43 protein-coding genes (1 of these 43 running past the window's edge) are annotated in these 57,671 nt (G+C 57.4%); 26 read left to right on the top strand and 17 right to left on the bottom strand.

The window, feature by feature from the left end:
• Positions 1–157: 157 nt before the first annotated feature.
• From IEV82_RS19680 to IEV82_RS19700, 5 genes are all read right to left on the bottom strand, one after another.
• On the bottom strand, positions 158–1,465 hold the full coding sequence (locus tag IEV82_RS19680; protein WP_188483792.1) for a glycosyltransferase family protein: 1,308 nt from the start codon (positions 1,463–1,465) through the stop codon (positions 158–160).
• Positions 1,462–3,903 (bottom strand): glycosyltransferase, encoded by a 2,442-nt coding sequence (locus IEV82_RS19685; RefSeq protein WP_188483793.1) that lies wholly within the window; start codon positions 3,901–3,903, stop codon positions 1,462–1,464. Before IEV82_RS19685 ends, IEV82_RS19680 begins: the two co-directional genes overlap by 4 nt.
• Before the next feature lie 4 nt (positions 3,904–3,907).
• Entirely contained in the window at positions 3,908–5,326 is a 1,419-nt protein-coding gene (locus tag IEV82_RS19690; RefSeq protein ID WP_229747930.1) for a class I SAM-dependent methyltransferase, read from the bottom strand.
• A gap of 160 nt (positions 5,327–5,486) precedes the next feature.
• Positions 5,487–5,789 carry a chromosome partitioning protein ParB gene (locus IEV82_RS19695; protein WP_188483794.1) on the bottom strand — a complete coding sequence of 101 codons (303 nt, stop codon included), beginning with the start codon at positions 5,787–5,789 and terminating at the stop codon, positions 5,487–5,489.
• 3 nt (positions 5,790–5,792) lie between these two features.
• On the bottom strand, positions 5,793–6,452 hold the full coding sequence (locus tag IEV82_RS19700) for a ParA family protein (RefSeq protein ID WP_188483795.1): 660 nt from the start codon (positions 6,450–6,452) through the stop codon (positions 5,793–5,795).
• Between the two features lie 665 nt (positions 6,453–7,117).
• Between IEV82_RS19700 and IEV82_RS19705 the strand changes: the two genes are divergently transcribed.
• The 4 genes from IEV82_RS19705 (at position 7,118) to IEV82_RS19720 (ending at position 14,978) form a co-directional block, all read left to right on the top strand.
• Positions 7,118–11,338, top strand: coding sequence for a DUF4214 domain-containing protein (locus IEV82_RS19705; protein WP_188483796.1), 4,221 nt, complete (start codon positions 7,118–7,120; stop codon positions 11,336–11,338).
• A 156-nt stretch (positions 11,339–11,494) separates the two neighbouring features.
• Positions 11,495–11,686 (top strand): DUF6447 family protein, encoded by a 192-nt coding sequence (locus IEV82_RS19710; protein WP_188483797.1) that lies wholly within the window; start codon positions 11,495–11,497, stop codon positions 11,684–11,686.
• A gap of 186 nt (positions 11,687–11,872) precedes the next feature.
• Positions 11,873–13,639: a type I secretion system permease/ATPase gene (locus IEV82_RS19715; protein WP_188483798.1), complete on the top strand. Its 1,767-nt coding sequence runs from the start codon at positions 11,873–11,875 to the stop codon at positions 13,637–13,639.
• Between the two features lie 46 nt (positions 13,640–13,685).
• Entirely contained in the window at positions 13,686–14,978 is a 1,293-nt protein-coding gene (locus tag IEV82_RS19720) for an HlyD family type I secretion periplasmic adaptor subunit (RefSeq protein ID WP_188483799.1), read from the top strand.
• A 96-nt stretch (positions 14,979–15,074) separates the two neighbouring features.
• Here IEV82_RS19720 and IEV82_RS19725 read toward each other — a convergent pair whose 3' ends face one another.
• Both IEV82_RS19725 and IEV82_RS19730 read right to left on the bottom strand, forming a co-directional pair.
• A complete protein-coding gene (locus IEV82_RS19725) occupies positions 15,075–16,742 on the bottom strand; it encodes a hypothetical protein (protein ID WP_188483800.1) in 1,668 nt (555 codons plus the stop codon).
• Between the two features lie 121 nt (positions 16,743–16,863).
• The gene (locus IEV82_RS19730) at positions 16,864–17,166 is read right to left on the bottom strand and encodes a helix-turn-helix domain-containing protein (protein WP_188483801.1); all 303 of its coding nucleotides are present in this window, start codon (positions 17,164–17,166) and stop codon (positions 16,864–16,866) included.
• Between the two features lie 1,324 nt (positions 17,167–18,490).
• Here IEV82_RS19730 and IEV82_RS19735 point away from each other — a divergent pair.
• Positions 18,491–23,287 (top strand): beta strand repeat-containing protein, encoded by a 4,797-nt coding sequence (locus tag IEV82_RS19735; RefSeq protein WP_188483802.1) that lies wholly within the window; start codon positions 18,491–18,493, stop codon positions 23,285–23,287.
• A gap of 142 nt (positions 23,288–23,429) precedes the next feature.
• Here IEV82_RS19735 and IEV82_RS19740 read toward each other — a convergent pair whose 3' ends face one another.
• Positions 23,430–23,636 carry a hypothetical protein gene (locus IEV82_RS19740; protein ID WP_188483803.1) on the bottom strand — a complete coding sequence of 69 codons (207 nt, stop codon included), beginning with the start codon at positions 23,634–23,636 and terminating at the stop codon, positions 23,430–23,432.
• A 26-nt stretch (positions 23,637–23,662) separates the two neighbouring features.
• On the opposite strand from IEV82_RS19740, the gene IEV82_RS19745 reads away from it, so the two are divergent.
• Together IEV82_RS19745 and IEV82_RS19750 are read left to right on the top strand one after the other, a co-directional pair.
• Complete coding sequence (locus IEV82_RS19745) at positions 23,663–23,854, top strand: DUF6447 family protein (protein ID WP_188483804.1); 192 nt, start codon at positions 23,663–23,665, stop codon at positions 23,852–23,854.
• Between the two features lie 109 nt (positions 23,855–23,963).
• The gene (locus IEV82_RS19750) at positions 23,964–24,134 is read left to right on the top strand and encodes a hypothetical protein (RefSeq protein WP_188483805.1); all 171 of its coding nucleotides are present in this window, start codon (positions 23,964–23,966) and stop codon (positions 24,132–24,134) included.
• Positions 24,135–24,569: 435 nt separating this feature from the next.
• Here the strand turns inward: IEV82_RS19750 and IEV82_RS19755 are convergent, their stop codons facing one another.
• Positions 24,570–28,346 (bottom strand): beta strand repeat-containing protein, encoded by a 3,777-nt coding sequence (locus IEV82_RS19755; protein ID WP_188483806.1) that lies wholly within the window; start codon positions 28,344–28,346, stop codon positions 24,570–24,572.
• Between the two features lie 1,416 nt (positions 28,347–29,762).
• Between IEV82_RS19755 and IEV82_RS19760 the strand changes: the two genes are divergently transcribed.
• A complete protein-coding gene (locus tag IEV82_RS19760) occupies positions 29,763–30,383 on the top strand; it encodes a response regulator transcription factor (protein WP_188483807.1) in 621 nt (206 codons plus the stop codon).
• A 105-nt stretch (positions 30,384–30,488) separates the two neighbouring features.
• Here IEV82_RS19760 and IEV82_RS19765 read toward each other — a convergent pair whose 3' ends face one another.
• Both IEV82_RS19765 and IEV82_RS19770 read right to left on the bottom strand, forming a co-directional pair.
• A complete protein-coding gene (locus IEV82_RS19765; protein WP_188483808.1) occupies positions 30,489–30,881 on the bottom strand; it encodes a hypothetical protein in 393 nt (130 codons plus the stop codon).
• Positions 30,882–31,061: 180 nt separating this feature from the next.
• The gene (locus IEV82_RS19770) at positions 31,062–32,807 is read right to left on the bottom strand and encodes an ABC transporter ATP-binding protein (protein WP_188483809.1); all 1,746 of its coding nucleotides are present in this window, start codon (positions 32,805–32,807) and stop codon (positions 31,062–31,064) included.
• A 487-nt stretch (positions 32,808–33,294) separates the two neighbouring features.
• Between IEV82_RS19770 and IEV82_RS19775 the strand changes: the two genes are divergently transcribed.
• The 5 genes from IEV82_RS19775 to IEV82_RS19795 all read left to right on the top strand — a co-directional run bounded on the left by IEV82_RS19775 (position 33,295) and on the right by IEV82_RS19795 (position 35,825).
• Entirely contained in the window at positions 33,295–33,588 is a 294-nt protein-coding gene (locus IEV82_RS19775) for a hypothetical protein (protein ID WP_188483810.1), read from the top strand.
• Entirely contained in the window at positions 33,576–34,007 is a 432-nt protein-coding gene (locus tag IEV82_RS19780; RefSeq protein WP_188483811.1) for a hypothetical protein, read from the top strand. The genes IEV82_RS19775 and IEV82_RS19780 overlap by 13 nt, the downstream gene beginning before the upstream one ends.
• Before the next feature lie 369 nt (positions 34,008–34,376).
• On the top strand, positions 34,377–34,634 hold the full coding sequence (locus IEV82_RS19785; protein WP_229747931.1) for a hypothetical protein: 258 nt from the start codon (positions 34,377–34,379) through the stop codon (positions 34,632–34,634).
• A gap of 57 nt (positions 34,635–34,691) precedes the next feature.
• Positions 34,692–35,180: a hypothetical protein gene (locus tag IEV82_RS19790; protein WP_188483813.1), complete on the top strand. Its 489-nt coding sequence runs from the start codon at positions 34,692–34,694 to the stop codon at positions 35,178–35,180.
• A gap of 30 nt (positions 35,181–35,210) precedes the next feature.
• Positions 35,211–35,825 carry a UPF0149 family protein gene (locus IEV82_RS19795; RefSeq protein ID WP_188483814.1) on the top strand — a complete coding sequence of 205 codons (615 nt, stop codon included), beginning with the start codon at positions 35,211–35,213 and terminating at the stop codon, positions 35,823–35,825.
• Positions 35,826–36,113: 288 nt separating this feature from the next.
• Here IEV82_RS19795 and IEV82_RS19800 read toward each other — a convergent pair whose 3' ends face one another.
• Positions 36,114–37,052: a C40 family peptidase gene (locus IEV82_RS19800; protein WP_188483815.1), complete on the bottom strand. Its 939-nt coding sequence runs from the start codon at positions 37,050–37,052 to the stop codon at positions 36,114–36,116.
• A 312-nt stretch (positions 37,053–37,364) separates the two neighbouring features.
• On the opposite strand from IEV82_RS19800, the gene IEV82_RS19805 reads away from it, so the two are divergent.
• Positions 37,365–38,531 (top strand): peptidoglycan glycosyltransferase FtsW, encoded by a 1,167-nt coding sequence (locus tag IEV82_RS19805; RefSeq protein ID WP_188483816.1) that lies wholly within the window; start codon positions 37,365–37,367, stop codon positions 38,529–38,531.
• A gap of 114 nt (positions 38,532–38,645) precedes the next feature.
• Here the strand turns inward: IEV82_RS19805 and IEV82_RS19810 are convergent, their stop codons facing one another.
• A complete protein-coding gene (locus IEV82_RS19810) occupies positions 38,646–40,436 on the bottom strand; it encodes an acetate--CoA ligase family protein (RefSeq protein WP_188483817.1) in 1,791 nt (596 codons plus the stop codon).
• Positions 40,437–40,666: 230 nt separating this feature from the next.
• Here IEV82_RS19810 and IEV82_RS19815 point away from each other — a divergent pair, with 230 nt between their 5' ends.
• The 3 genes from IEV82_RS19815 to IEV82_RS19825 all read left to right on the top strand — a co-directional run bounded on the left by IEV82_RS19815 (position 40,667) and on the right by IEV82_RS19825 (position 42,892).
• Entirely contained in the window at positions 40,667–41,698 is a 1,032-nt protein-coding gene (locus IEV82_RS19815) for an AI-2E family transporter (RefSeq protein ID WP_188483818.1), read from the top strand.
• Positions 41,699–42,404: 706 nt separating this feature from the next.
• Positions 42,405–42,659 carry a type II toxin-antitoxin system CcdA family antitoxin gene (locus IEV82_RS19820; RefSeq protein ID WP_188483819.1) on the top strand — a complete coding sequence of 85 codons (255 nt, stop codon included), beginning with the start codon at positions 42,405–42,407 and terminating at the stop codon, positions 42,657–42,659.
• A complete protein-coding gene (locus IEV82_RS19825; protein ID WP_188483820.1) occupies positions 42,647–42,892 on the top strand; it encodes a putative type II toxin-antitoxin system PemK/MazF family toxin in 246 nt (81 codons plus the stop codon). The genes IEV82_RS19820 and IEV82_RS19825 overlap by 13 nt, the downstream gene beginning before the upstream one ends.
• Positions 42,893–42,936: 44 nt before the next feature.
• On the opposite strand, the gene IEV82_RS19830 is transcribed toward IEV82_RS19825, so the two are convergent.
• From IEV82_RS19830 to ispD, 4 genes are all read right to left on the bottom strand, one after another.
• Positions 42,937–43,944, bottom strand: coding sequence for a class I SAM-dependent methyltransferase (locus IEV82_RS19830; RefSeq protein ID WP_188483821.1), 1,008 nt, complete (start codon positions 43,942–43,944; stop codon positions 42,937–42,939).
• Between the two features lie 170 nt (positions 43,945–44,114).
• Entirely contained in the window at positions 44,115–45,695 is a 1,581-nt protein-coding gene (locus tag IEV82_RS19835; protein ID WP_188483822.1) for a zinc ribbon domain-containing protein, read from the bottom strand.
• A gap of 38 nt (positions 45,696–45,733) precedes the next feature.
• The gene (locus IEV82_RS19840) at positions 45,734–46,714 is read right to left on the bottom strand and encodes an IS1595 family transposase (RefSeq protein WP_188483823.1); all 981 of its coding nucleotides are present in this window, start codon (positions 46,712–46,714) and stop codon (positions 45,734–45,736) included.
• A 90-nt stretch (positions 46,715–46,804) separates the two neighbouring features.
• Positions 46,805–47,497: a 2-C-methyl-D-erythritol 4-phosphate cytidylyltransferase gene (gene ispD, locus IEV82_RS19845; RefSeq protein ID WP_188483824.1), complete on the bottom strand. Its 693-nt coding sequence runs from the start codon at positions 47,495–47,497 to the stop codon at positions 46,805–46,807.
• Between the two features lie 899 nt (positions 47,498–48,396).
• Here ispD and IEV82_RS19850 point away from each other — a divergent pair.
• The 9 genes from IEV82_RS19850 to tssB form a co-directional block, all read left to right on the top strand.
• Positions 48,397–50,352 (top strand): type VI secretion system Vgr family protein, encoded by a 1,956-nt coding sequence (locus tag IEV82_RS19850; RefSeq protein ID WP_188483825.1) that lies wholly within the window; start codon positions 48,397–48,399, stop codon positions 50,350–50,352.
• Between the two features lie 10 nt (positions 50,353–50,362).
• Positions 50,363–50,932: a DUF6931 family protein gene (locus tag IEV82_RS19855; protein WP_188483826.1), complete on the top strand. Its 570-nt coding sequence runs from the start codon at positions 50,363–50,365 to the stop codon at positions 50,930–50,932.
• Between the two features lie 14 nt (positions 50,933–50,946).
• Positions 50,947–51,240 carry a PAAR domain-containing protein gene (locus IEV82_RS19860; protein ID WP_188483827.1) on the top strand — a complete coding sequence of 98 codons (294 nt, stop codon included), beginning with the start codon at positions 50,947–50,949 and terminating at the stop codon, positions 51,238–51,240.
• 145 nt (positions 51,241–51,385) lie between these two features.
• On the top strand, positions 51,386–52,237 hold the full coding sequence (locus tag IEV82_RS19865) for a hypothetical protein (RefSeq protein ID WP_188483828.1): 852 nt from the start codon (positions 51,386–51,388) through the stop codon (positions 52,235–52,237).
• Positions 52,234–54,306, top strand: a complete 2,073-nt coding sequence (locus IEV82_RS19870) for an MFS transporter (protein WP_229747932.1) — start codon at positions 52,234–52,236, stop codon at positions 54,304–54,306. Before IEV82_RS19865 ends, IEV82_RS19870 begins: the two co-directional genes overlap by 4 nt.
• Positions 54,299–55,324: an ABC transporter substrate-binding protein gene (locus IEV82_RS19875; protein ID WP_188483829.1), complete on the top strand. Its 1,026-nt coding sequence runs from the start codon at positions 54,299–54,301 to the stop codon at positions 55,322–55,324. The genes IEV82_RS19870 and IEV82_RS19875 overlap by 8 nt, the downstream gene beginning before the upstream one ends.
• A gap of 46 nt (positions 55,325–55,370) precedes the next feature.
• On the top strand, positions 55,371–56,768 hold the full coding sequence (locus tag IEV82_RS19880) for a type VI secretion system protein TssA (protein ID WP_188483830.1): 1,398 nt from the start codon (positions 55,371–55,373) through the stop codon (positions 56,766–56,768).
• Between the two features lie 49 nt (positions 56,769–56,817).
• The gene (locus IEV82_RS19885; RefSeq protein ID WP_188483831.1) at positions 56,818–57,339 is read left to right on the top strand and encodes a type VI secretion system tube protein Hcp; all 522 of its coding nucleotides are present in this window, start codon (positions 56,818–56,820) and stop codon (positions 57,337–57,339) included.
• Positions 57,340–57,357: 18 nt separating this feature from the next.
• A protein-coding gene (gene tssB, locus IEV82_RS19890) for a type VI secretion system contractile sheath small subunit (protein WP_188483832.1) crosses the window boundary here: on the top strand, positions 57,358–57,671 show its 5' portion. 193 nt of this gene lie beyond the right edge of the window; the window shows 314 of its 507 coding nt (coding positions 1–314); the start codon lies at positions 57,358–57,360; the stop codon falls past the right edge of the window.

The raw sequence follows: 57,671 nt of genomic DNA on the forward strand, positions 1-57,671 counted from the left end.
CGTGGCGTCATAGAAAGCCACAATCAGAGGCCTGACACACGTCCGATCGAAGGCCCCGCCGAAAATCGAAGATAATGCTTGCCAAACAGGGGGCATCCACACACGCCCCGGGTTTACTGGAGAGTTTCAGGTTCAATAGGGAGAGTCGCTGTGCCGTCTAGCGCAACAGCCTCTTCTTGAGCGCGGTCTCGTAGAGCGGCGTCTTTTGGGGCGCCTTGGCGAGGGTTTCGCGGATCCGCCGGGCATGGAGCGATTGTGCTGCGTCCTCGGGAAAGAGCTCTGCGATTTCCGCGATGCCTTGCGCATAGAGCGCAGGCGTGTGGCGGGCCTCGAGCCGGGCACGGCCGGTCTGGCCGAGGGTGGCCCCGAGGGAGCGGTCGGCGTTCACGCGACGGACCAGATCCTGAAGCGCCGAGGTCTCGCCCTCGAGGGGGATCTTGAACACGGTGTCGTCGGGCAAGGAGCCGTACCAGCCCAGATCGGTGACCACGGCTGCGGCAGAGGCGTTCCAGATGCGCAGCTGGCTGCCCGAGGCCTCGCCCATGGTGGGATAGCGCAGGTTGAAGACGAGATGTGCCTCGGCAAGTGCCGCATCAAGCTCGGGTTCGGGCACGAAACCATGCACGGTGACACGGGATTCCAGCCCGAAACGTTCGAGTTTCTCGCTCAGCAGGGCGCGGTCCCAGACATTGCCCATGATGTCGAGGCGGAAGTCGATCTCGCCCCTGAGCGGCCCCAGCGCCTCCAGCACCTCCCAGAGGCGGCGGTTGGGGCCGATATGGCCGAACTGCACCAGCCTGAGTGGGCCATCCTGCGCGCGCCTGGCCGACGGCGCTCTGGTCGAGGGGCGGAAGGGCAGGTCGAGCTGGTAGGAGGGCACGATGCCCGTCGTCTTGACTGCCTCAAAAGCGGCCGGTGTGTGCGACAGCACCGCGACGGCCCGGTCGAGGGCGAGGTGAAAGCCGGGATAGGTTTCCGACAGCACATTGGCCCCCAAGCGGTGGTTCAGCATATCCTGTGCGGCAGCCAGCCCCGCCTCACCATGCCAGCGCAGCATTTCGGCCTCGTAGGTGTCGCGCGGGAAGCCCGCGAAACGCAGGGCGTCGTGCAGCATCTCCTGGATGGCCAGATCATGCAGCACGATCACCGAGGGCACCCGGCGGGCAAGTTGCAGCAGCCCGGAATGGAAGACCCAGGAATTGCCGATATGGATGAAGATCGCATCCGGCCCGTCGCCATGGCCGGAGCGCGCGAAATCGCGCGGCAGGGTGCGGTGTGGGTCGAGCTTGCGCACCGGGCAGATCGCGTCCACCGCCCGGTCCCAATGGCGGGCATCGGTCCAGACGGTCAGATCGGTGGCAGCGGCCAGTTCCGGCAGGATGCGGTAGGTGTAATGGGCGATGTCGGTATTGGCCTCGGGGATGGGCGAGACCCAGTGAACCTTGGGCTTCCTGCCGGGTTTCATGACGCCTCCCCCGGCAGCGGGGTGGAGCGGGCAACACGCAGGAACGCCTCCTGCGAGCAAGGCAGCGAGAGCGTGGCAGCGCGACCCGAGCCTGTCATGACACCGACCCCCGCCTGGTAGAGATGCAGGCGCAGACGGCCTTGCGCTTCGGTGCCTTGCGGGTCGAGCCGCAACGCGATCTCGCCGCTCGTGCCGGGCGCGATGGGGGCGGTGATGGGCTGCATCAGGTGCTGGTGGCGCAGATTGCCGTCCGCGTCGATCCATTCGGCCAGCACGCAGGTGGCCTGATCGCCGGACACGGCCCACCATTGCGGAGAGCGGTTGTGAACAGCGATGCGGGTGAGGCCGGTGCTGTCTTCGACGGAAGCGACGGACAGCGCGCCTGCCATGCGGGTCGGGTCGCCATGGTAGAACCGCTTGGGCAGGCCGGTGGCGCGGCCCGCCTTCTGCGCGAGGTAGAAAATGGTTTCTCCCCGTAAGGAAAGATCGTCCCCGCGGTCCACCAGAAGCTCGGCCGTGCGTGGATCGACCTTGCGGTCATAGACGTCGATCGTGCGCAGCGACACGGTCTGGAACCCCGCCGCCTGCCCCAGTTCGGGCAACTCTTGGGGCGCGTATTCGCGGTTGTGACGCCCGTAGACGCCACCCGAGGGCACGAAGATGCCGAAGGAATAGGGGGCTGTGCCGTTCAGCATCTTGTTCACGCCGCGATGGCTGACGACGTTCGGTGTGGTGAGCAGGATGTGCCCACCGGGTTTGAGCACCCGTGCAGCCTCGGAAAAGAAGAAATACGGATCAAGCGCCAGGTGTTCGAGGATCTCCATCCCCGTGACCAGATCGAAGCTGTTATCCGGGTAGGGCCAGGCATCACGTTCGGAATTGGCGGCCTCGAGCCGGATGTCGAACCCGGGCAGGTCGCTGTTCCCGACGGTTCGGACGCTCTGAACGTACGGATCGGGGCCTTCCCAGAGGCCCGCCATCTGTACGCCCGGAAAACGGTTTGCCAGCAGCGCCTGAAAGACCAGCGGCGGGAAGACACCCACATCAAGGGCGGAGGTGACCGGAATGCCGTCCAGCGCCCGCAGCGTGGTCATGTAGCGCGTCCAGTGCGTGCCGAGATAGCTGGCCAGCCCGGTGTCGATCGGGGGGGCATCGTCGCCCAGCAGAGCGGGCAGTTCGTCGAAGGCGTAGGCCGAGAGCACGTCTTCGATGCTGGCAAAAGGCAGGCCCTCTGGCGGCTCCGGGGGCGCGATGGCCGCTTTGAGTGTCTGGACCGCCTGATCCTGCGGCGACAGCTCTGGGGGGGCCTCTGTGGCGCTCTCCGGGGCCACTGTGTCCCCCTGCCCCGCGCTGTCCGTCACCGGGATCGGATGTACGGCCTGATCAGAGCGCCCGGCCAGGGTCTCAACCACGTGCTCCCAGGTGATCTGCATGTCCGTGTAGCGTGCCAGACCCGCCTGCCCCATGCGTTCGGCCAGCGCGGCATCGGACATGAGTTCCTCGAAGGCCTGGCCGAGATCGGCGGGCTTGGGCGCGGAGATGCGGCCCTCGGCGCGATCGGTGATGAATTCCAGCGGACCACCGGCGTCCGAAACGGTGATCACCGGGCGCGCGGCCAGCATCGCCTCGAGGGTGATGTAGCCGTAATCCTCGTCCTGCGGCACGAAGACCACCGCGCGGGCCTCGGCGTAATGGCGCAACAGGGTGGCGTCATCGACCCGGCCCAGCCATGTCACCCGGTTGGCCACGCCAAGATCCAGCGCGAGCGCGTGCAGGTCCTGCTGATAGCCGGGGTTTTCCGCGACACCCGCGATCACCAGCTTGATCTTCGAGCGGGTGGCAGCCAGCCCGCGCAGGATCAGCTCCAGCCGTTTGGAAGGGTTGATGCGGCCGGGTGCAAACAGGTAGTCGCCATACTCGCCCTGCCAGAGCGCCTCGGCATTGGGCGGCGGGTGGTAGAGCGGTGTCGCGTCGAGATCGAGATACTGGCTCAGGCGCCCCGCCACGTTGCCGGAATTGGCATAGAGCGGATGCGGGCTGGCGGTAAAGGCGGCGCGGTCCTCGGCATGGATGAGCTGGCGCAGCGCATCGCCATCGGGGTCGTGCATCAGATCGGCATCACCCGCAGCCCAGAGGTCATAGGCCGCGCGATGCTGATGGATGATCCAGAAGAGCTTGTTGGGATGGTTGGCGAGCCAGGCCGGGAACTTGAGCCCGATGGCCAGATCCACCGGCACACCTTCGAATTCCGAGATGTCGTGCATGCGCGCGGCGAGGATGTGATCGGCCAGCACCTCGCCGGGATACCATTTGAAGGGCAGCGTGATCTCGGTCGCCTCGTGACCGTAAGCGTTGAGGGCCGAGACGAGATTGGCGGCGTGGCGTTCTGCCCCGCCCTGCACGAAGGGAACCTGCGTGCGAAGGACACCGATGCGCATGGGCTTACTCCTCGTCCTTAGGTGCAGGCTTGGTGCCCAGCACGGCGAGGTCCTGCGGACCAAAGAGCAGGAAGGCCAGTTCGTCGTTGAAATCGGGCGTGTCGAGGAATTCCTTGAACCGCGTATGGGGGTTGAGGGCGCGCACTTCGACGGGGTCGAAGCCTGCGGTGTCGTAGAGCACCGTCAGCACCTGTTCGGGCATCGGTTTGAGGTGCGTAGGATCGGTGTGAAAGGTCGTCGCCCCCACCAGCACGTTGCGGGTGTGCGGGGTCTCGAAGAGCAATATCCCACCCGGTGCCAGCACGCGCAGCGCCTCGCGGGCGATCCAGGCCACGGCGTCAAAGGGCAGGTGTTCGACCAGGTGATGCGCGGAGATCATCGCAAGGCTATTGTCTTCCATCTCGGCCAGCGCCTTGAGCGCATCGCCCAGACGCACGTCGAGCCCCTGCTCTTTCGCCGCCTCGATCTGCACCGCGTTGGTGTCGACGCCAAAGCCCTCGATCCCGGCGCGCTTGAGAAGTCCCAGCCATTCGCCGCGCCCGCAGCCGATATCCATGACAGGCTTGCCGCCGCTGCGCATCACCGCCGCTTCGACATCGGGCAGGTAGATCCGCAGCCGGTCCGCGATCTCTTCGACCGAGCCGCGATAGCGGTTTTCCAGCCGGTGGTAGAAGCTGTCCTTGAAGGCCTCAAAACCCTCCGAGGCGGGCAGGTCGATCTGTGCGCCGGGTGTGGAAAGATCCTCTGATGCGATACCGGTCCGTTGCCCGATCATATCGACCCGGCGTGAGAGATCCGCAAAGACCCGCGCCATCAGCGATGTTTCGGCTCTGAGTGTCTCCTGCAAAAGCGCGCGTTTGTTGCGGAATTCGTGCACAAGACTGTCGGTCAGTACATGATGCTGATCGAGCCGTTGCTGCAGAAGGGCAATGTCGTCGAGCAGTTTCGAACCCATTGCACCCGTGTCTTGGAGCATGTTTCGGAGTTCGGAAATTCTGCGCTCGCTCTCTCCTGAACTGTGCCAAATCTCGCGTATGTCGTCGCCGAAGCGCCCGAGCTCGCTTTCGATATCGTCCATGCGCAGCTCGGCACGGGCGATGCGTTTCCGTCCATCCTTGGCCATGTGTTCGGTGCGCCCAAGCTTGAAGATGGCCGAGACATAGCGCTCAATGCGTTTGATCGGGGTGAGTTTGCGGCGGCTGGTCATGGTCCTGGATCCTGCTGGTGCGGCGGCTGCGGCGGGTTGTTCGGGTTTGCTTTTGCTGGTCAGGAGGGCAGTGACGCTGGCCAGCTTGCTGGTCCTGGTGGGGTCGGGCGCGGTGGCAGGGGCCGCCAGCTTGGGGGGTGCAGCAAGACGGTCTTCCGCCGAGGGCCTGTGCCGGGTCAGCCCGCTTGCGGATCCGGTTGGATGATCCTGTGTCATGAACGGTGCCCTGCCCTCTGCCTTTGCCTCAACAAGTCTTGCTCATCCTGCCGCATGATCCTCGGCGCGCATGACGGTTGTGCCATCGCGCATCCCGCGGAGCCTTTCAAGCCGATCTTGACCACGAACGGCCTGGGTTGCGAGGCAGTTCGCCGCGACATCACTGGTCGTTTTGCGCTTTGTAGAAGGCCCATGCCTCTTCGATGATCACACCCTGCTGCACGCCGCGAAAGCGTGCCTCTGCTGCGATTTCCCTTGCGACATCCGGCATCACCTTTGCGTGGACCTGTCCGGTGCGGGGACTGGGTTTGCGACCTCTTCGCTTTTGTGGGCTGCGATCGACGAAGCCGTGTTTCTCGGCGGCGTCGTCAGTTCGGGCGACGGTTTCGGCACTTGTGTCTTTTGGTTTTGAACGCAGCTTTCCGGGGTTGAGAGAGATCCCGAACGGGTTCTTGTCGGACATGGATTAGCCCTCCTCTGCGAGACGTTTGTAGACCTGCATGGCGAAGGCACGGGCATTGTCGCGGGCGCCCTGCATGTTGCCTTGTGCGGGCATCGAGTAGAGATCCCCTCCAAAGGCGAAGAGTCCGGAAAAGGCGGCACGCTCCATCAGCGGTGGGTCGATCACGTCAACGCCCTGCTCGCGCAGCGATGCCTCGATGCCCTTGTGCTGCTTTGAGACGATGGCCTTGGTCATGGTGAAGACCACGGCATGGGGGATTGTCCTGTCGAGTGCTTCTTCTTCCTCCGCGATGAGCTGCAGTGCGCGGGCACCGATGGTGGCATCGAGCGTGGTGGCGCGCATTGGGGTCAGGACAAGATCGGCCTGGCTTATGGCGCGGCTCACGAGCCGCGAGGCCACACCTTCCAGATCGACGACGACGACCTGTCCATCCTGGTCGTTGGATTTGATCGTACGCACGATGTCGGCTTCGGTGATGTTCGATAAAACGGTGATGTTTTGCGGGAGTTCCGACTGCCCAGCCCAGAGGGACAGGGACCTGTTCGGGTCGCAATCGAGCATCGTGACGGGGACGCCCTCATGCGCGAGCTCAGTGGCCAGGAGCACTGCGGTCGTTGATTTTCCTGCGCCTCCCTTGGGAGAGGCCACGACGATGGTTGGCATGGAGGGCTCCTCTTTGGTTATCTGGTATTTTTGTTTGGTTATCTGGTATTTTTGGTTACCGGATTTTTAGGGTTATCCGGTTTTTAGGGAAATTGGGTTTGCTTGTAAATCCGGTAAAGTGGTATATCGGATAAAAATGAATATCCGGTACGGATAAATTAAATAATCGGATAAAATAACTTACCGGATAATAAAAAATATCCGGTATAATTAAAAATCCGGTGTTCGCAAGAACCCGGTAAAAAAACCAACCCGATAATTCAATGAACCGGTTCGATTGTAGCCGTTGCTTTCCGCAGGTTTCGCACCCTGCGTCATGACCTCTGGGGATGCACGTTGCCGCGGTGCCAACCCTCTCCGAAAATCACCAAAGGTATCTAAAGGGTACAAAATTACACCCATTTTGTTGCCGATACGCAACCACGGAACAAAAATTAAAACATTTTTCTCATAATAAACAAACACATAGGCGAAAACCCCCAGGGGGTGTGTAATTTGCTATACATTTTCGCTTGTTGAATGAGAATCTTATTATTACAAGATCACGCAGTTGATCGCCAAATGACAAAAACGAGCTCAAAAGGCCCAATATTTGTCATCCGACAACAAAGATCGTGGATGGGGCCGAATAACTCAGGCACCGAAATTTAAGAGGAAGACAAGCAATGGCTCTCGACCTAAGCACGCTGACGACCGAGCAACAGCTCGCAGCGATTTACATCGGTTACTATGACCGCGCAGCTGATCCGGTGGGTGAAGATTTCTGGGAAGGTGCCGTCGCCAACCCCAATCTGAGCCTCGCGGACATCGCCACGGATTTCGCAACGCAGCCCGAGACTCTGATCGCATATCCCTTTCTGAGCGACCCGACAGCGGAAGAGGCGAATGCCTTCATCACTGAGGTCTATCTGAACCTTTTCAACCGTGCTCCCGACCAGGCTGGTCTCGAGTTCTGGAGCGAAGCACTGCTCGCAGCCATCGATGGCACAGGCACATTGACTGTTGGCGAGATCATTCTCTCCATCATCGAAGGCGCGCAGGACTCCGAAGAAGGCAATGACCGCGCGACGATCCTGAACAAGATCGAAGTTGCGACCACCTGGACCAATGCTGCCGAAGCCGCCGACATCGACTACACCACCGACACAGCCGCTCAGAGCAGCGCGCAGTCGATCATCGAAGGTGTGACGGACGAGCAGGCGACAGTCGCTGCAGCCAAGTCGACCATCGACAACTTCTTCGAGCCGGCACCTGTTCCGGGTGAAGAATACCTGCTGACATCGGCAACCGACGTCATCAACGGCACATCCGATGACGACGAGTTCAATGCCTACATCCAGCAGAACCCGTTTGCAGGTGGCGTTTCCAACTCGCTGGCCTCGGCCGACCGTCTTGACGGTGGCGCAGGCAATGATCGCCTCTATGCTGAAATCACCAACGAATTTGTGGGTGCCAGCAGCGGTGTATTCAATCCTGGCATCGATATTCAGCCTCGCATCAAGAACATCGAAGAACTGGATTTTGAAGCACGTGATTACTCCAGCTCGTTCTTTGGGTTCGGCGAAGTTTTGACTGATGGCGAAGACTTTTCGCGTGAGGAATTTGATGGCCCTGACGTTGTCATTGACGCCAAGAATATCAGTGGCCACAACGAAATCGGCTCTTACTTCTCGGACGGTGATCTGACGATCGAGAACCTGACCACGCTGACAAAGCCGGTCGCAGAGGGTGGTGTTGCCCGCAACACGTCCGACATCACCATCACGATGGATCACACGGACAACTTCAACTCCGATTACGATGCGTCCGACCTCACAGTCCTGTTCGACAACGACTACCTGCTGTCGGGTCAGGAAGCCGAAGGCAAGGTCTTCTACTTCCTGCTGGACGAAGATGCGGAACTCGCGGGCAACCCGAACCGCCTGAACAACATCGACGTTGACGGTATCCGTTTCACCATCACCAACGCGGATGGCACCGAAACCGACGTCACCATCGAATCCTCCGCGGCGAACATCGCTGGCACCCACCAGGGCTTCGTGAACGCGCTGCAGGCACCGCTTCAGGCGCTGATCGCAGACGGCACGCTGCCGGCCGGCACCACGCTTGTTCTGGACCCGACCATCACCGATTTCACCTTCATCGACGACGGTTCGCAATCCGACCCGATCCCGGCGATGGTTCTGACATCCGGTGACGGCTCGCAGGTCACGGCAACCGGCTTCTCGCGGATCGAAGAAGAAATCGGCGAGTACGACGTCTACGGTCGTTTCGAATCCGAATTCGGCATCGAAGACCAGCCGATCTCCATCGACATCGACCTGCACAAGGTTGGCCGTGGTGGCGACGGTGGCGACCTGATCATCGGTGGCAAGGCGCCTTCCGTTCAGGACGGCATTGCTGGCGGTATCGAAGTGTTCAACATCAATGTTCTGGGTGCCGGCAACGAAGACCCGAACGGTGGCATGACCAAGCCGTCCAGCCTGGGAACAATCCAGTCGACACTTGGCGCGCTTGACGTCGTCAATATCGCGACCGATCCGATGTTCGCACAGGGTGAAACCTTTGCAAGCCTCGAAGTGCGTGAAGGCTTCGGCGGCACCTTGAGCCTGATCAACGCGGATGCCTTCCTTGGCGACCTGACCCTGAATGGCGTGGTCAACGCGGACACGATCACGGCGCAGGGCGGTGGTGATGTGACTCTGGGCCTTAACTACAACGGTTCCGAGACCGACACGGCCTATTCCGTGACAACCGGCGGTGGCGAAGACGACATCAACGTCTCCATAGACGGCGACGCGCTTGATTTCGCCAACTCCTCGTTCAGCGTGTCCACCGGCGGTGGCGACGACAGCGTTGTTGTTGACATGGATGTCAACGAGGACGGCGATGACGATGAAGAGCTGAACCAGGCGATCCTGGACAACGTGCTGATCGAAACCGGCGACGGCGACGATTTCGTTGACCTGTACGGCAACGGTGTTGCGAACATCAACACCGGCGCTGGCGACGACAGCATCTTCACCGACGGTAATCCGGGCGAAAGCGGCGTTAAAGCTGTCTGGGCGTTTAACTTCGACGCGGTGCGTGTCGATGACGAAGGCCCCTTGGGCAATTTCGATCCGGACGATCTTCCGGGTGAGCAGACATCGCTGGCCTATCTGGGTGGCGCAACCGTGACCGTGATCCTGTCGGGTGCCGGTGTCGACGGCGACCTGTCCGCAGGTGGCGGTGTCATGACGGCTGACCTCGAGAGCGACGATGCACTCGGTGCCAACCCGTTCCAGGACGGCTACGAAGCGTCGGCCCAGATCAACGATCTGATCAACGGCAACAACTTCTACGGCGACCAGCGGGACGTGAACGCGGCCATCATGGAAGCGATCAACGACGATCCGATCCTCAGCCAGTTGCTGACGGTGTCCATGGGCTCCAACAACACGCTGGTGATCACATCGACCACATCGGGTGATTTCGATGCATCCGATCTGCGGATCGAAATCGAACGTCCGGATCGTGACAGCTGGACCGCGGTTCAGACCGAAGCACGGTCGGTGTTCAGCGACTCGACGATTGATGTGTCGAGCGTTTCGACTGCGGATGCAGCGGCTGGTGTCGATCTGGAAACTTCGGATGGTGCGGATGCATGGTTCGACGGTCTGAGCGCAACTGGCGATGCCGAGAACTCCACAACGGCAACTGTTGGTGAGCTGGAAACCAACCTTCACACCGCTGGCTCGGCGTCGGATGATGAAGTCGATACCGTGATCAACGGTGGTGCGGATGACGATCTGATCGTTCTCAGCACGGATGCGGATGGCGACACTCCGGACAACTTCACCGTCAGCAGCAACAATGCGCTGCTCAACGGTGCGTCGAACGAGACCATCGTCATGACCGGGTCCGATTTCGGTGACGACACGGTGATGAACTTCACCACTGCAGGTGATCCGGTTCCGACAACATTTGAGACAGCGGTGTTCGATATCCGTGACAGTGTCTCTGTTGTGTACCCGGTCACTCCTGGTGGTGTGACAGTCGCTATCATCACTGGCATTGGAGCTGCTTCGCCGTTGGAAATCACGCTTTCGGAAACCACCGTCACATCCGAGATCGCGGATGAAATCGTTGCAGGCATCAATGCAGCGGTGGGTTCGGACTTCACGGCATCTGCCACAGGTGACGTGATCACCCTGACAGGTGATGACCCGTCGGCAAGTGCGGCAGGTGTTGGCTTCTCAGTTCAGGACCGGGATGATACCGGGACTCTGGCTACCTTCTTTGAGGCAGATCTTGGTGCTCGTACAAACGGGACAACCGTTGTCGACATCTTCACCCTCGAATCGGGCACGGACTTCCTGGACTTCTCGGACTACCTGACAAGCCTGGAAAGCCCGTCCGGTTCCTCCGCTTCGGAAACCCTGATCGACGTCACGTTGGATTACGGGATCGATGCGGATGCGGGCACGGCCGCTGCGAACGAGGTCATCGTTGTTCGTTACACCAACGACACAACCGACCCCGACACCTTCGACAGCCTCTCGGCTGCTGACATCGCGGCGCTCTACAACAACACGTCGGATTACGACAATGGTGCCTTTGTGCAGGGCAACTTCTCTGCACCGAACGATGCCGATGTCGTGGACGGTGAGGCAAAGGCCATCCTGATGGTCGAAAATGCCGGCAACCTGGGCGAATACAAAGTGTTCGAACTGTCCTGGAATGCCGCGACCACCTCGCCCACAACCGATGTGTCTGCGGTAGAGCTGGGTAGCCTCGACTTCGGCGACTCGCTGGAAGGACTGGACGAGGTCAACCTCGTTGGTTCGGACGCCTACAACGATCTTCTGGACAACGGCTTCGGCGCTTACGCGGTCGTCGTCTAAGCGATCTTCGCTTCGGGGGGTCCGCTCCCCGACAGAACATCAGGAAAGCCCCCGGTACTCCCGGGGGCTTTCTCTTTGGTGCGGTTTGCATCCTCGGAGCGGTTTGGATAAGCACCGTCCAACGAAAGACATGACATTGCAAAAGGACCCACCCCCATGGCCAAAGTGACCATCGACGGAAAAGAATACGACACCGACGCGCTCTCCGAAGAGGCGCGCAACAACATGCTCAACACCAAGTATTGCGACGACAAGCTGGCCGAGCTGAAGCGCGAGATGGCGATCGTCCAGACGGCGCGCAACGCCTATGCGCAGGCGCTGCAGCGCGCGCTGCCCAAGGACGCCTAAGCGCGTTATGCCTGCGGTCTTCATGCCGCAGGCCCGCATAGGGTTTTTTCATCACTGTCGGCTATGGCAGGGGATGCAGCTCAATTGCATCACCCGCACGTCTGGTGTATGGAATTTGACAATCAGGCGGTTCCCGAGCAGTCAACATCGGAACCGATCAGCTTTAAGCCGAAAGGACGTTCGCGCATGAAAGCCACGTCGCCTCTCAAACAAGCGTATGGACGGTTCAAGGCGATCATCTTCGCCACGGTGATCTTCAGCTTCTTTTCGAACCTCCTGATGTTTGTCGGGCCGCTTTACATGCTGCAGGTCTATGACCGCGTGCTGGCGAGCCGGAACGAATTCACCCTGCTCATGATCACCGGAATCGCCGTGGCCATGCTGGTCACCTACGGCTTTCTGGAATTCATCCGCTCCAAGATGCTGGTGCGGGCGGGGCTGCAGTTCGACGACATGCTGGCCAACCCGGCCTTCAACCGCGTGGTGCGCAAGCAATTGCTGGCACCGAACTCGGGCGCGCATGCCACGTTGCAGGATGTGGACCGGGTCCGCGAATTCCTGACGGGGCAGGGGATCCTGGCGTTTTTCGACGCGCCATGGGTGCCGTTGTTCCTGGCCCTGGTCTTTGCCTTCCATCCATGGCTCGGGCTGGTGGCGACCATCGGTGCGCTGATCATCTTTGCCCTGGCCCTGACCAATGAATTTGCGACCCGCGGCCTCTTGCAGGAAGCGGGCACCGCCAATGCCGGAGCGGCACATTTCGTCAACACAACTGTGCAGAACGCCGAAGTGATCCGCGCGCTTGGCATGGAAAAGCCGCTGACCAATCGCTGGCTCAAGCAGCATGACAGCGTGCTTGACGCGCAAGCAAAGGCATCGGGCAGGGCAGGGGCCATCATGGCCTCGACCAAGTTCGTGCGCATGTCCCTGCAGATCGCCATTCTCGGCATGGGTGCCTATCTGGCGATCCAGCAGCAAATCTCTCCGGGGATCATGATCGCGGCCTCCATCGTCATGGGCCGTGCGCTGGCACCTGTTGAACAGGCCGTCGGTCAATGGAAGCAGTTCGTGGCCGCGCGCCAGTCGCACAAGCGCCTGACCGAGATTTTCGAGACGCTGGGCGACGAAGAACAGCGCATGCAGTTGCCTGCCCCCAAGGGCAACCTGGTGGTGCAGAACCTGATTGCCTCGGCACCCGGTTCCAAGAAACCGATCCTCAAGGGGATCTCGTTCAATGTGGCACAAGGCGAAGTGCTGGCGGTGATCGGCCCAAGCGGGTCCGGCAAGTCGACTCTGGTACGTCACCTTGTTGGTGCGATGCAGCCTCAATCGGGTGCTGTGCGCCTTGAAGGGGTCGAGTTGCACCATTGGGACAGCGACCAGCTGGGCCGCTACATGGGGTACATGCCGCAGGATGTGAAACTGTTCCGGGGCACTGTGTCGGAAAACATCTCGCGCTTTATCGACAATGTCGAGGACAAGGAAATCGTGGCGGCGGCCACCCTGTCGGGCGCGCATGAGATGATCGCCACGCTGAGCGATGGCTATGACACGGATGTGGGTGATGGCGGCAATGGTCTGTCCGGTGGTCAGCGCCAGCGTGTGGGCCTCGCCCGTGCGGTGTTCCGCGAACCCAGCCTGATCGTTCTGGACGAGCCGAACTCGAACCTCGACGCCCATGGCGAACAGGCGCTGGCCAATTGCATCCAGGAGATGAAGAAGCGCGGCAAGACCGTGATCCTGGTGACCCACAAGGCCAACCTGCTGGCGCTGTCGGACAAGGCCCTGATGCTGGTCAATGGCCAGATCGAGAAGTTCGGTCCGACCCGAGAGATCTTTGCGCAGGCTCAGCAGCAGGCTGCGGCCCAGCAAGATCAGCAGAAAAAAGAGGCAGCAGCAGCCGGGGCAGGATCTCCCGCTGTTGTGAGCATGACGGACAAGCCGCGCGCCTGATCCGTCCTTATCTGTAGACGATTGCTCTTGAGGAGCCGATACCACAATGGTCAAGAAACCAAGTCCCAAACCCGTCGCTCTGGCAGGGTATGTCCTGATCTTTCTGACCTTCGGGGTTCTGGGAAGCTGGGCTGCCGTGGCAAAGCTCGACAGTGCCGTCGTGGCACCTGCGACGATCTCTCTCGAGGGGAACCGCCGGGTCGTGCAGCATTTCGAGGGTGGGATCGTCGAGGAGATCCGCGTCGCCGAAGCGGATCGTGTCGATCAGGGTGACGTGTTGCTGCGCCTGAGCGCCATCGAGGCGCGTTCCAACCTTGACGTGCTCTCTACCCGTCTGGACGTGGCCCGCATGATCGAAGCGCGCCTTCTGGCAGAGCGCAAGCTGGAATCGGAAATCGCGTTTCCGGCTGATCTCGTGTCCGGTGAAAACCAGATTGTCGGCGCTGTTCAGGAAGACCAGCTTGATCTTTTCCGCGAGGGCCGGTCGATCCTGAAATCGCAGGAAGACATCCTGCGTGCGCGGATGGGACAGATCGAGGTGCAGATCGAAGGGTTGGAATTGCAGAAATCCGCCTTCCAGCGCCGCATCGACAATTACACCGAAATGCTCGAGCGGATGCGCGACGGCGAAAGCCGGGGTCTGATCCAGGGCAACGTGCTCAGCCAGCGGGAAGACGAGATGATCGAGATCGAGGCCAATCTGGGTCAGGTCATCTCAGATATCGCACAGGCGCGGGCCAGTATCGGTGAGACTGAATTGCAAATTCTTCAGCTGGCACAGGAATACCGCCAGCGCGCCAATACCGAGCTTGAACAGATCCGCGCCGAGATCAGCGAATTGCTGGAGCGCCGCACGGTTGCGGCCGATGTGCTCAACCGCACGGAAATCCGCGCTCCGGGGTCCGGGTCGATCCAGAACCTCAAGGTGCATACGGTCGGGTCGGTTGTGCGCCCCGGCGATATCCTGATGGAACTGGTTCCCGAGGATGAAGAATTGGTCATCAATGCGCGCGTGTCGCCGATCGACAAGGACAACGTGGCGCCGGGCCTTTTGACCGAGGTGCGGTTCACCGCCTTCAAGACCAAGCTGACACCAATCATGCTGGGATCTGTCGAAAGCGTATCCGGCGATGTGATCACGCCAGAAAACCCCAATGATCCGCCCTATTTTCTGGCGCGCGTGACAGTTGACGAGAATGACATCCCGGAAGAGATCCGGGATCGCATCACGGCAGGCATGCCGGCGGATGTGATCATCACGACAGGTGAGCGGACCGTGGCGAATTTCATCGTCTCGCCGCTGATGGATGCTGTGCGCAAGAGCATGATCGAAGAGTGATCGCCGGGGCAGGGGCTTCCTGTCTGTGGCTCAATAAAAAAAGCCGACGCTCTGTGTACAGAGCGTCGGCTTTTTTTATTTGGGTCTGACTGTTGATCAGGCGATCATGTCGAACTGTTCGAAATCCGCGGCCAATCCGATAAAGGAGATGGTGCGCCCGTCAGTGGCTTCCCACTGGATATATTCTGTCTGACCACCTGTGACGGCTGTTCGGTCGATCATGATGACTTCGTTCTCGAGTTCGATGAAGCCGATATCGCCGTCTTTCGCTTCGAGAAACTCGATCAGTCGCAAAGCCAAGGCGTCAAATTCTCTGACACTGGTGGCACGTTCTGTGGCGGTCGTATCAATCAATTCGAAAATGGCAAAACCGTCGAATTCATTGATGTCAAAGCTGGCCTTGATGGTGGTTTGCCCCAGCTTGAACTCTTCCATGAGCGGCTGCGGTGCTTGGGAGTTCCTCGAAAGGAACGCGGGCAGGCTGACCGTCTCGCCTTTCAGTCCATCGCTGTCGGACTCCAATGCGAAAGAGAGCGCAGTGTCGTCCCTGGCGTCGGTTTTAATGATCGGCGCGTCTTTTTCCGAGGCAGCGGTGTTGTCTCGGACGATTGCCGGGGTGGGGGACTTGGCTTTGAAAATCGCAGTTTCATCGATGACATCTGCCGTGAGATGAGCAAGATTCTCTTCCAGCTCCACGGCCTGAGCGTCAGATTGGCTCGCGGCTGTATTTGCCTTGTTCTGAAGATCGTGCATCCCAATGAATTCCGCCAGCATGGTCAACATCGTGCTGTCTGCCGGGTCACCCACCATTTCGCTGTCTGCACTGCCCTGTCCGTCGTCTCCGTACTTGGAAAGGCCAAGCTCTTTGAGGCCTTCAAGGACTTTGCGCTGATTTTCGAGCAACACGGTTTCAGACATGAAGCCCATTGCGATTGCAATGGTGCTGAGGCCAAGGGCAAAGGCATTGTTATGAACAGCCAAACCCTGTTGCTGCGAGCTGTCGCGAAACCCTGAATGACCGGCTGTATCGATGGGGCCAAACACCGTTTCGGAGCTTGCATCCTTGCCAGTGTGATCAAACCCGACCGAGAAGCCGTCAACATCCACATCCGTCAGGAGTGTCTGTGTACCGTCCAGCGACACCAGCCCGTCCAAATCCAGCAGGCTGTCCAGATCAGCTTCCGTCTTTTCGGGTGCGAGAAGGACCAGTTCTTCCGAGGCAAGGAAGAGAGTCCAGATCAGGGCAGCCAGCATGGCCGACGGGTGCAGGCGCACCTTGCCGCCACGCTCAAGCCGGATCACGCGACGTTCCGGGTCGTCTCCGGACGTGCGAGCTGGAAGGGCCTGATTGGTGAAGTCCGCAATCAGCTCGTTGAAATCTGCACCCCGCAAGGGCCGCAGCACATTGGGGCTGTCCAGAACATAGAGCCCATCGATCCGGCAGAGATGGATGAACACTTCGCCGCTCGGCTGACAGAAGACAAACCACGGATCACCTTCGTCGGTGACGCCGCGATCCGTTTCCACGGGGACATTGGCCGCATTGAGCAGTTGGCGAACACGGAAGAGATTGGCGAGTTCCTGATTGCTCCAATCCTTCTTCGGATCGGGGAAGAGACCTGGCAGGGACGTGCGCGCAAGACCACCCAGGCTGACAGCACCATCTTCATTTACGTGAAAGGAGAGCGTCTGGACCTCGTGGTTCAGGAAATGCTGCTCCGAAGGAGTGTTTCCCTTGTGCGTGAATGAGAGAATTTTCGCCATCTGAGGACTGTCCCGATCCATCTAAATCGTACACCTGTATACCTCTGATCGACGCGTCGATCCAGAGAAGATGCTGTCCGTATAAACCGCCAGGATGTGTCCACAGGGCGGCTGACGAAGGTCAGCCAGCGTCTTCGAACAGGATCTGGTAGGTCAGCGGCTCATAATAGCGCAGAAGTTCTCGTACAAAGCTTCTTGGCTCTTGACCCAGCGCTTCGGCCCATTCGCCGTAGCGATGCGACGGGATCTTGCCGCGGCCGTTCTCGAGCTGCGAAATGAACGTGTAGTAATCCAGCGACAGCAGGTCGGCGAGATCGCGCTGCGACAGCCCTTTGGCTTCGCGCAGTGATTTCAGCCAAAGACCCAAAGTCGCTCGCTGTTCTTTTGCCTCTTCCGGCGTCGATTTGTGCAGCTCTGCAAGCATGGTTGTACCCTTAATTGGCAGCTTCGGGTGTAAAGCGCCCGCCCTTTCGAAACGAACACATCCAGTGATTCACTATACAGCAGGATTTTGCCGATGGCAAACATCGTCATGGTTTTGTGAAACAATGTTATCTTCGTGCTCTGATCGTTGGCAATTTCAAGCGGAATCAGACCAGATTTTGATCGGCCCAAGGGCGCAGCACTGGTTTCGCTATTGTGATCCCTTTTGTAGAACCGGAATGCAACTGATTGATTCGCGCCAAAAGCTGCGAGTCAACCCGGGCAATGTCATGACATGTCCCGTGGATTTTGATCCCCGAGCTCGACAGACCTCGGGTGAGGCCTGGTTGTGTCGACGCTGGTCGAGGGGCAGAAAATCCGTAAGCGTTAAGGCTCTCCGTCTTCGATTGGGCACTCGTCAGAAGACCTGCGCGATGTCAGCGCACAATGCTTTATGAGACGCGGCGTATGGAGGGCGCCTTAACGGTGCCGGGCAATCGATGGGCCCCATCTTACCCTTGGGTTGGTGGTGGTAGACAAACGTCCTCCAGCCTCGCTCTGAAAGGTGTTGTGGTCTGGCGTCTTGCCTCGACAGGATCTCAGCGCGGGGGTAACCCGCTTGTGCTGCCGGGTTCTCACAACTTGGAAGGCTTCTGGGGCGCACCCCTGCTCTTTGCCGGTCTTGCTTGGCGCGGCGCGTTGGTGTCGGCTGCTGACGGGCGCCAGCCTCCGAGTGGGGTCGGTGTGCGAAAGCCCCTTGCCATGAGGGTGCATGGAGAAGCGATGCGTCTTGTGTGTACACGACGGTCCAAGTGCTTCGGCCATGATCTGTCGTTGTCTTTCTTCATTCATTCCGAAAGCCCTTTTGTTTGGGCCTTCCGCATGGTGGTATTGCAGCACATGTATATGCCGATGGAATTCAGTTGGTATTTCGTTTTCTTTTGGTAGAATCGCAATGCAAGACACCGGCAAAAGAAAACTTTATATATATTAATTATATTAAGATATTTTTTGATAAATTTATATTTTAATTCAAAAATTAATATCATGAATAATATAAAACGAATGCCGAAATGTTCTGCCCGAAAAGTAATTTTCTGTTTAAAAACAGATATTTACAATTATTTTTGGGAAGGTATATAAAGCACTGTATATTTCTTCTTGTGGCGCTGCTTTTCACCAATTAAACCCACTTACGGAGCTCTGCGGCCGCCGTATTTGAATCGCATCCTGTGGGATTCATCTGGGGGGTCGGTTGTGGAGCGACACGTAATCGTTTTTAGGGCACGCCGCTGCGTCCCTGAACCTAAAAGGAAGCTACACTTATGGCGTTCAATCTAAGCGCATTGACTGCACAACAGCAGGCTGCGGCAATCTATATCGGTTATTATGATCGCGCACCGGATCCGTATGGCATGGACTTTTGGGAGGGCGCAGTCGCAAACCCGGTCGTGCCGCTTGTGGATATCGCAACGTACTTTGCGGCCCAGGAAGAAACATATGCAGTGCACCCGTTCTTTGTTGAGCCGTCGGCTGCTGCTGCAAACGCGTTCATTTCCGAGCTGTATCTGAACCTGTTCAACCGTACGCCCGATGCGGCTGGTCTGAATTTCTGGAGTGAAGTTCTGCAGGGGTCGATCGCCGGTACAAACGCGTTCTCGGTTGGTGAAATCATCCTCGAGATCATCCAGGGTGCCCAGAACACTATCGAAGGTCAGGACATCACGACGCTTCTGAACAAGATCGAAGTTGCAAACGCCTGGACGGCGCAAGCCATCGAAGTTGGCCTGACCGAGCCGAATTCCTATGGCGACAGCGAGATCGCACAGAACAGCGCCAAGTCGATCATCGACAACGTGACTTCCGCATCGTCCACGGTAGATGCCGCTAAGGCAGTGATCGTCACCGCATTTGACGGACTCTTCCCAGGTGTGACTGTCGATCTAACGCCGCAGGCAGATATCGTCGAACTGACACGTGGTAGCGACACCGTGACCGGTGTGGTTCTCGAGCTCAGCATCGGCGACACCATCATTGACCCGTCGACCACCGACGCTGACGTGCTGAATGTCGAACTGATCGAAGACGTTGCTTCCAACGTGACTGTCCAGAACATTGAAACCGTTGTTCTCAACGCACTGTCCGGCGACCGTACAATCGATGTGACCAACTGGGATGGCATCAAGACCTACCAAGTTGTTGGTGAAGGCGACGTTACACTGGTCGACGTTCAGACAACCGGCCCGTCCTACGAGTTTGCTGGAACTGTCGGCACAAACATGACCGTGAGCATCAACGATCTCGCAACCACCGGCCTTGCAGACGAAATCAGCGTCAAGCTGTCCGATGGTGTGGCCGGCGGTGTGTTTACACTGACGCCCGCAACAACCGTTGAAACAGTCCGCATCATCTCGAACGGTACTGCCGAAAACGTGATCACAGATGTGGTTGGCGCAAATATCCGTACACTGATCGTCGAAGGTGATGCAGCGTTCGAAAACGCGAACGCATTTGCAAGCACAATAACGACCGTCGATGCACGTTACGTGTCGACCGCCGACATCCACTCTGTTGGTGCTACGACCATCCTGACCGGTGCGGGCAATGACCTGATCACACTGGAAAACGCACTGACCAACAGCTCTGCTATCAGCATGGGTGCGGGCGCAGACAACTTCTTCATGAAGAACTCCACCGGCGGTGCTCAGGCAGAACTGATTGGTATGGAAGTCATCAGGACGCTCGACGCTGCCGACACGAACATCGACATGGCAAAATCGACCGCCACGCCCGAGTTCAACATCGCAGGCGGCTCGACGAGCATCACGCTGTCGAACCTGATCAACGGCACGTCTGTTCGCACATCCGATCTGTCTACAAGCGGCAACATCTCCATCGGATACCGCAACTCGGTGACCGACGCAGCTGTCGTTGTGGACTTGGAGACCCAGCACGATGCGGCTGATGATGCGATCAGCTTCACAAACGTCTCTGACGTCACGCTGAACGTGCAGAACGGTCTCTATGCCGTTGGCGGTGGCGCTGCCCCGACAGTGACACTGGACGACACGTCGCTTGCGGCTGGCGTTGTGTCCGACGTTGTCACATCGCTGACCGTCAACAACATTGGTGTTGCGACAAACGGTACGGATAACGTTGTCTTGGGTGACATTGCGTCCTCCTCACGTCTGGAAACGCTGAACCTCAACGCAACCGGCGCAGCCGTGACTGTTGGGACTCTTGCCGAAGCAGAAGCGTTCACAAACCTGAACATCGATTCGACAGGTGGTGAAGTCACAATGGGTGCCATCGGTGGTGCTGCTGCATCGACCGGTCTGTCCTCGATCAACGTGACCGCAACCGAGGACGTGTTCCTGGGTGCAGTCGCTGCGAACAACATCGGTGGTGTGAGCAATGTCACGCTGGCCGCTGCAAATGGCGACATCACAGGTCTCGTTCTGACAAACGATGCCGGCAACATCGACACGGTCACACTGTCGGGTGATGGTTCGATTGATGCGACATTCAACACCGTTCTGCTGGGCTCCGGCACTGCAGGTTCCACACGTGCCATCAACTCCACGAACACCGGCTCGGTCAACCTGACCGTCAGCAACGCGGCGGCAAGTGGCGCGGGTACTGTGGTCACACTGGGCGATGGCTCAAATACTGTCACACTGCTCTCGAGCATGAATGACGCTGTAACTGGCGGTGCAGGCAGTGATACTGTCAACCTCGGCGCTGGTGCAAATGGTCGGGTTGGAACCAACAGTGTCGATCTGGGCGATGGTACGGACGTTCTGAACTTTGATATTGCCGGTGCTGCAGAAGCGAACGGTATCATCATCAATATCGGGACAAGCGATGCGTTCCTGAACGGTGCAAGTGGCGCGACCGCAAGCGCAAGCAATCTTGTTGGCGCACTGACAGCCTACGCACGCTCCAACGACACCGGGAACATCGGCTCCGGAATGGTCACGACTTTCTCGGGCGTCGAACGCTTTGTGGGTACCGACCAGGCTGACATCATGATCTCCGGTGCAACCGGTGCAAACATGAACGCTGCAGCTGGTGACGACGAAATCTTGGGCGGCAGCGGTGCTGATACCATCACCGGTGGTGAAGGTCAGGACTCGATCAATGCTGGCGGCGGTGACGATATCATCAACCTGACCAGCCAAGCAGCTGATGGCACCGATGACATCAATGGTGGCTCGGGCGTTGATACAATCGTGATCGGCGGCGGTTCGTCCTTCGTGTTCTCCACGGCAGACAGCAAGCTGCAGAACGTTGAAAACGTCACTCTGGGTTCTGGTTCTTCGGTAACGCTGACCGGCCAGACAGAAGGCTTCAACATCACCGCTGGTGGTGGCGACGAGACCATCATTTCCGGTTCCGGCGATGACGTCATCAATGGTGGCCTTGGAAACGACTTCATCCAAGCAGCAGCGGGTGCCGACGTCATCAACGGTGGCGCAGGTTCCGATACCGTGTCTTATGCGGACATCACAGGTCTGACATCGCATGGCGAGACAGCCATTACTGGTATGGCTGTCAACTTCAGCGGTGAATCGGTTGCAGATGCGGACATCACGACCGTCATGGGTGGTACCGTTGCTACTGGTAACCTTGACCCGAATAATCTTTTGGCATCGGGTACTGTTCAGTATTTGTCTGCCGCAAAAGGTGCGACTGCTGACGATTATTCAGTTGATACAGTGACGTCGATTGAAGGCTTCGTTGGTTCTGCACTGAACGACTACATTGTTCTGGGTGCAGATGCTGTGACTGTGGATGCAGGTGCAGGTGACGACGCTATCTTTAGCGGAACTGCGACTGATAACATCAATGCAGGTTCTGGCGATGACAGAGTCTTCATCAGTTCGTCTTCTGACCATGGCGCAGCCGAAACCATCGAAGGCGGCTCGGGCAACGATGCCATCATTTTCACGTCGGAACTGGGCGAAACCCTTGTTCTGAGTGCAAACGTGACAGGTGTTGAGGTTGTTCAGTTGACAGAAATCGATGGCACCACGGCAACAACGACCAACGAAAACATCGACGCAAGTGCTCTGACCTACGGTCTAACCATTGTGGGTAACGCCGGTACCAACACACTGACTGGTACAGCATTCGTCGATGAATTCTCTGGTGCAGCGAATGGTGACTACACGTTTGTCGTGAGCGATGGTGATACCGTCACTTCTGGTACTGGTACCGCAGACACGATGGTTGTGAACGCTAATGCTACGTTCACAGATGCTCGATTGGCTGCCGTAGAGGAAGCCCTTTTGGCGTCGGGGGTCGAACTGACAGTTGATCTCAACGACACTGGTACTGCTAACGGCGTCTATGCAGTAACTGGCGTAAACGACGGTGCGACCGAGAAACTCATTGTTACGGGTAATGCTCTCGGTGCCACGACCGTTGTCGATTATGCAGTCGGTGCTGCAGACGAATTGGACCTCACGAACGTCGTCCTTGACTACCGTGGAGGCGCAGGCGTTGACGATGTGGTCGGTACAGCGGCTGCAGACATCATCAGTGGTGGCTTTGGTGATGACTTCATCAACGGTGGAGGCGGTTCTGACTCTTTGACAGGTGGCGATGGAGCCGATACCTTCACGGTTGAAGGTAATGACTCAGAAACAGACATCGTTGTCATCACGGACTACGAACTATCGTTGTTAGCGGCTCAAGTTGACGAGTTGGACGTAATCGGTGATGCGAACATTGCTGATGCGATTGTTGAAGTAACCGCACGTCAAGATATTGGTGGTGGACCTATCACTCGTTCTGATGGTTTGACGATCGAGTCTTTTGAGGTCAGTGCAACTGGTGTGATTACGCTCTACGATAGTAATACAGCACTTGGCACAACAACTGAGGTGTTTGCCCAGACGTCCGCTGATATCATTGCGCTGACGGAAGCATTGCACCTTAATATCGGTGTTGCAAACTTGATTACCTTTGGTCTCGATGCTGATGGTGATGGAGCAGCCGAAAGCACTATTATTGCGGGTACGGACCTTACTGAAACGAACATTGTTCAACTTGTTGGTGTTGCGTTTGGTAACGATCTTGTTACGGCCGCAGCTGCTGATGGAATATTCGTTCTGTAAGGCGAGCAAAACCGCCCATTCCACTTGGGTTCGCAGTTAAAAAACAGAAACCCCCGCTCACAAGGCGGGGGTTTTTCTTTGTGGCGATCAAGGGCCTTGTATCAAGAAAAATAGACAGTGAAGTTTAGTTAACCACAGGAACTCATTTGACCACGATCATCGGCGATTGAAGCCACAGACCAGCATCTACAGCATCTACAGCATGTGTCTGCATACTCGGCTTCATGCGGTTTCCAGACTGTTGCAGCTCAAGTAAAATCGCTATAAACATATTCAAAACAATGGCTTGCGCAAATCTGCGCAAAGGAATTTTGGTGACTTCCGACGTTGTTGGACCACCGCTTTCCATCCACAAACCCGAAGAAGGAGATATCCATGCCGATGATCAAGATTGATGGCACTGACTATGATACCGAAACACTTTCCGAAGCAGCGAAAGCGCAGCTGATGAACCTGCAGGTTGTCGATCAGAAGATTGCTGCCACACAGCAGGAACTTGCGATCCAGCAGACTGCCCGGAATGCCTATGCCCAGGCGCTTCAGGCTGAACTGGCCAAACAGAACTGATCAGAACAACCTGATCGAGAGGGTAGGGGCTGGTGCCCCTGCCACGCCAAGTTTCAACATTGATTGATCAACGTTTCGTTGTTGTCAGTCCAAGCCACAGTACATCTCAATGTCCGATACACCCGGCGATCACGGTCTGGCCGATCTCACTGACGTGCCTTACGAGATCAAGAAATGGCTTTTTGAGTATCAGATCATCAGTGGTGACATAGATCGTCTAAATGGTGAACTGGAGCGTATAATTTCAACCCTGAGGGGAAGTCAGATTGGTCAGGAGTAGAGGTCATCAGATCGAGATAGGTGGACGTTGTGCTCGTCCACGGCAAAAAGACTGACTGTTTATCAGAAAGATGCCTTGCGATGCAGCATGGACGTGAGTGCTCCTCTCGCATTTGTCCATGAATTCCATACCCTGATTGTGTCTGATCATTCAACAGGAACAGATCACTTCAACATTTTAATAGGCTTTTTAGTGATCAGATGCGGCCATCTGTTTTGATACAAATCTGATCCACGATATAAATGATTTCTGTTTTTTGTATGCTCTTATTTGTTCAAACCATATGTTCCTTATTCAAAAAAATCGAGGTGCATATAATTTTAATTTCTTGAACTCTGAGTAAGGGCTGAAAAATAAGCCCCCACCTTTTGAGTGGGGGCTTTGGTAGGCTTACCTGAAAATCCATTCTTGCGGATGAATCTACATCAATTGGGATCAGCCAATCAGGATGGTATTGGCTGCGGCCGTCGTATCCAGTGCAATGATATCCGTCACACCTACCAACTGTATCACGTCGTCGGTCGCAACATCCGCGGCGCCGTTCCCGTCGGTTGCGGACACGACATAGGTGTTGCCGCCGAATTCAAAGGCGATTGCATATTCTGCGACGTCCGCTGCATCGGTGCCGACAGTGGTCTCGTAGGATGCCAGAACCAGCTCGGCAACATCAATCCACTCGCTCAGGGTGTTGATGGCAGCGCGGTCTTCGGTGCTTCCGCTGAGGGTCAGGATACCGTCGGTCACAATGGCCAGCAGGTCGCCCGAAACCAGGTTCCCAGCTGCGTCGGCCGTGTGAACTTCTACTGTGTCGCTGGCAAGGATGTCGGCACCAACCGAGAGAATGGCGTCGGCATCCGCGGTACCAACGTCATCATTGGAGCTATCGAGCACCAGTGTGTCGTTTTCAAGGGCAGCGGCGGCCGCCTGGTAGTCCAGAATGGAGTCCATATCTGTTTCGGTCGAATCCCCGGTTGCAAAGATGAACTGGTCGTCGCCCGCTCCACCGCTCAGTTCATCAGCACCAGCACCACCGGTCACCTGGTCGTTACCGTCGTCCATGCTGATTTCGTCAGCAAAGCCAGAGCCGGTGAAGACATCGTCACCGTCGCCGCCAGTCGCGACCACGCCTTGTGTGGCGTTAGCCAGGCTAACGGTCACACCACCGGTAGAGCCAGAGGCGTTGAAGGTATTCAGCGCGGTGAAGTTGCTGGCTTGTTCAACCACGCTGGTTGCGAGTTCGGCGATGACGTTGATTGTCGAGAGTCGATCACCGCTTTCGACGTTCAATACAAAGTTTTCACCACCGTTAAGGGTGTTATCTTCGTCGACAAGCGAGTCGGTTGTTGTGAAGTTCAGGGTTTCAACGAAGTCGAGGTCTACGTCCACCTGAACAGTGTCAGCAGCAGCACCGTCGAAATCGGCATTGATTTCGAGGTTAACCACATCGCTGTTCCGGCCAGCGCCCGATGCGCCGTCAACTGCAACAATGATGCTATTCCCGCTGTCAATGTCGCCACCATTAGTCAGAAGATCAAGCGAAATGGTGGAATTGTTGGCAACGGTCAAAGTGCGGTCAGCTGCAAGCGAGTCGACATCCTCCAGGCTGATCCCATCCAGACCCAGTGTCACAAGGTTGAAGTTGTGACCCAGCAGATCCGTCACGGCCAACTGCTCGAAGTTGTCGAGGGTTGCGCGCTTTGCAGCCGTCGTTGCGATTGTGTTGAGGTTGGCTGACGTCCCGCGCAGGGCGTCAATGCCTTCGCCACCGTCGATAGCATCGGTACCAGCAACGTCAGCGTTGATCGTGGTGATGGTCAGGACGTCGTCGCCAGCACCGAGGTCGACGGACAGGATTTGTTGGGCATCAGAGATGATCGAAACGGTGTCGTCACCAGCACCTGAAGTCATGGATGCAGTGCCTGCAACTGTAGCATTTCTTAGATCGATGGTCAGGTCGTCAGCGCCATCGCCAGTTGTGACAGACAGAGTTTGCAGCGAAGCACCGTTGGTCAGGCTCAGCGTATTGTCGCCGTCGCTCAGGGAAACGGTGGTCACGGCAGCGTTGCTTGCGGTACCGTCAGCCGCCACGACGATGATGTCGTCGTCAGCACCGGTGCTGGTAATATTGGTGTCAGTACCAGCGGTTGAAGCCGTGTTCGTCAGGCTCAGGGTCAGCGCAACACCGGTGGAGTCCACCGTGGTCAGGCCAGCGTACTGAGTGTTCGCTCCCGCGACATCATGGAGATCCAGAGAACCGATCCCAGTGACGGTCAGGGACGACATTGCGATATCATCGTAGTTCGCAACAACGTTGCCATCGTTGTCGGTAATCCGCGCAATGACGCTGTCACCGGTATTCTGGATAGTCACGACTTCAACACTGTTTGCGACTGCAGCGCCATCACCGATCGCGAGAGTGGCCAGAGCGGCATTGGTCGCGACGATAGTCAGTTCATCGGTATCGCCGGACAGATCAACAGCCGTTGCATCGACGTCAACAGTAAAGACGATATCCGATCCGTTGATTATACCAACTGTCGGCAGGACAGTCAGGTTCTCGATCGACAGATTGGCGGTAGATCGGTCGTTCCAGACTTGCTCAACGCCAGCCCAGCCGGAGGCGTTAACAGCGTTGTTGGCACCAGAAGTATCGGCAGTGGTGCGTACGTAGAAGTTTTCCAGGCCCGAGGTGTCGATCAACGCGGCGGTATCGGTCGTCAGCGTGAGGTTCAGGCGGTCGGTGCCACTTCCAGCGGCGATGTTGTCGCCGGTTGTATAGGTTCCGTCTGTACCGATGTAAGTGTCGTTACCAGAGGTACCGGCGACGTTTGAAACGTCAACACCAGTGGTGAGCGTATAGGTTTGACCCGTATAGTTGACGATTTCAGCGGCAGCGTTTGCAAATTCTGCATCTGCCACCGATTTTGCGGTATCTGCGGCAGCCTTGGCCGTGAGGGCTGTTGCCCTGGCCCCAGAAACGTCCGCATCATCAGCAATAGAGAGTGTCGCCGCTGCGGCTGCTTGCACGGCCGTAGCTGCAGTCACCACGGCAGAGGCATCGGCTTGTGCGACTGCTGCAGCTGTCTGTGCTGCCTGCGCAGTTGTGCTGTAGGCGTTGGCGGTTTCCAAGCTGTTGACGGCTGCTTCCGCCAGATCAGCAGCGGTTTGAGCGGCCGTTGCGGCAGCGCTCGAGGTCGCTGCTGCAGCGACGGCAGCATCATAGGTGGTCTTTGCCGCGGTGTACGCGGCTTCGAGAGCGGCTTGCGGATCAAGGTCATCGTTGGTGACAGTGCCGGTGGCGGTCACGTCGGCTGTGAGCTGGGTGCCCGAGAATTTCACCTCGATGGTCTCATCAGCTTCGAAGGCTGCGTCAGCAAGAACCGTCACGGAAACGGTCGCGACGGTCTGGCCTGCAGCGAAAGTGACCACACCAGCCACAGCAACGAAGTCATCGCCCGAAGTAGCTGTGCCGCTGGACAGGGTTTCGTAATTCACGGAAATTGCTTGGGTCGGTGCTTCGTCCAACGTGGCTTTGAACACCAGCACTTTCGTTCCGCTGTCGCCTTCGATGATTGAGGGCGCATCTGCGGTGAGTGTGAATTTCGAGCTGTCTACAAAATCGTCAAAGGTGGTTGTGATGACAGACTTGGCCTCGTCCACGGAAGACGATGCGAATGTCACATCGTTGATGATTGATTTGGCGCTGTTTTGTGCGATTTCGCTGTCGGCATACGAAGTGGCCCCTGTCAGGCCAGCTGCCTCAGCGGCATCCGTCCAGGCGTTTGCGACGTCGATCTTGTTCAGAAGTGTTGTGATGTCCTGACCTGCAGTGGAGTTCTGAGCGCCTTCGATGATCGCAAGAATGATCTCACCCACCGAGAGCGGACCAGTGCCGTCGATCGATTGTTGAAGAACACCGCTCCAGAATTCCAAGCCTGCCATATCAGGGGCGCGGTTGAACAGGTTCAGGTAGAGCTCGGAAATGAATGCATTTGCAGCGCTTGCCGATGGTGCGACAAAAAACGGATGCACGGCATAGGTTTCGTCTTGGGCTGAAAAATATGTGGCGATATCCACGAGTGAGACAATTGGATTTGTGACCGCTGATTCCCAGAAGTCCATGCCATATGGATCGGGGGCACGATCATAATACCCGATATAGATTGCTGCCGCTTGTTGTTGTGCGGTCAGGGTGTTCAGATTGAAAGCCATGGTTCAGTTTCCTTTTGGTGGAGGGGCATAATGGCACCCTGTAGAACGATTTCATGTATCTTCCCATTCACGCCCAGAGAGCGTGTCACGCGAAAATTCCATTCGCTTTTGCAGATGGAGGGGTCAACTGTCGTAAGGATTTAATTGATGGTGGGCTGCATCACAAGAGAAATGTACAGTGTTTTATATACCATACCTTAAAATTCACTAAATAATTGTTTTAAAAAGAAAAATGTGAATTTTTGTGGTAATCTCTTTAAGTCACTATATTGAAGAAACTCATTTTAAGACCAAAATTGAAAAATAAATATATTTATAATATACTTTATTATTTATGATATATCTTTTTATTTTAAGCTCGTTGAGCTCACCGTGAATCAGTGCGGGTCGCCGGGCTCCGAGATTCTTGCCGCTCCATCCATTCGGCACCTGAAGATTCCGAAATATAGAAACTTGAAGCAGGTCCATCAGGTATCGTTGTGTTCGGATTGACAACAGGCAGATCGATCCGATTCCCAGCATATCCGCGTTTTTGGGAACCCTCTCACCTGTGGCGCTTTGCCGGATCGCAGAATGTTTCCGGTCTCAGGCGTGAGATATTTCCTCATCCATTTTTTTGGGAGTGGCTTTGCGCATGGATTGCTCTTCCAGCTCGAGGTGGTGCACGCTCTGACAGCTGGAGGCGAGGATGGCATCCATGCGGCAGCCGCCTTCGACATCTGCGTCCCTCAGCCATCCATCGCACCGATTTGCTGGCGCTCGGGATGCACCTGACCTTGCCTCTGCTCAGGCCCAGGAGCCGCCCATCGCGCTCTGTGAATGCCTGTGTTTCAGCCGCACTGACATTGCCGATCGTTCCATGTCTCGCAGATGACGCGTCGTCCCACTCCGGCAAGCTCGGCCGCGAAATCGATTTGGTTAGGGCAACATCTCGTAAAACTGGATTTCACCGTAAGAACATTGTAATGCATCGCGCGACAACCCGATGCTTTCCCAGCCACGTTCGATGGGGGGTGTTGTTCCAGATCAGCGTCTGGCTTGAGGTCTTCGACCCTGTTCGGACCGGGCTGTTAAAGGACCTGCAGTGCCGGCACACGTGCCTCGTTGAGGAGGCTGCAGAATGAGTGTCGAACTCATTGAGGCGTTCGATTGTGGTATGTTTACCAAGGGGCAACTCTATGAGAACCGAATGTCTCATATGGTTGACCCCGTTGAGCCGGTTTTGAGATCTTCATAATTTTGACAGCGATGATAGGACATAAATGTGTGAAGTCTATCGAAAGATTTTTGTTTGTGGAAATATATGTAAAAATGTGGTATTTACAATTTATCTTCGTAGCAACATATCTTTTAGCCGAAGCAGCGATACAATATCCGTTCGGATATTACAGTATGCGGTAAAAAGGTGCCTGATCGATGAAGAATACAAGTATCCTACTGGTTGATGATCACCAGTTGATATTGGAGTTGATTTCCGAAAGTCTGGAAGCCACCAAAGCATTTTCTGTGACATGCGCAGCATCTTTGGAGCAGGCGATCCAAGAAATAACAGAAAAAGACAATTTCGATATCGTCATGCTGGATATCGTTTTGCCTGAGGCTGTGGGTCTTCAGGAAGTCAAAAAGATTGTTGATTTGAATGCAAACGGTCGGGTTGTCATCTTTTCTGGTACTGTGTCTGAGACTTTTGTACAGAATTGTCTGGATGTTGGCGTCTCTGGCTTTATCCCCAAAACATTTTCGGTTGATGCGCTTTCCAGCGCCTTGAAGTTCATTGCGACAGGTCAGAAGTTTGTCCCGGCGAATTTCTTCACCTTCGGGGGTGGTCGGATCGGCAAGGACAGCTACGGGATCGGCGGGGGCGAGTTCGAGGTTCTCAAGAAACTTGCAGAGGGTCTCTCGAACAAGGACATCACCAATATCCTGAGCCTGCCTGAAACAACTGTCAAAATGCGGGTGCGATCGATCTGCCACAAGCTGGGTGCGGAAAACCGGACACAAGCTGTCTTGATCGCTCAGAAGAGTGGGCTGGTTTGAGCTCCAAGGATCGGATTATGCCATCTGGCTGATGAGCCCCATGGGGTTTTGGAGCGAGCTTGCATGTCGTGAGATATTTTTTGAACCCGAGTTTCGAAAAGAAGATCAACCATCCAGAGGATTTGTGCCTGCAGATTCAGCTGGCATTTGGTGCAAGATGGTTTTCATTTGATAACACGTATCGTGCAGGATGGGATGAAGAGTGTTGGTCAGGGCATGTAGTTCCAGAGCATCATGCGTGCGACAGCCGGCTTCGATGAGCCTGAGTTCCTTGGCGAGGGCTTCTGCCCCCATGACTTCGCATATACCGACGCATTTATGCGCGAGATCTTCCGACGTCTTCATGTTGTTGGCTTGTAAATGTGCGCGGAGCAGTTCGAAATCCCGTGTGAGCTGGGCTTCAAAGTCAGGCAGATATTTCTTCTCGAGATTCGGGCCTGTCGAGTCAGCAACCGAGACAAAGGACTTCAGGTTTATCAACATGTTGCGTGCAGGCATGACGCCAATATCCCTTCTTTATTTCTCCAATAGCCACAGAGGGCTCGAACCAAGCAACGCATGACCAGAGAGTTGGTTCCAGAAAATTGCACAGCCGGGGCAGGTGAATTTTCCGGGCAACGGCAACAAGATGCTGCAAGCACCAACCGACTGATTGCAGCGACCTGTGCGATCGCATCTTTACCCGTAGCTTTGCTTCTGCGCGCCGTACATGCCGGCATAGAGCCCTTCCTGCGCCAGGAGGTCGGCATGAGTACCCTGTTCGACGACGCGACCCGCATCCAGCACGTAGATCCAGTCGGCATGGGTGATGGCCGACAGGCGGTGCGCGACGATGAGTGTGGTCTTTCCTTCTGACAGCCGGTTCAGCGCGCGTTTGACCTTGTCCTCGGTTTTCTGGTCCAGCGCCGACGTGGCCTCGTCCAAGAGCAGGATCGGGGATTCCCGCAAAAAGGCGCGGGCAATGGCGATGCGCTGTTTCTGACCCCCCGACAGCTGGCTGCCTTTGGGGCCCAACGGCTTGTCGCCGCGCGCCTCCATCAGCTCGGCGATTTCGGCGGCCTCGGCCGCGGCGCGCACCTGCGCGTCGGTGGCGTCAGGGCGGACGTAGCGGATGTTGTCGGCCAGCGAGCTGTTGAAGATCACGATATCCTGCGCCACCACTGAAAACGACGAGCGCAGCGCCCGGATCTTGAGACGGTCGATGCGCGTGCCGCCGATGGTCACCTGGCCCCCTTGCGCATCATAAAGCCGGGTCAGCAGGCTGAGCACCGTGGTCTTGCCCGACCCGGTGGCACCCACGATGGCCGTCACCTTGCCACCGTCAAAGCGCATCGACAGCGTATCGAAGAGCGGGTGATCGCTGTCGTAGCAGAAGGTGACATCCTCCAGCGCGATATCGCCGGCGCGGTCGAACGCCTCATGCGCATCCGGGGCGTCGGTGATGCTGGGCGTTTCGCGGTAGAGGCTGCGGATGCCATCGAGCAGGATCAGGTTGGCCTGCAGCTTGGCAAAGAAGCTCGCAAGCGTGCGCGCCGGATCGAAGATCAGGGCCAGCCCCAGCAGGTAGGCGATGATCCCCGCCCCATCGAGGCCGAAATCCCCCGACAGCACCATCCAGCCGCCGCCACCGATCACCAGCACGTAGACAAAGGCCGCCATCATGTCGATCGCAGGCATCACCAGCGCCTGGGCCGATTGCAGCCGGATCGAGATGTTGCGGATCTGGTCGGTGGCGCGGACCAGCCGCGCGCGCTCGACCGGCTCCTGCCCGGCGATCTTGACCGTGCGCATGCCCGACGACATCTCGTCGATGCCGGTCATGTAGGCGCCAAGCGCGTTTTCCGCCGTCGCCTGGATCTGCTTGATGGTCGAGGACACGTGCTGCAACAGCAGCAGGATCGTTGGCAGGATGATCAGGGCCGCCGTGAACAGCAGCGGCGACTTGTAGATCAGGTAGCCCGACACGATCAGGATGGTGGCGGCATCGCGCACCGCGTTCACCGTCGCCTGACCCACGAACTGGCTCAGCCCCTCGGCCTGGTTGACCAGCCGCAGGATCAGCTCACCGGACTGGGTGCGTTCGAAAAACGCCAGGTCCAGCGTCATCAGGTGGTCGATCAGATCACGGCGCATTTTCATCACCGCACCCGAAGCCAGCCAGACCGACAGCCGCGGAATGAGATAGGACATCACAGCCCGGGTGGTGAACAGCGCAAAGACGATGCCGCAGACCCGCACGAGGTCGGACAATGCACCGCTCTCGAAGATCACCCTGAGCCCGTCTTCGGTCAGCGCCAGGAACTGCTGGTAGACGATGCCCTGTACGGTGATCATGCCCAGTACGAGAAACAGCCAGGGCGTCTTGGATTTCAGGTATTCATGCCAGAACCACGAGATGTTCGCGCGGTCCAGTTCGCTGAACATGGGCCGCTTTTCAGGTCTCTGCCCATCGGGACGGATTCTGGAGAAGGGGTTGGACACGGCCATGCAAGCACCTGGATTGATCTTGGGGCGGCATCTACAGGGAATCTTGGGGCGGGTCAGCACTTGAATTTGTCCCGCAGGCTGCAAACTGCCCGACTCCAGGACTGGTCAGAACGCCCAAAGAGCTTCCTCTGGATAAGTGGTGGACTGCAAATCAGAGTCATATTTTCTGATGCGCCGGTAAAGAGCACAAAGATAGTCATGAATAAAAAGAACAAAAAATGATATTTAAAGATATAAAATATCTTCAGTAGTGAGGGCTAAATATATCTCAATTTATAGTTATTTGTAAATTAGGATACAATATTGAAAATAAATGAAAAAATGTGCAACACAACAGCAACGAGGGGTGGAAATAGAAAATGAATTAATTAAAACAGAATTGAAGTCTGTTAGTCTTGACAGGTAAAATTTGATGAGGTCAGCCATGGAATACCATGCGGCATACAGGGTCGAATTGATCGACTGCCAGCCCATGCCCGATGCATGCAGGCAGGTGATCTGTGCTGCAGAGATGGAAAAAAATGCTGTTCTGAACATCCGCAATCCTTCCGCCACGAAAAAGAACATCAACTCTGCGCTCTGCGAAGGCAGGGCTGTCTGCACTGTGCCGCCCGGCATGCCCCTCGCGCTGGCCCTCAGCAGGGTTGATATCGAAGCCACACCTCAGGAGGGCCTGTCGGTTTCTCCCAACATCTGGAGACATACGTGGAAGCATTGATTCATAAAGTTGCGCTTGCACGATTGGAGCTGGACCCACATTCTGCAGGCGTGTCGCCTGGAGATACTGTCATGCTTCTGTGCGATGCTGACGAGGTTGTTTCGGCCTATGTGAGCCTCCCGTCGCGCCTGCCATTTGGTCTGGGCAAACGGCGTCGGCGGCGTCTTGGAGTGCTTGACATGCAATCTTCTCGCATGCTGGTGCCCGCACTGGAGCGGCAAGCCCCTCTGCGTGTTCGCGTGGTTGAGATCGAGTTTCCCCATCTCAACCGAAACAGGCTGAACACCGTGTACATCTCCGTTTGGGGCAAGCGGTCCGATCTCATCCCAAGAGAAAATCCCATGGCCCGGATATTTTCCAGAAGCCGCATAAATGATCCGATGCCGAGCCCATCGACCCCTGCACGCCTGGGATCGTGATGACAGTCCTGATGATCTGAACATGCAAAATCAATCTGGGATTGTCGCCTTTCGGCAGTCTGCTCCACATGCTGAAGACCTTGGACGTATCTGTTCTGAAGAGAAAATTGCTGCCGTCATATGTGATGTCGATGTGCGACATCAGTCGCGTCTGCGATATGTGGGACACCAGTGGAAAACCACGTCCCCTTCCTCTTTGCGCAGCCATGGCGCTCGGAGATGCGCAGGATGGTTGCCATGACGCTTGGGCAAAGTCCCGCACTCGGAGCCTTGATGCCGGGGGTCTTCGGAACTGCCATTCGCGTCGGACAAAGCTGATTGGAGTCTGAAATGGAAAGAGCCCCTGTTCAAGTCTGTGGAGACAGATCAGTGACGGAATCCGCCACCATGGAATATCTGTCGGGTCAGATCATGGCCCAGAACACCCTGATTCATGTCTTGTTCGGCGAGTGTGTGATTGACGATCCGGAAGATGGGCTTGGGTTGCGCGACGCGCTGACCGCTGCCCTTCGAAACGTGCGTCGCAGCAACGATGGGTCTGGTGACGAGCAGCTGGGATGTATCGAAATTCTTGAAGAGGCGATCGAAGCCCTTGAGTGCATGCGGCTGGATCCTGCCCGCAAATGAGATCTGCGGGCCGATTTTCCGTGGGGGATCGGTGCAAAAGGACATGCGGGAGCGCCGATGACTGATCTTTGCAAGGAAGATGAGAAGGGCATGCCGGTCCCTGTCGACCAGAGCCGCACACACATGCGCGTGTCGCGCACGGTCGGCATGTTGGTGCGGGGTGCACAAAAGATTGGCCCGGCCAATCTGGCGGTCACCTCGTCGAAAAATGCGCGCGCATCGATGCGGATCGCAAACACCGATCGGGACCACAAGAAAGACATTCATCAAATTGTCGGAGACAATTCAGTGACCCAATCCATAAACACTGAGTACCTGTCAGGCCAGGTGATGGCCCAAAAAATCCTGATTCACGTCTTGTTGGGGGAAAGGGTGATTGCCGATCCGGACAATGGGTTCGCGCTGTACCATATGCTGGCCGCAGCCCTTCAAGTCACGCGCGGTGGCAAGGATATGTCGGAAGATGTAAAACAGGGATACATCAAGATTTTCGAAGAGGCGATCGATGCTCTTGAGTTCATGCGATCCGATCCCGTGCGCACATGATCTGCTGTAAATCACCGTGACAAGATCATCATGCCACATTCAAAATATCATATCGACTACCTCAACAGCGTGTTTCAAGCTTTGCCGCAAGGCAATTTGCCGATGACCCTGAGCGAGTATGATGGGTTTGTGACCGGCATTCTTGTCTGTCCTGTCGATGTCGCGCCTTCGGAATGGTTGCCTCATGTCTGGGGGGCGACCCAAGATGCTCATTTTCCGGATCAGCATACGGCAGAGGTGACCATTGACGCCGTGCTTGCGCATTTTGATGTTGTGGCGGCAGATATGGCGAGGTTGGCCCAGATACAGCCAGTTTTTGAAGCCCTCGGGACAGGCAAGCCATGTGTGTGGGAGCCGTGGATTGATGGGTTCATGCGCGCAACCGCGCTGCGACCCGTGGCATGGCAGGCGTTTTTCGAGCAGGCGGATGAGGCTGTGCAGAGCATCATGGCGTTCCTGCAGGCGTTGCATGACATTTATACCGGCAAAAGCCGGCTTTCGTGCTCAGAGATTGATGCGATAGACAGTTCTGCATGTGAAATTATCCCGTCCTGCATCATGCGCATCGCGCGGTGCTCCAGGCCTGACCGGAGTCAGGCTCAAGCAGCCAATGCGCCGAACAAACCAGGCAATTTGGTGTGTTGATCTCCAGGTCCGGATTGGTGATCGTTATGACTTTGTACATCGCGCACGCGTCTTGAACGGTACATACCACCCCGACATGCCGTGCCTCGATTGGGGTGTTGGCGATGCTGGGTGCATATTGTGGAGCGCAACACTCAGCCGCGGATTGCGCCGTCAGTCTGGCTGCAGGATGCGGGTGTGACACGGTGACCGTCAGCCCCGATTAGCTGAGCCTGTCTGGACCCAAAATCTATTCCAAGGCGCAGACAGGGCTGCGCTGGATCTTGCCTGAAAAGTCTCTGAAAGCCCTCAGGGCGTTTTCCCTGCTTGGTGATCCTGAATGCGGGCTGTGCGGGTTTTCACGGCAAAATGAATGACCCCGATAAACGTTGCCAATCCGAACCAGGGCATCATGGTCGGTAGCCAGTCTGCGAGCCATGCAAGGTCCTTCAAGGAACCGTTTTGGGCCTGTGAGGGTCCAGTGTCGCCCGTTGCCGACGCAATGATCAGGTTTCCGAGTGTTCCGATCGCGCCCAGGACGCCCAACCCGATCTGGGCGTTGGCGGCGGCGAGAATCCGACTGCCAACAGGTTTGCCTGACGCCCGCTCGGGGGCGACGGGTCGAGGTTGGGCCCTCTCCAATGCGTCTGTCAGTGCCACATCAATGATCGGGACCAGCGGCAGATCGTTGTCGGCGCGAAATGCAAGAAGTGCACTGCGGGTCCGCGACCCGATCACGCCGTCGCGGTTTCCGACCTCATGGTAGCCAAGACGCTGAAGGCTGGATTGTACGTCCTGAACGTCCGGAGTGGTGGCTTGTACCACATCCCCCGAGCGGCGAACGCCCAAAAGACGCGGTTTGGAATAGCGGCGCACGCTGACCTCTTCGCCATGATTGCCCCCAAGTACCTCAATCGACGCGCCGACAGTGCGAACAAAGAAGCCGACGTGACCCTGCCAATAATGGGTGTTTCCAGGTGCAAAGATGACAACATCTCCTTGTTGTGCATCCTCTAGATCGACCGGTACGCCCCAGGAGAGGTAGGAATGTGCATTCAACTTCCGGGTCGAACGAAGGCCTGAACGCTCCAGGCAATGTCCGACAAAGGCAGCGCACCATGCAACAGTGTCATGTTCGACCCAGTCATGGCCAACCGAGGCATATATGTTCATGACAATCGGATTGTCTTCAGGGCCCAAGCCGTCCGCGATCCCAATATAGGTTTGGGCGATGGCATAGGGTGACATATTTAACTCCTCAGGTTTTGGCAGTTTAGCAAGACATTGATCTTTGTTGATTTACAACCGCGCAAAATTGTCAAAATAAATATTATTCGTATATCGCCATGCAGTCCTGCGATGTGGTAAAATTTACATCGCGTGTTTTGATGGTCTTGGCAGAGTCAAAAACTCTCAAAAATCAAGATAGTTCTAGCTAATGATCATCTAGAAACGAAATCAGATTATTGAAGATACTTCTGATCTGGGAATCTGAATGATTCAGAGTGTCATCCAGGATGCTGATGTTTTACGACTGTCCTGGCGCAGAATGAGTAAATAATGACAGAAATGGTCCATCGCGAATTGGAGAGATACACAGGAGAGCCGCTCTTTCCCAAGTGGTGGCGGACAGTCGACAGATGGACTTTATTGAGTGTCCTGGCTTTATTCGGTATTGGTGTCTTGCTGAATTTTGCGGCATCACCACCCTTGGCCGAGAGAAACGGCTTTGCAAATTTTCATTATGTTCAGCGACAGCTGGTGTTTGGTGGTCTGGCACTGGCAGTGATGGTCGTCGTCTCCCTGCTTGATCCGGTCACCATTCGTCGTTTCGCGGTTGTCGGATTTATTGCAGCCTTTGTTGCGCTCGTATTGCTTCCGTTTCTGGGCACGGATTTCGGCAAGGGGGCGGTGCGGTGGTATTCTCTTGGATTTGCGTCCGTTCAACCATCGGAATTCCTGAAACCAACATTTGTGATCGTGATTGCGTGGTTTCTTGCTGCAAGGCTTGAGCCGAACGGACCACCCGGAGCAGCCTTTTCTTTTTTTCTGACTGTCAGTATTGTTCTCATATTGGCTCTACAACCTGATTTTGGCCAGGCTGCCTTGGTGCTATTTGGCTGGGGAGTTATGTATTTCATATCTGGTGCATCGATATTTATACTGACGGTTGTTGCAGGATTAGTGATCTTTGGGGGCAAGATCGCATATCGGAATTCCGAACATTTTGCGTTTCGCATCGATGGATTTCTCAGCCAGGAAATTGACCCGACAACGCAGCTTGGTTACGCCATCAACGCAATCCGCAGTGGTGGGATATTTGGTCTTGGGGTGGGTGAGGGGCAGGTGAAATGGTCGCTTCCTGATGCGCATACAGATTTCATAATTGCAGTTGCTGCCGAAGAATATGGTCTGGTGCTGGTTCTTGTCATTATTTCGCTTTACGCCGGTATCGTCATTCGGTCGTTGGTGCGGTTGATGCGCGAACGTGATCCGTTCATCCGTTTTGCCGGCAGTGGCCTTGCTTGCATGTTTGGCGCACAGGCAATGATCAATATTGCAGTGGCCGTACGGCTCTTGCCGGCCAAGGGACTTACGCTTCCGTTCATCAGCTACGGTGGGTCATCTTTGATCGCCGGAGGCTTGGCCTTGGGCATGCTTTTGGTCTGCACGCGCACGCGTCCTCAAGGTGATGTTGAAGACATCTTGCGAAGACGGCTGCGCTGACGGTGCCGGGCCGAGGGGCCTGGCACAGGAAGGGCTCTATGCCTGCATGTACGGCGCGCAGATTTAGAGCCACGGGTAAGCCGCACGCAGATCATGCAAACGCGCAGGTATGGGTCATGCCACCCCATCGAGTACGGGCAATTGATCCACCGCCTGCGCGATCCGCTCTCTGACGTCTGGCCCCAGCGGGGCGGCAGTGGCCATGGAAACGAATTGATCGTCGACGAAGACCTTGGTCGACACGCTGTCAAAGGGAAACCCGGTCATCAGGACCGACTCGTCCTGAAGAACCACAATGATGCCTTCCGCGGCTTTGTTCAGCAGGAGTGCATGGGCTCTGAGAAACAGGTTGTCCCTCAAATCGTCTGGGCAGGGCATGCCGTCGGGTTTCAAGGTCACATCTCGGCTGCAGAGGAAATGGGGTTTTCCCTTGTCAAACAGCTCTGACTGGTAGTGTCGCGCGGCGCTCAAGGCATTTGCTCCACCGGAAAACACGTGTATCGGAATGCGCCCCTGTCGCGGGAAGCTTTCCTGAACATAAGTATCCAGCCCTTTTTGTACCCAGTCACGATAGGGAGACACCATAGGGGCAAAGTTGATCTCGTTGATCTTTGCGCCGTTCTCGTGCCACGCCTTGGAGATGTCTTCCGTAATGATGTCGAGACCGATGACATCGAGACCGCAAAACTCTGCGACATCTTCTGCCAGCGTGATGTTGTCCGAGTGGGTGACGCTGAACAAGTCTTCGGCGATCCCTCCCAGTTGGGCACTCTCGATCCTCTGAAAGGGAACGCGCAGCCCCATCGTCGGGACGCTGTCAGCATCGAGACCGAGTTGCGAGAACATCCCCAGGCTTGTCTCATCGATTTCCAGTTTGGGCCGACGCCGGTGTTTCCCCAATTTCTGCTGTGCCTCGTTTTCGATCCGGGCCAATTCACTGATGCTATGTATCCCGTCCCCGAGGACATGCATGGGATGCCGCGCAACGACATGGCGCACCTTTTTCCCTGCCACGAAAATACGGTGACACACGCCGCTGATCTGCTGTTCCACCAGCAGATTCTCAAATGCCTCCTGTTTCTCGAGATAGGCGTCCCGCAATGCGTCATCGGAGTCTATGTCGATGGTAACACCTTCTCCCCGCTCTAACTTGGCTGGTTTGAGAACGACGGGATAACCAAGCTCCTGTCCTGCTTTTTGCACCGCTTCCAAGGAAGAGACAGCTATCTGGCCCGGTACCGGAAAGCCGGCCTGACGCAGGATCTGGTTTGTCAGTCTCTTGTCAGAAGCAAGCTTGTTGCCCAAAGCCGTATCTTTGTCATTCGTGCTGCGGTCGAACCGGCGCGCTTTTGATCCCCAGCCCAGCTGATACACGCCGTCGCCCAAGTGAAGGAAAGGGACCCGGTTTTTGAATGCGGCATGCATGACCGAGACCGTTGAGAGGCCACCCGGTATGAAACTTTTGAATTTTTTGACAAAATCCGCATCTATGGTTTCGAAAGCGGCTTCGAAATCATAGGCCGGATGCATCTCGTTCAAGATCTTCAGCGCGAAGGCGTGCGCGCGCAGAACGATTTCCCGGGGAATATTGGCGACCGTTGGCGCAAGCAGGCGCACGCGATGTGCCCGCTTTTCCTGATTGTAATGGAGCTCCACGATTTTTGCCTGCTCGAATACGGGAACCTTGATCGCTTGCAGCAATGAATTCGCGAGAAACGAGATCCTGTCGCAGAGCGCCCTGACCCTGTCATCGTCGTTTCCGAAGGGCAGTTCATTCACAAGAAATCCGTTCGACAGAAACGCGTCAACCGATGGATGATCAAAGGACAGACTGTCGGGAAGAGTCATGCCGATCACGCAAACCGGCTGTGTCGACGCGTGGCTGTATCCGGGAATCTCGAGCATTCATCTCTTCCTTTGCACCAAGCAGTGGCGTTCGTGAGCAAGCTATTTCAGGCAGAGCTTATCCGGGGATCACCTTTCGTGTGCAAGCGCCTGTTCTACGCGGTTGATGTTTCACGCACCGACCGGAAAAACTCTCAGAGAACACCGGCGTTTGCCTCCCAAGTGATTGACACTCCCGGCCGGACACTTCGTGATGGTGCGACGACGGAACCCCCAGCCCTGGACGACTTATGCGCAGCGCAACATACGCAACGGCACTGACCCTGATGCTGGGCTGGCTGCTCTGGATCGGCAAGCCCATCCTGCTGCCGGTCTTTGCGGCCGTGATCTCGGTCTATATCCTGTCGACCGCAGCGGCGAGCATGAAGGCCGTGCCGGTGCTGGGGCGACTGCCCGACTGGGCGCGACGGGGTCTGATCCTGATCCTCTTCACCATCGTGGTGGTGCTGCTCTTCATCCTTGTAATCGACAACCTCGTGCAGGTGGTGGCGATCCTGCCGCAATACGAGAGCAATCTCGAACAGCTCATCAGCCGCAACGCGAGCCTTCTGGGGATCGAGGATGAACCGACCTGGGAAAACCTGCGCCGCGCCACGCTGGACCAGATGGATATCCGGGCGTGGATGACGCCGGCGCTGCTGTCGCTGCGCGGCTTCGGGATCACGCTGTTTCTGGTGGTGCTCTATTCCAGCTTCTTCATCGCCGAACGCGGCGTGATGGCGCGCAAGGTCATGATCGCCATGGGGGACGAGGAGATGGGCGGCCGCGCCATCCAGCTCCTGTCGCGGATCAACGAACGGATCGGGCAGTACCTCTTCGTCAAGACCGTGATCAACGTCATCCTCGGCGGTCTGTCCTTTGTCATCATGCTGCTGCTGGGGATCGAGTTCGCGCTGTTCTGGGCGGTGCTGATCGCCTTCCTGAACTACATCCCCTATATCGGCTCGATGATCGGCGTGATCTTCCCGGTGCTGCTCAGCCTTGCGCAGTTCGGCACGCTGTCGATGGCGGGCGCGGTGATGGTGTCGCTGACGGCGGCGCAGATTTTCGTGGCCTTCGTGCTGGAGCCGCGCATGATGGGCCGGGCCTTCAACCTCAGCCCCTTCGTGGTGCTCTTGGCGCTGGCGTTCTGGAGCACGCTCTGGGGCCTGCCCGGCGCGCTTCTGGCGGTGCCGCTGACGGTGAGCCTTGTGCTGGTCTTTGCCGAGCTGAAAACCACCAGGCCCATCGCGGTGCTCCTGTCGGCAAATGGCAAGCTCTGAGAGGGCTGTTCACCATCCATTGCTGCGTTTGCGGTGAATATCCCAAACCACCATCCTATCCTGCCCACCTCAGAAACAGGGGAAAAGCAGAGCTATGAACAACTGTCCCCTCACGGGGTGCCATGCGTCGATCGAAATCGGTTGTAGGTGGGTCGGCTGTATGGGGTACAGGATGCGTCAGCAGAAGCAGGTGTTCGAACTGCTGGTAACCCACCTACAGAAAGTAACCTAAGGTCAATTGAAGATTTGTGCCAATAACGCAATAGCGTCTGGTAAGATTTTTTTGAATATAAAAAAGGTATAATATTTTTTTGTATATCTTAATATATTCTATCATGCATAAATAGAATAAAAATAATATGCATTTTGTATTTATAGTGGATTTGGGTATCTAGGCCATTGACCTAAAAAAAACATGATGTATTGATTCGATATTGCCAGCGGAAATCTACCGCATTCCGCTCTCATCTACTGCCCTGACCTATGGTCAGGGCTTTTTTATTTCCCTGTCTGGTTGCATGCGGCAGTAAATATGATGAGAAAGTTTTTTGCTGTGATGATCCGAAACGTTGAACTTTCAATTTCTTTATGATCCGTCCGGCCATGTCCTCAAATCGTGTTGGTCGATCCGGGCTTGTGTTCTGCCAAGCTTGCGCAGTGCCGCACTACGGTATATTTTGACGGTATCGATAAGTAGTGTGGTCGTATGGTGGCTACGACGAAGCGCAAGACCTCTCTGACACTTGATGCCGAGGCGCTTGATGGCGCAAGGGAGCTTGGGATCAACGTCTCCGCAGTGGCCGAGGCGGCTCTCATCAAGGCGGTCATCGAAGCTCGACGCAAGACGTGGCTCGCTGAGAACGCAGACGCATTTGAGGCCCAATCGGATTGGCACGAGCGTCATGGGCATCCGCTGGCCGACATTATCACGGCGCCAGGCGGTTCTTCTTGGAAACCCTGACCCGCTTTGATGTTGCGGAATACAAGGGTGTCTCCATGGTCCTTGTCGAAAGCGACCTTCTGCCGCCCGATGCCTCTGTCGTCGTCATTCCACTGCTCTCCGGCTACCCTGCGGTGCGCCATCTGAACCCTGAACTTCAACACGATGGCAGGCGCCTGGTGCTTGCGACACGCCTGATTGCGGGCGCAGCAGTCCCCATCCCGGCGCGCTTCTGGCGGTGCTGCTGTCGGTGAATGGCAAGCTGTGATGCGGTATCCCTTGGCGAAGAGTGGCGGGCCTATTTGGCTTTCGGGCCACCTGTCTTCTGCTCAAGGTAGTCGGGAATGCCAGAGGTATTCAGCAGCCCCATCTTTCGTAACGAGGGCTTTATGGCATCCTTGACTTTCTGCGGAATAATCCTCTTGGCGACCTTGAAGAACATGGGTCGTCGAACCTGGCTGGGATGTATGTTGCTGGAATTTCTGTCCGTGACATCGGGCGCCTTTTCGATATCCGTCGCATCCGACGACAATATCTTTACGCGTTTTCCGCAGAACGCCAAATACGTGCGGCGATCGAAGGAGTGTCCTGGATGAAAGGGCGTCATGATTTCAGTACAGCTGGAGAACCCGCTATCTTGCATGACGTTGAACAGAGACGCTTCTGAGAGCCAGAAGCTTTCATTGTGCTCCACAGACGCCCAAAGATCTGCCAGTTTCTCTTCTTTTGTCGCGCGGGCATCATGCTCGACATAGCCTGAGCCGGAAATCCTGCGCCCGTTGAGATCAACAATCTCGTCGGCGTGAGTGGAAATGAACGTATCAAGGATCACGATACCGCGACAGCAGGTGCGCATCCGTTCGATGAGTGCGCACGCATCCGTGCTTCGAAGATGGTAAAGGATGCCGGAGCAGATGATGATGTCAAACATCCCGTAGCGCTCGGCGCTCAGGTTGTTCACGTCGTCCATGTAGAATTTGACGTTGTCCAGATTCAGAGATTTGGCGGCAAAGGCGGCCTTCTCGATGTTGGCTTCACGTAATTCGATACCCACGGCGGATGCTCCGTGAAGGGCGAATTCAATGGCGTAGTGGCCCTCAAGGCAGGCAAGGTCCAGAACGCGGCATTGATCAAGCGGCTTTCCGACCGCATCGACAGCAACTTGCATGATCCGGCGGAGGCGATGATCGGCCTGGTCCGGTTTGGTGTATCTGTCGGGGCCAAGCTTGACCGCCATGGCAGACCACGGCCCGTGAGTCTCTACTACGTCCCCGATGCTCTCGCACCGCGACTTGAATTCTTCCATCTTACCCGCCCAAAGCCGACATTCTCCGTGATCTGCCGACTTTGGCGGTCTTCGCCAAAGCACTCGCCGCCTGCACGTGTTTCAGGCTGTTCATTCGGCAGGACCGGTCGCGGGCACAAACTGACTACGAAACCGACGACTATCAACCCCTTGGACTCTAATTATGGTGATTATCCCGCTGACACATCAGCTACCACATCTGGTGGTCTGAGTTTCCGTGCCAGAAGGGTGTCCAGGGCTGCCGCAGCGGTCCGGTAGTATGGACTGCCAAGCACCTTGGCGGAGATCACCCGATCCCCGGTGGTGATACGCTCCAGATGACGTTCTACCGTCAGCCGGAGGCTCTCTGCCTTCGTGATACGCGCCGTCCGATCGAAAGCAGAACGTCCGCTTTCCAGATTGCGCGCTGCATTCACGTCAGCATTGATCTCATGTCCGCAGGCGTGGCACGAGAATTTCGACTGGGAGCGGCGGTTCGTCTTTGCGACGAAGCCACAGCCAGAGCACGTCTGTGAAGAATAAGCCGGGTTCACCTCTGTAAAGGTGATACCGAAGCGCTCTTCCAGATCTTGCAGCTTCTCCCGGATTACTTTGCGGCCCGATCGCGCGAGAATGCGATTGAGGCGCTTCGACAGGCCCGGTGCCCGGAAGTCGAGTTTCTCGATCACCACATGCGCGGGCCGCTTCATCTGGATCAACCGGTTCAGCACCCGACCGATCTCCGTCTTGAGAAAGCCGCGGAAGGCGGCGACCCGGGCGCGGTAGCGCGCCGACTGATTGGGGCGGATGCCTTGCTTTTGCAGGCGGCGCGCGAGGCCGGCGATGCGGTCGTCATGCTTCTTCATCTGATCGAACCACGAGCGGCCCAGCAAATCCCCGTCAGGCGTGGCGAACATCGCCGAGAGACCGAAGTCGAGCGAGAGCTCTTCACACAAGGGCTGGTAGGCCATCTGGCTCTCGCCAAAGGGCTTTTCCATGTTAGACACAACCGCGATAACGATCTCGCCCGGCCGGCCGCGGTCCGCGCCGCGCTCGATGAGCTGGACGGTCTTTGCGATCTCACCGCCACGGTTCTCGAACCAGGCGTAGCTCTGGAGGGGCACCTGGATGGTGCCTTGAGTTTTCTTCGGACGACCATTCTTTCCGATCTCGGGACACATCCCGCGGATACCGACCCACATGGGCGCGTGGCCGGCTGTCTCGGCTTTGCCGATCGTCGCCTGGCGCTGGTCGATCCAGGGGTTCAGGCGATGGAACCGCGGTCGCCGGTGGTGCGACAGCACGGCCCGCATGATCGATCGAGCAAGGTGGCGGACATCGTCTTCGATCAGGATACCCGGCTTGGTCTTGGACTTTCCCATGAAGACCGGCTCCGATCGGAACCATGCATGCATCTTGTTGACGGTCAGCAGCTGATGGCGCGTTGCGTCATCGACGCTGGATTTGGCGACCGCATCGCGGAAGTCGTTTGCCCGGTTCTCGATGAAGCTCTCGAGCTGGCCAACCACCTGATAGCGCAGCATCTGCATGCGCGCCGCACCGATGGCCGCCTTCGACCGGGACAATCGCGCGGAGCGCGCCTCTGCCTCGGCCGAGACCATCTTGTTGAAGCGACCAGTTTGATAGAACCGCTGCCATTGGTCGGCTGCCATATCGGGCGCCGCACGACGGAAGGCACGAAGCACTTCGCGAAGCGCCCGGATCTTGCCCGGGTTGGTGTCGCAGATTGGAAGGTGGTCGCAGCGCTTCATGCAATGAATATTGGCCAGAACTGCCCAAGACGGAACACCTAAGCGACCCCGTTGTTCACCAGGGCACGGACCGGAAGCGGCCGTCCAGCTGCGAACAGAACTGCCGCGATACGCCGCAGATGGCCGACCTTTCTGCGATTGTGCCGCCAGGAGATCTCGTCGAGGTAGCGATCAAGATGCTTCTGACTGATCCAGTGCCACACGCCAATCACAGCGCGACGGATCTCCGCATGAACAGCCTCGGCCGTATTCGTATGCGCGTCGATGCCTGCGCCACCGGCGTCGCACCGAACGAACTCGCCCGCGGAATGCTTGACCGTGATGTGGGATCGACCGGCAACCGCCTTGCGGTATGCCGGCAGGGCATCGGTCGAGACGACAGCATCAGCCGAAATCCGGTTGTGCGACGCGTTTTGGATGGCGTTGATGGAATGGCTTACGATGCGCTGGAAAACGACCGGTCCGCCGCGCTCAGCCATCGTGAGCACCAGCGGGCGGCGCGGGCTGCGCCCGGACCTCCCGCCGCTCGGCCCGCCGCCATGAGGCTTGCGCGGCGGAGCACCTGCGTAGACCTCGTCCATCTCCACGACACCTGAAAGAACGACGCTCTCGTCGGTCATCATTGCACGAATGCGGTGCCCGAGATGCCAAGCAACTTTGTATGTGACCCCGAGCATCTCGGAGAGGTTGCGGGCTGAGATGCCCTTGCTGGACGCTATGATCAGCCAGATGGCGCGAAGCCACTGACCCAGTGGCATCCGTGTGCGATGCATCGCCGTGCCGGAGGTGATCGTGAACTGTCTCCGGCATCCGCCGCAGGTGAAGAGACCAGGCCGTGAGCGATGACGCGTGAAGCGGTGCCCGGCTGCTTCGGCGGCGCCGCAAGCGGCGCAGCGAAGACCCGTTGGAAACCGCATGCGCTCGAAGAGATCGAGGCACGCGATCTCTTCCGAGGCGATCTGCTCGATCTCGGAAAAAGTGATGTTGTCGGGTGCGCGTTTGACGGGTCTGTGAGTCATAGGCTGGCAAACTTAGCCATAACCTCAGATCAGGAAATCAAAACACAAGATCTTGGGGGAGATGTGTCAGCGGGATAATCCCACTAATTATTATCGAGGGACGATCGGCTGGCAGGTCAGGAGCATCTGCTCGGCCCGCTCAAGATCGCGGGGCAGGGTAATCTTGAAGTTTTCCTCGGCCCCTTCGACCACGCGCACGGTCAGCCCGGCACTGCGGGCGATGGCCACATCATCCGTGGCATCGGCATCCCCCTTGGCATGGGCGGCAAGGATCGCGTCGTAGCGGAACGCCTGCGGGGTCTGGGCACGCCACAACCCATCGCGGGTCACCGGGGTGATCGCATTGGTGCCATCGGCTTTCCACAGCGCGTCCACCACCGGCAGGGCGGCAAAGGCACCCTCGACCTCCGCCAGCGGCTCCAGAACCGCCGCGATCAGGCCAGCGGTACAGAAGGGGCGCGCCGCGTCATGGATCAGCACATGCGCGGGGCTCTCGTCTTGCAGCGCCTCCAGCCCCAGCCGCACCGAGGCCGCCCGCGACGCGCCACCCGAAACCGGGTCCCGCAGTCGCGCATCGCCGATCCCCGCCACGGCGCTGTCATAGAGCCCCCGGTCATCGGGGTGGATCACCACCCGCAGCAGGTTGATCTGTTCCGAGGCCAGAAACGCCTGCACCGTGTGCCACAGCACCGCCCGCCCGCCGAGCATCAGGTATTGCTTGGGCATGTCCCGCATCATCCGGCTGCCCCGGCCCGCAGCAACGATCAGCGCGGCATTGGTCATGTGTGTCATCCTTTCCGGCCACGTGATCTGCGTCAGGATCGAGGTCTTGGGTCAACGATGCCGTCTCTTTCACACAGGTATCGTTTCCCGAAATGATCCTGCAAGTGCGGTTTGTCGGCGAGGGCGCTCGGCGAGCACTTCTGCGGCGCCAGCGGGAATTGCATGGACAGGGGGACGCGAAATCCCGGGGTCTATCAACACCGCAGGCCATCACGCTTGCACCGGGCAAAGGCTTGCGCAGACACCGTCGGTCTGGGTCGGGATGCAGGCAACCCTCTCGATGCGCGCCTGTGTGCGTATTTCCATCACGAGGGGGATGATACAGTCAGATTGTTGATGGAAACGGGACCGGACTGCGAGATTGGCGGTTCAATTCTCGTGCAGAACAAGCAGGCCTCGGTATGTTCCCTATCTGGGTTTACCACAAGACTGCGTCGGCGCATTATGTCTGCCGCAGTGCGTGTTGCGCGTATCAAGTCCTCTTTGTATCGGTGGCAGCCCCCTGAGAAGAGCATTCATCAATCAGGCTTTTGGGCCTTCGGATTCGGTTTGGTGCCTGAGGATGAAATACTTTCAGAAGAGGGTAAAATAACAAATAAGTTATAATTATGAAATTAAAGATACCATACTGATATAATTTGATTTCATTGCAACATATGTGATGCTGTGATCCTCTTGCAGGCATGGGATTGACGTTGGCAGAGAACATGCCATTCAGCGAAATACCAAAGCGACCTTGACCGTCCGGCGGGAAATGCGCCGATTATTGGATTTGTGTCACCCGGTCGGGTCTGACAGGAGAAAAGACCCACGCCATTTTGTATTGCGAACCCAATGCAGCGCGGTCGGGGCGTGATGTATTGCCACATAAGCCGCTCTGGCGTGCAACGAGGATATATATGGCTGAGCAGGAGACGATACTTGTCACGCTGACGGTAGATGGCAAGACGGCCTATGATGTGGAAGACTTCCTGATCGAGGAAGCCCTGTCCGAGGTTCCGGGCTACAAGGTCACGATTCTGGACCAAACCTCGTCGATGACGGTGTTCCTGGGCAAACCCTGCAGCATTGATCTCGTCAAGGAGGTCTATGCGGATGCCAAGCCGCGCGCTTTTGCGGGGATCGTGATGTCCGTGGAGCGCACGGTTGCCAGCAATGGGTCTCCGGCACTTGAGCTTGTCATTCGCCCGCCCCTCGCAGTGCTGGCGCTGAGCCTTGGCAACGCGGTTTACGAGAAGAAGACGGCGCTTGATATTCTCAAGGTGGTTCTCGAGCGCAACAACCTCAAGAAGCTCCAAGTGACCGGCAGCAAGCCTACCGTCAAACGGGATATCGTGATCCAGTATAACGAGAATGACCTGGATTTCGTGCGCCGGATCCTGGCCGAAGAAGGTCTTGCGTTTTACTTCAATGACGGCAGTTCGGCCGAGACCCTTGTCCTGCATGACACGCAGAAACCGTTCCCCAACAGCGTCAAGGGCATCAAGCTTACGGATGCCGAACTGTCCGATGTCGAGCGCATGGAGGCGCACAGGCTGACGCTTCGCCAGCAGGTGCGGCCCGGCAAGGTGGAACTGCTCACCTATGATCCGGAAAAGGCGGACAAGGCGCTGGCGTCCGAGACCCTCAAGCTGGGTGCGAAACTGTCGGAAAAGCCGGGAATCGTTGAATATCGTCCGGTGACCGTCACGCCTGGCAAGGTGACCGGCACGGAGCTTGACGTGGCCTCGGACGCCTATCGCCGGGATGAGTTTGGTCTCACGGGAACATGTGAGCATCCGGGGATGCATCTTGGTCAGGCGCTCAACATCGTGTGTCGTGGTCATGGGGAGTTTGCCGGAGATTACGTGATTGTCGGGCTTCAGTATCGGCCGGTGCGTGGCAATGCGTTGCTCTGTACCTTCGAGGCGATTCCCAAGACCCACAAGGCGGTGCCTGAACGTCTGCCCAAGCCCGTGATTGCCGGGGTGCATAATGCCATCGTGATTGGCGGGAGCGGGGCCAAGGCGGGCACACCCTTCTGTGACGCGGAAGGGCGCGTGCTGGTGCGCTTTTTCTGGGACAAGGAGGGGGAGAACACCGTCTGGCTGCGCGTGGCCGAACCCTATGCGGGCAAAGGCTATGGCGCCCAGTTCATCCCGCGGGTCGGACATGAGGTCCTGGTGTCCTTCCTGCAGGGGGATCCGGATGCGCCGATCATCACCGGGCAAATCTACAATGCCAAGAACAAGCCTCCCTTCATCGCGAAGAACACGACGCGGTCCGGCTTTCGCAGCCAGCTGGAGGGTGAGCCCAATGAGTGGGAGTTCGACGACAAGAAGGGCAGTGAGCTGATCGCGGTTCGGGCAGCGCGCGATTACAACCTGATCGTCAACAACGACGTGTTGCGGGACATCAAGAAATTCGAAACCACCAAGATCGGCGAGACATGCAAGCTCGAGGTCAAGAAGGATTTCGTCACCACTGTCACCAACGCGATCAAGGTGACGGCCAAGACCCGCACTGCCGATATCGAGACCAGTGACAAGGTGACGGCAAAGACCATCACCTTGGAGGCCGATACCAAGCTTGTCTTGAAGGTGGGCAGTTCGTCGATCGAGCTGACCTCGTCGGCCATCAAGATATCGAGCCCGACCCTGACCGCCGAGGGCAAGTCGAAGGCGGACTTCAAATCCGGTGGTCCGCTGAGCGTCAAGGGCATGAAAGTGGATGTGAAGGCGGATACAGCCCTGGCGATGCAGGGCCTCAAGACCGACCTGAAAGCCAGTGCGATGCTTTCCGTGCAAGGCGCGATCTGTGATGTGAAAGGCTCGGGCATGATCAAGATGCAGGGTGGCATATGCATGATCAATTGATGGGCCTGTGATGCTTCGAAAAATCCCCTTTGACACCAGCCTGCCCGTGCTCGAGCGATTTGTGCTCAGTGAAGAGGCGGGGGAGGTGATCCTCGCGGACATGTCGCCGGAACTGGCGCTTCAGACATTGCACGAGAAGGCTCTTTTCGTGGATCTGGTGCATTATTTTGCACATGGCATGCCGCCTCGGGAGGGGGTGTGCTGGGCGCTTGCCGTGCAGGGCGACCTGTTGCGTGCGCCCTCTGCGCCGGACCAGGCATTGCGCGCTTTGGTGACGCAATGGGTGCGTGATCCCCAGGAGGGCACGCGTGTGGCGCTGATGCAGGCCGCAGAAGATCGGGGTCACGAAGATCCGCTTGGCTGGCTGTGCAATGCGGTGGCCTGGAACGGTTCGGGCAGCATCGGTCCCATAAAGGGTCCGGTGGTGCTGCCGCCGTCCGGGCTGCATGCAAGTGGGCTTCTGGGGGCGATTTCCCTGTTGGCTGGAGAAACCGAGGACAGTCTGGCTGCAGCCGGCCAGGCCACTTTTGACCGCGGTATGGAAGTTGCGCGCGGTGGCTGGCCCGGCGTGCTCGGTTAAGGAGAACGGATCTGATGCCCGGCCCACCCGCAGCGCGTATCACGGACATGCATGTCTGCCCGATGGTGACCGGAATTGTGCCGCATGTCGGTGGTCCTGTCGTCATGCCGGCGGCCCCGACAGTTCTGATCGGAATGCTGCCTGCTGCAGGGATGGGGAGCATGGCTGTCTGTGTCGGTCCCCCCGACACCGTGGTCAAGGGCAGCGCCACGGTTCTGGTATCCAAGAAGCCTCTCGCGCGGATGGGGGATCAATGTGCGCATGGCGGAACAATCATTCTAGGCTGCCCGACAGTTCTGGCGGGATGAATAAGATATTTAAAGACCCTTTTGATATTTTTTAAATAAATTTGGTTAACGATTAAACATAATTTATTTCTTCAAATCCAACGCGCTATTGTATCTGTAAGCGCTCCCAGCCAAGCCTTAAATCAAGTTTGATCACGCATATGGTGTGCGGTTTTTCGCGCTGGACGTCATGTCTGCGCAAATCTTGCAATTTAAGTGGAGCGTAATGTCTGTGTCTGGATGGATCGTTTTTCGAGAAATCTATGCCAAGGTCATCTTATCGATCCTTTTTGTCATAGGGGCGATGCTTGTTCTTCAGAGTTCGCTCAATCATCTGAAACTCCGTGCGCTTGTGGCAGAAGCCACATCCTCTCGTTTGCAGATATCTGCCTCGGCGATCGAGGCGGCCATTGTCCGGGCGGAATCCCTGGGGTTCGCCATTGACGAGATGTCCGGGCTTCAGGACCTGATTGATCGCGAGCAGGGGCGTGACCCCTCCATCGCGCACATTCTGATCGTATCGCCTATCGGGACATCAATCCTGTCGAGCGGCTCGGAGGATATACCGCCCTCGGAGCGCGACCAAGTCATGCGGCGCGTATTGGGCAGCGGAGACACCGTCACGCGACTGGACGTGGGCCCGCGGCTGTACACGGGGCGGCTGCTCTATGACAGCAGCAACGCGGTCATGGGAGCGGTCATTCTGACCACTCCGACGGAATCCTTCACCCGCCAGTCCCGTCTGACGTTCTTTCGCATGACAAATGCCTATCTGATCATTTTTGGACTGATCTCTGTGCTGATCATTCCGTTCATCATTTTCCAGTTCGCGTCTGTCCGTCACGCCTATCAGGCGCTTGCGCCGAGCGAGGATGCGGCTTCGGCCGAGGTCGGGGCGGACGCCGACATGTTGCGTGAGGCCATTGCCGAGGGCGATGCCGCCTTCGCCGCTGCGGAGGCGGAGTTCGAAGCGCTTCTGACCGAGGGCAGATCGGCTGCGAGGGGGACACCGGCATGAGTGCTGTGCAACCTGTGTCCCTGATGCGGGGTTTCTCGCGCCGTTTGTTTCTCAGCACCACGGTGGCGATGATCCTTGCTGCGGCGCTCAGCCTGATCGTGACGGTGTCGGAATTCAACGCTGGCCTGCGTCCGTTCCTGGAAGACAAGGCGCGCGCCGTTGCGGTCGCCGTGCAGCGCGACATCGAATATGCGATGCGAATTGGTATCCCTTTTGATGATATTCGCGGGCTCGACACCTATATCGACGACCTCATCGCAGCTCATCCAGAGGTCAAGGCAATGCGCGTGGTTGCTGCCATGGGCAGCGACGAACGGTCCTTGGGACAGGCAAGTTCCCCCCGTCAGGACATGGACATCGATGGTCAATGGGCGACAAACATCATCGAGGAAATCGGTGATGTCACGGCCATCTTGCTGGGTCGTTCCGATGGTTTGGAGACTGTTTCGGTAGATGTGATGCGCGACGGCGTGGTGCTTGCCCGTGTCGAGGCCACGATCGACGAGTCCTATCTCAACGGCAAGATGACATCGGTCTTCTTTGACACTCTGGTGATCCTGATCGCGGTGTCGCTGGTGGCGCTGGAAGTGGTGGTTGTGGTGTCCGCTTCGCAGCTGACAGAGCCTTTTCGACAGGCAGAATCCGCGATCAACCGCCGGGCTTCGGGCGATTTGCGGCAATATCAGGTGGGGCGCGGCTCCAGGCGGATTGCGGAGTTCATCCAGGCACTCAATGCGCAGAATGCGCGCCTGCGGGATGCGCTGACGGCGGCTCTGCGCACTCTAGAGGAGGGGGCGCGGCGCGTGACGCTGTCGGCGTTTGGCGAACGACGGGGGCTCTACATCACGGATACGCGCAGCGGGGCCTCCATCATGGACGCGCGCATTCCGCTTTTCGTGTTCTCCTTTGCCGAGGAATTGCAGAAATCCTTCCTGCCGCTCTTTGTGGCCGAGTTCCACACCGAGAGCGATCTCTTCGCGCGGGACATCATGATGGGGTTGCCGATCTCGGCCTTCATGTTCGTGATCGCCGTCTTCACGCCCTTTGCCGGCCGTCTGGTGGACAGGTTCGGCAACAAGACGCTCTTCATGGCAGGTCTCGTGCCGGCCATTGCGGGTTATCTGATCTGCTTTTTTGCCGCGAGCGCCAATGACATCCTGATCGGCCGCTCGATGACGGCGGTTGGCTATGCCGTCATCACGATCAGCTGTCAGAGCTATATCGCGGCCGTTGTGGTGGCCGAGAACCGGGCCCGCGGGATGGCGATCTTTGTCGGTGTTTTGATGACGGCCACTATGTGCGGCACGGCGATCGGGGCGATCCTGGCGGATTGGCTGGGCTACAAGCCGGTCTTCCTCATCGCCACGGGGTTCTCCCTGCTGGCGGGTGTTCTGGGCTGGTCCATGCTGAGCACGGACCTGCCTGCACCCGAGGTCAAGAAAGTGCCCCAAGGCACCAGCCGCAGCCCGGTTGCGATCCTGATGCGAAACACGCAATTCGTGTTGATCGTGCTGTTCTGTGCGATCCCGGCCAAGGTGATCCTGACGGGCATTCTCTATCTGTTCGTGCCGATCTATCTGGCCAGCCTGGATGCGACCCAATCCGAGATCGGGCGGATCATGATGCTCTATTCGCTGATCATCATTCCGATCAGCCCTCTGGCGTCCGGTTTTGCCGACCGGCTTGGCAAGAACCTGTGGATGGTGATCGGGGCGACGGTGCTGTCGGGCATTGTCCTGCTGGGTCTTTATCAGAATGCCAGTGTGGCGGCTGTTCTTGCAGTTGTGGCCGCTTTGGGGGTTGTGCATGCTTTCCTCAAGGCGCCCTTGATCGTTGCCGCGATGGAAGCGGCCGAGCAGAGCCCGGACATCACCCGGACGGGGGCGCTCAGCCTGTTGCGCACCAGTGAGCGGATCGGGTCCGTGATCGGTCCCGTCGTCGTGGCGACGCTGCTTGTCCAGCTCGACTATGGTCAGGTGGCAGCCATCATCGGCGTGACCGTGACGGTCATGGGACTGGTGATGGCGGGGATTTCCCTCAAGCGTGGAAAGGGTCTGGCCCATGCTTGAGCGTCTCCTTGCCGGCCTGGTCCTGATTGCGGGCTGCAGCCTTCTCGGCCCGATGCCGGCCCTGGCGCAGGCCCAGGAGGGGGCTGACCTGCCTGAACGCCATGTGCACATGGTTGTCTGGCGGGGTTGCGAAGAAGCCTGCAAGGGCTTCATCCGCTATTTTGAGGATCGCGATCTTCCGGTGCGCATCGAGGTGACCGACGTTGCGGGCGACAAGAACCTCTTGCCCGAGGTGCAGACGCGTCTGATTGCCGAGCGGCCCGATCTGGTCGTGACCTGGGGCACCACCGTGTCCAGCTCCCTTCTGGGGACACGGGCAGAGCACGGCACGGGCTCTGCCTTGGGGGACATTCCCGCGCTCTTCATGATCGTGGCCGATCCGGTGGCGTCCGATCTGGTGGAGAGCTACGAGGTCAGCGGCAGGGATCACGTATCGGGGGTGCGCAACCGGGTGCCCGAAGAGGTCCAGCTGCGCTTGATGTTCGAATATTTCCGACCTGATCGGCTGGGCGTCCTGAACCATCCCGGTGAGCTCAATTCGACGCTCAATACCGAAAGTCTGCGCGATATTGCGCAGGAATTCGGCTTCTCCCTGGTCGAGCATCTTTACACGCCCGACGCCCGTGGAGACGTGCCTGTCGCGCAGATCCCCGAGGCCATGGCCGCGCTGAAGGCGAAAGGGGCGGAGGCGATCTATGTCGGTTCCAGCTCCTATAATCTCGAGCACCAGAAAGAGTTTGTCGCAGCAGCTGCGGCGCTCGATCTGCCGGTGTTCTCGGCCTACACGCAGATGGTGGAAGAGGGCGGGGCGCTGATGGCCATTGGCACCAGCTATGCCAATGTGGGGCGCCTGGCGGCGCTGCAGGCGGCAGCCATCGTGCTGGACGGTGAAGCTGCCGGGTCGCTGCCGATCAAGGCATTGAACCGGTACTCGATCATTCTGAACATGACCTCTGCGCGGCAGCTCGGGCTCTATCCGCCCCTGTCGCTCATCGGCGTGGCGGAGGTTGTGCAATGATCTTCCCTGCCTGCCTCGGACGGCCTTTTCTGACGGGGGATATGTCATGGAGCATTTGAAGGCTCCGATCCCCGGGGACCTTCCGTTTGGCATTTATGTCAAGGGAGAAAAGTCCATCTACCGGGCCCTGCGCAATGCGTTCAACGCGGCGCAGGCGGCGTGGCGAAGCCTGTCGGAAACCCAGGAGTCGCTGGAGAACCGGGAATTGGCAGCGGCCAATACGGCGGCCTGGACAGCGCTCGCGGAGCAATGTGAAACCTGTCTCAGGGAGACCTCGAAGGATCTGGAGATCCTGACCTGGTTTACGGCAGCGCAGCTGCATCGGGACCGTCCATTGCAGAATTGCGCCGCCGTCCTGACCGTGCTTGCCGATCTTGTCGAAGAGCATCTCGAGGATCTGCAGCCCGTCCCGCCCTCCGACAAGCTCAAGGGGGATAGCGATGCGGCGCGGGCGTCAGAGATCGCCGAGCTGCGTCTTCGACCTTTCGTGCAGCTGGTCGGCGAGGTCGAAGGCAGTGGGTTGCTTGCGGCTCCGATGACGGCGCATCGGCTGATCGGCGAAGTGACCTATGGCAAGTATATTCTGGCCGAGAAGAACGGCACGCTGGATGCGCTGCGGGCCGAGGCCGGTGCGGCACTCGAGTCGGAAACAGAGGCGTTGGTCCAGAACATCGAAGCGCTGCAGCAGATGGAGCGCCAGTTCGACAGGTTGGATGTAAGGCTCAAGAAATACGCCGCCCAAAATGGTCAGATACCGCCCATGATCGGCTATGGGCGCCGTATCGCGAGTGATATTCTCGCCATGGTGCAGCGGCTTGTCGAGGGCAGGGGCTTTCCCTGGCCTGGTGCTGCGGAGGCAACGTCCGAGACCGAGGTGCCGAGCGGTGCTGCGGACCATGGTGAGGTGGCTGAGGCCGCCCCCCTGGCTGCCCGTGGGGGGGCAGGGAGTGGATTTGACCCCTCTGCCAATCTGGCCAATCGAACGGAGGCTCTGCGGGCCATTGCCGGTCTTGCGACCTATTTCCGGACGACCGAGCCGCATTCGCCGATCTGCCTCTTGCTGGACCGTGCGGTGCGCTGGGGCAACTTGAGCGCAGGCGAGCTGTACCGCGAGATCCTCACCGGAGGCAGTGTCGGCATGGCGCAGATGGCGTTGATGACGGGTCTCGAGAGCCAGGGCTTTTCCGACACGTTCGGCAAGCGCGGTGCAGGGGCTGCAGGGGGGATCGAGCATCCAACCCTGCCTGATTATGCCTCTGCATTGCCTGTGCCAACTGCACCGGCTGTCGCTGGGGCCAGCGCCCCCGCGCCACGCGCTGATCCGACCCCGCCCACGGCGCCAGCGGCCTTGGAGCCGGTTGCGCAAAACCAGGTGGGTGTTTCGACAGAACCGGAGGTTCCGGGGTCTGAACCTGATTTGCCAGTGGAAAATTTTCAATGGTAAATCAATAGCTTAAATCTAAAATTACCTCAACAAAGAAAGAAGGTACACTATGTCCGGATTGTTCATGCGGATCGACGGAATCGACACATTTCCTGGTATGGCCACGGTCAAGGAGATTGCGTCAAAGAAAGGCTTCTTCCCGGTAGACGCCTATTCGGTGGGATTTTCGCGCTCGGTCTATGTTGCCGTGGGCTCGGCTGGAGATGCGGAAGTCGGAGTTCCGGCGATTTCGGATCTCATGGTTTCCCGTGGCGCTGACAATGCCTCGGCCGTGTTGTCGACCCTGTTCTTTGCTCCTGGCGACAAGGGCAAGACATTCGAAATCCTCGAGACCAAGCAGAAGAACGACGGCAAGGGTCTGATCCCGGTCAAGATCATCACCGTGGAACAGGGCCGTCTGAGCAGCTACGACGTGACCCCGGGTCAGAACACCATGAGCATTTCGTTCACCACCGTGTCCATCACCTATTACGTCGAGGACGAGGCGGGTGCCGTGACCAAGGGCGATACCGTCAAGTTCGATCTCAAGACCGGTGAGCTCGTTTCGGGCAATGCCGAAGCCCAGAAGTAATCCCAGGGAGGTGATAGCATGGCACTGAACGCACAACAGAAGCGTGTCAGCAAGAACCGCGTCAGCATCACGTTTGATGTGGAGGATGGCGGCTCGCTGCAGAAAAAGGAACTGCCCTTCATCATTGGCATGATCGGCGGGTATTCCGGTGACCGGGAAGACAAGGAACCCTTGGAAGACCGCACATTCTACTCGGTCGACAAGGACAATTTCAACGACGTGATGGCGCGGGTCGGACCCAAACTGAGCTACACGGTCGAGAACAAGATCCAGGATGACGGATCGGAATTCCAGGTCGAACTCGACTTCAAGTCGATGAAGGATTTCGAACC

This window comes from Marivita lacus (assembly GCF_014637725.1).
GTDB lineage: Bacteria > Pseudomonadota > Alphaproteobacteria > Rhodobacterales > Rhodobacteraceae > Marivita > Marivita lacus.

Excerpts from the sequence above, each read along its gene's own strand:
- IEV82_RS19680 (WP_188483792.1), bottom strand. The coding sequence starts at position 1,465 with ATGAAACCCGGCAGGAAGCCCAAGGTTCACTGGGTCTCGCCCATCCCC.
- IEV82_RS19685 (WP_188483793.1), bottom strand. The coding sequence starts at position 3,903 with ATGCGCATCGGTGTCCTTCGCACGCAGGTTCCCTTCGTGCAGGGCGGG.
- IEV82_RS19690 (WP_229747930.1), bottom strand. The coding sequence starts at position 5,326 with ATGACACAGGATCATCCAACCGGATCCGCAAGCGGGCTGACCCGGCAC.
- IEV82_RS19695 (WP_188483794.1), bottom strand. The coding sequence starts at position 5,789 with ATGTCCGACAAGAACCCGTTCGGGATCTCTCTCAACCCCGGAAAGCTG.
- IEV82_RS19700 (WP_188483795.1), bottom strand. The coding sequence starts at position 6,452 with ATGCCAACCATCGTCGTGGCCTCTCCCAAGGGAGGCGCAGGAAAATCA.
- IEV82_RS19705 (WP_188483796.1), top strand. The coding sequence starts at position 7,118 with ATGGCTCTCGACCTAAGCACGCTGACGACCGAGCAACAGCTCGCAGCG.
- IEV82_RS19710 (WP_188483797.1), top strand. The coding sequence starts at position 11,495 with ATGGCCAAAGTGACCATCGACGGAAAAGAATACGACACCGACGCGCTC.
- IEV82_RS19715 (WP_188483798.1), top strand. The coding sequence starts at position 11,873 with ATGAAAGCCACGTCGCCTCTCAAACAAGCGTATGGACGGTTCAAGGCG.
- IEV82_RS19720 (WP_188483799.1), top strand. The coding sequence starts at position 13,686 with ATGGTCAAGAAACCAAGTCCCAAACCCGTCGCTCTGGCAGGGTATGTC.
- IEV82_RS19725 (WP_188483800.1), bottom strand. The coding sequence starts at position 16,742 with ATGGCGAAAATTCTCTCATTCACGCACAAGGGAAACACTCCTTCGGAG.
- IEV82_RS19730 (WP_188483801.1), bottom strand. The coding sequence starts at position 17,166 with ATGCTTGCAGAGCTGCACAAATCGACGCCGGAAGAGGCAAAAGAACAG.
- IEV82_RS19735 (WP_188483802.1), top strand. The coding sequence starts at position 18,491 with ATGGCGTTCAATCTAAGCGCATTGACTGCACAACAGCAGGCTGCGGCA.
- IEV82_RS19740 (WP_188483803.1), bottom strand. The coding sequence starts at position 23,636 with ATGGAAAGCGGTGGTCCAACAACGTCGGAAGTCACCAAAATTCCTTTG.
- IEV82_RS19745 (WP_188483804.1), top strand. The coding sequence starts at position 23,663 with ATGCCGATGATCAAGATTGATGGCACTGACTATGATACCGAAACACTT.
- IEV82_RS19750 (WP_188483805.1), top strand. The coding sequence starts at position 23,964 with ATGTCCGATACACCCGGCGATCACGGTCTGGCCGATCTCACTGACGTG.
- IEV82_RS19755 (WP_188483806.1), bottom strand. The coding sequence starts at position 28,346 with ATGGCTTTCAATCTGAACACCCTGACCGCACAACAACAAGCGGCAGCA.
- IEV82_RS19760 (WP_188483807.1), top strand. The coding sequence starts at position 29,763 with ATGAAGAATACAAGTATCCTACTGGTTGATGATCACCAGTTGATATTG.
- IEV82_RS19765 (WP_188483808.1), bottom strand. The coding sequence starts at position 30,881 with ATGCCTGCACGCAACATGTTGATAAACCTGAAGTCCTTTGTCTCGGTT.
- IEV82_RS19770 (WP_188483809.1), bottom strand. The coding sequence starts at position 32,807 with ATGTTCAGCGAACTGGACCGCGCGAACATCTCGTGGTTCTGGCATGAA.
- IEV82_RS19775 (WP_188483810.1), top strand. The coding sequence starts at position 33,295 with ATGGAATACCATGCGGCATACAGGGTCGAATTGATCGACTGCCAGCCC.
- IEV82_RS19790 (WP_188483813.1), top strand. The coding sequence starts at position 34,692 with ATGACTGATCTTTGCAAGGAAGATGAGAAGGGCATGCCGGTCCCTGTC.
- IEV82_RS19795 (WP_188483814.1), top strand. The coding sequence starts at position 35,211 with ATGCCACATTCAAAATATCATATCGACTACCTCAACAGCGTGTTTCAA.
- IEV82_RS19800 (WP_188483815.1), bottom strand. The coding sequence starts at position 37,052 with ATGTCACCCTATGCCATCGCCCAAACCTATATTGGGATCGCGGACGGC.
- IEV82_RS19805 (WP_188483816.1), top strand. The coding sequence starts at position 37,365 with ATGACAGAAATGGTCCATCGCGAATTGGAGAGATACACAGGAGAGCCG.
- IEV82_RS19810 (WP_188483817.1), bottom strand. The coding sequence starts at position 40,436 with ATGCTCGAGATTCCCGGATACAGCCACGCGTCGACACAGCCGGTTTGC.
- IEV82_RS19815 (WP_188483818.1), top strand. The coding sequence starts at position 40,667 with ATGCGCAGCGCAACATACGCAACGGCACTGACCCTGATGCTGGGCTGG.
- IEV82_RS19820 (WP_188483819.1), top strand. The coding sequence starts at position 42,405 with ATGGTGGCTACGACGAAGCGCAAGACCTCTCTGACACTTGATGCCGAG.
- IEV82_RS19830 (WP_188483821.1), bottom strand. The coding sequence starts at position 43,944 with ATGGAAGAATTCAAGTCGCGGTGCGAGAGCATCGGGGACGTAGTAGAG.
- IEV82_RS19835 (WP_188483822.1), bottom strand. The coding sequence starts at position 45,695 with ATGAAGCGCTGCGACCACCTTCCAATCTGCGACACCAACCCGGGCAAG.
- IEV82_RS19840 (WP_188483823.1), bottom strand. The coding sequence starts at position 46,714 with ATGACTCACAGACCCGTCAAACGCGCACCCGACAACATCACTTTTTCC.
- ispD (WP_188483824.1), bottom strand. The coding sequence starts at position 47,497 with ATGACCAATGCCGCGCTGATCGTTGCTGCGGGCCGGGGCAGCCGGATG.
- IEV82_RS19850 (WP_188483825.1), top strand. The coding sequence starts at position 48,397 with ATGGCTGAGCAGGAGACGATACTTGTCACGCTGACGGTAGATGGCAAG.
- IEV82_RS19855 (WP_188483826.1), top strand. The coding sequence starts at position 50,363 with ATGCTTCGAAAAATCCCCTTTGACACCAGCCTGCCCGTGCTCGAGCGA.
- IEV82_RS19860 (WP_188483827.1), top strand. The coding sequence starts at position 50,947 with ATGCCCGGCCCACCCGCAGCGCGTATCACGGACATGCATGTCTGCCCG.
- IEV82_RS19870 (WP_229747932.1), top strand. The coding sequence starts at position 52,234 with ATGAGTGCTGTGCAACCTGTGTCCCTGATGCGGGGTTTCTCGCGCCGT.
- IEV82_RS19875 (WP_188483829.1), top strand. The coding sequence starts at position 54,299 with ATGCTTGAGCGTCTCCTTGCCGGCCTGGTCCTGATTGCGGGCTGCAGC.
- IEV82_RS19880 (WP_188483830.1), top strand. The coding sequence starts at position 55,371 with ATGGAGCATTTGAAGGCTCCGATCCCCGGGGACCTTCCGTTTGGCATT.
- IEV82_RS19885 (WP_188483831.1), top strand. The coding sequence starts at position 56,818 with ATGTCCGGATTGTTCATGCGGATCGACGGAATCGACACATTTCCTGGT.